Source organism: Pelotomaculum propionicicum, assembly GCF_048984525.1.
Lineage (GTDB): Bacteria > Bacillota > Desulfotomaculia > Desulfotomaculales > Pelotomaculaceae > Syntrophopropionicum > Syntrophopropionicum propionicicum_A.
The window spans coordinates 57,672-115,342 of the sequence record NZ_JBMGJC010000006.1; the positions used below are offsets into that span (position 1 = coordinate 57,672).

A 57,671-nucleotide genomic window follows, 5' to 3' on the forward strand; every position below is an offset into this window, starting at 1 on the left:
CCATTGAGATGCTGGAAACAACCAGCTTTGATCTGATGATTTTAGATATTATGCTGCCCGGCCCTTTTAACGGTTTTGAGGCATGCAAAAGAATCCGTGAATTCTCCGATATCCCGATTATTATGCTTACGGGCAGAGCCCGTGAACAGGACCGGATCCGTGGATTCGACGCGGGGGCGGATGATTATATAACCAAGCCCTTTAGCGTCGAGGAATTGCTGCTTCGGGTCAAAGCGATCCTCAGGAGAGCTCACCCGTCAGAAGAATTTCCAAAGGGCTCAATCTATAAGTTTAGCGATTTGGTGATCAATTTCGCCCAGAGACGAGTCTTTGTCAGAGGCCGGGAGGTGCGGCTTACCGCTACAGAGTACCAGATCCTGTACCACCTGGGTTGTCACGCGGGAAAGATAATTACACACGAGGACCTGCTGACCCGGGTGTGGGGCAGCGAATACCGCAACGAGCTCCATTACCTGAGAAACTATATCAGCAGCCTGCGCAAAAAAATTGAAGATGATCCCGGAAACCCAGTGTACATTATCGGAATCCACGGTATTGGCTACCAGCTGGCATTAGATTGATAAATATTATAAAATTTCATAAAAACCACACTCTGCCGAAAAACATGGCTGGGTGTTTTTTTTATGAAATTTTTATATTTAGGCTGCTGTCTATTATGACTTTTTTATGATAAATCCATTAGATTAAAACAAAAGGGATTCTTGTGTCCATTTTTAAAGGCACAAAAATAATATTTGTATGGGAGGTAGAAATGCTAACCCGTGAAGACGTCCTGGAAAAAGCAAGAGAGGAACGCGTTAAGTTCCTGCGTTTGCAATTCACCGATATTTTCGGCGCATTAAAAAATATCGCTGTAACATCTGAGGATATGGAAAGGGCTATGGCCGGCAAAGTGGCATTTGACAGCGCCGTGGTTGACGGAGTTGTCAGCCAGCAGGAACAGGACATCGTCCTGCTGCCGGACCCTTCCACTTTCCTGGTACTGCCCTGGCGTCCCCGTGAAGAAGCCGTGGCCCGGTTTATCTGTGATGTGGCGAATCCGGATGGGTCTCCCTACCCCGGCTGTTCACGCAGTGTTTTGAAACGGGTGCTGGCTGAGGCATCCGGCATGGGGTTTGAAACCTGGGTGGGCACGGAGGTGGAATTTTATCTTTTTTACACGGACGATGACGGCAACCCGACCACCAATACCCATGACCGCGCCGGATACTGCGACCTTACGCCGGTCGACCTGGGTGAAAACGCCCGCCGGGACATGGTGCTGACCCTGGAAGAAATGGGGACCGACATCGGCTTCAGCCACCATGAAAAAGGGCCCGGCCAGCATGGAATAATATTAAAACCGGACAACGCCCTGGCTATCGCAGACAAGCTGGTAACCTTCAAATTCATTGTGCGCACCATTGCCCAACGTTACGGGCTGCATGCTTCCCTGATGCCCAAACCCCTGAACGACAGGCCGGGGTCGGCCCTGCACCTGCACCTGTGCCTCAACCACAAAGATCCCGGAAATTTTGGCGATGAGAAGCAGCCCGAACAGACCGGCCAGGAAATCGGCCACTTTATAGCAGGCGTCCTTGCTCACGCCCGCGCCAATACCGCCATCACCAATCCGCTGATAAACTCATACAAGCGCCTGGTCCCCAACAGCCTGACCATGCCCGTGAATGTTGCCTGGTCGGAAGAGACACGCAATTCAGTGCTGCGGGTAGTCTCTCATAAAGAACCCGAGCTGCGGGTAGAAGTGCGCAACCCGGATCCGGCGTGCAACCCCTATCTTGCCCTGGCTGTTATTTTAAAAGCGGGACTGGAGGGAATCCGGCAGAAACTTCCACAGCCGCCCCCCCTCGCTGAAAACATTTTTGAGTTTGACGAGAATAAAAAACAGAGCGCCAGGGTTGACTGTCTGCCTCACACCCTGGGAGAGGCCTTGCAGGAACTGGCTTCCGACCAGTTGGCCAGGTCTACCCTGGGCGAATATATCTACCGGCGTTTCGCAAGGGTCAAGGGTGAAGAATGGGAGCGTTTCCAAACATTCGTACACCCGTGGGAACTGCAGGAATATCTTTCACGCTTCTGATAACCGGCCGCATGTACCGGGCCGCAGCTGCGTATCGGACCAGCCTTTGAAAGCAAGTAATACCAAAAAATATATAAATAAGGAGGTTTTATTATTGGGGCAGTCACAAAAAGTTATTGATGAGGTAATGGCACAGGTAAAAAGAAGGGATCCAAACGAACCTGAGTTTCACCAGGCGGTTTTGGAAGTATTGGAATCTTTGAAGCCTGTCCTCGAAAAACATCCTGAGTTTGCAGAATCCGGTCTGTTAAGCAGAATCGTGGAACCGGAGCGGCAAGTTATGTTCCGGGTACCTTGGTACGACGACCAGGGACGGATACAGATGAACCGCGGATTCAGGGTCCACTTCAACAGCGCCATCGGACCTTACAAGGGCGGCCTGCGCTTTCACCCTTCCGTAAACCTGGGCATTATTAAGTTTCTTGGCTTTGAACAAACATTCAAAAATTCACTGACCAGCCTGCCCATTGGCGGCGGCAAAGGCGGGAGCGATTTTGATCCCAAAGGGAAATCAGACAGCGAGGTCATGCGTTTTTGCCAGAGTTTCATGACCGAACTTTTCCGGTATGTCGGAGCTGATGTGGATGTGCCTGCCGGCGATATCGGAGTCGGCGGCCGGGAAGTGGGATTTTTATACGGCCAGTACAAAAGGATTACCATGCTGTACCATGGAGTCCTTACAGGCAAAGGCCTGACCTACGGCGGCAGCCTGGCCAGGACCGAAGCCACCGGTTACGGGCTGCTGTATTTTCTTGAGGAAATGCTTAAGGATAACGGGAAAGAAATTGCCGGCAAGACTGTGGTTATCTCCGGTTCCGGCAATGTAGCCATCTACGCGGTGGAAAAGGCCCAGCAAATGGGCGCCAGGGTAGTGGCCATGAGCGATTCCAACGGCTACATATTCGATCCGGAAGGGATCAAGCTGAACACCGTTAAACGGATAAAAGAGATTGAAAGAAAGAGAATCAAAGAATATGTGAAGGACCATCCTTCTGCCCAGTACTACGAAGGTTCAAAGGGGATCTGGACGATCAAGTGCGACATCGCCCTGCCCTGCGCCACACAAAACGAGATTGACGAGGAGTCGGCCAAAATACTGGTCACCAACGGAACCTGGGCTGTGGCGGAAGGCGCCAATATGCCGTCAACACCGGGGGCAATAAAAACATTCCAGGATAACGGGCTCCTGTTTGGACCGGCCAAGGCTTCAAACGCCGGCGGAGTCGCCACCTCGGCCCTGGAAATGTCACAGAACAGCATGAGGCTTTCCTGGACATTTGAAGAAGTGGACGCCAAATTACAAGACATTATGGTCAACATTTACCGTCAGATCAGCGGAGCAGCCAGAGAATACGGCTGCGAGGGCGACCTGGCGGCGGGCGCCAACATCGCCGGTTTCCTCAAAGTGGCCAATGCCATGATGGCCCAGGGTGCAGTTTAGAATATAAAAAACTCTAAGGAAATTTAGGGAGGTTTTATAATGGATCAATGCCGGGAGGCTTATGTTGACCCCTGTACTGAATGCGCCCAATTAGAGAACTGCAGCCCCAGTATGTGCCAGAAACTTAACGACCTTGAAAGTGAACTGCGCGAAGTGAAAATGATCCTGCAGGAGCTGGTTGATAAAGTAAAATATTATTACGGCATCTAAGTAAAAACAATTATTACACAGCCAGTCAAGTGACGAGACAGGGGCTTTTATGCCTCTGTCTCATTTTAGTCGTGGGACGTGGGTCGTGAGTCGTGAGTATCCGGGTAATACCTGACTTGACCGCTTTTTGTGAATTGCGAACCTTTCATGCCAAAAAAACCTTGAAAAATAGGCATTTTGCTATAGCGTCAGGGCAAAAATGTATGCACTAACGGGGTGGTTACTAACGGCATTTCGGTATACAATCAACGTATGCCAGCTTATATCCGAAAAGTAAAAAGCAAAAGCGGCGCGACCTCTGTCCAGATCGAGTACAAACGCGGGCGTGAGCGTACCGCTATCGTGCACATCGGGACGGCTCATAACGACGCCGAACTCAAGCTTCTCTGCGCCTTGGCCCATGTGAAGATGCACGAAGGCCAATTGTCCCTCGCTTTTGACCTTCCGAAACAAAGCGACAGGGAGGCGCGGCTTAAAAGGTCGTATTCGGGGCTGCTATGGGACGTGCTGAACGGCGTATACGACACGCTCGGGTTTAACGCGGTAGACGACCCTGTTTTCAGGCAACTCGTCCTCGCGAGGATCATCGAGCCAGCCTCCAAGCTTGACACGATCCGCATCCTTGACGGGCTGGGTCTTGACGCGCCGTCCAATACTTCCATCCATCGCTGCTTGAAACGGATTGTCGACAACAAATACAGGGACGCCGTCAGCGGCATGTGCTTTAAGCGAACCGCCAAGGCCGCTCTGACGCTCGTCCTCTACGACGTGACCACGCTATATTTCGAGATACAGAAAGACGACGAATACAGGAAGCCGGGGCTTTCGAAAGAGCGCAGGCTCGAGCCGCAGATCACGGTCGGACTGCTGGTCGACAGGTCGGGCTTCCCGCTCGAAATCCAGAGCTTCGAGGGCAACCGCGCTGAAGTCAAGACGATTGTCCCGGTGCTCGCGGGTTTCAAGGAGCGCCACGGGCTTTCCGGCATCACGGTCACTGCTGACGCCGCCATGCTTTCCGCAGGGAACATCGAGGTTCTCGAGCGTCTTGGGTACCACTACATCATCGGGTCGAAACTCGCGAAGACGCCGTACGAAATAGAAGTGCACCTGTCGGGAGACGAAGATTTCGAGGACGGCCAGATCTTTGAGTCGAGCAAGACAGTCACAATCGACGGCAAGCGCACAAAACGCCGGGAGATTTTCCAGTATCGCCAGAAACGGGCCGCGCTCGACTTGTCGAACATCGACAAAACGGTTGCGAAGGCGCAGAAGATTATCGACAAGAAGGCAGACATCAAGCGGAACAGGTTTCTGAAAATCACGGGTGACAAAAGGGAGATCAACCTTGCGCTTGTTGAGGAGGCCCGCCGCCGGGCCGGCATCAAAGGCTACCTCACAGACCTGGGCATCCCGGCGCAACAGGTGATTGACGCGTACCACCAGCTTTTCCAGGTAGAGAAATCTTTCCGCATGTCTAAGTCCGACCTGAAGGCCAGACCCGTCTTCCACCACAAACGGGACTCAATCGAGGCGCATCTGACGATTGTGTTCACGGCGCTCGCAGTCGCGCGCCATATCGAAGCTCGGACTGGAATCAGCATCAAGAAGTTCGTCAAAACGCTTGAACCAGTCCGGACCGGTGTCGTTTCGGTTGGAAGTGACACGTTTGAACTAAAGCCGGAAATTCCGGATGCGGCTTCGTCGCTTCTCAGAAGATTGTCATCCGGTAGAAGTATGCACTAATTCGGTCAAGTCGGGGGACGTGGGTCGTGAGTCGTGAGTATCCGGGTAATACTTTGCAGGGCGGGTTTTCCAACCCGCCATTTTTGTTCGCTGAAGCCGAACCTACAATTCTCACGTCTCATAAGACAACTGTTTCAACACCTTGGAGGTGAAAAATGTGTCGGCTCTCTAGCTAGAGGATGTTAACCTCTGCTCTTTTTATTGTCTTTAACATGGCGATATTGTATGAAATAATAAAACAGGACTTAGACCTTGAAGACCTTTCTCTTAATCAATTCCTGCATCACAATTCCTGCCACGAAGCCGGCGCCCATATTCCAGGCCGCAAATCCGGCGGTAACCAGCAGGGTGTAATAATCACTCTTTTCTCTCCCCACGTCACGAGCTGTGACAGCAAGTTCCAAGCCCGCGAAAAACAAGATTACACCCAGCACGCTTGAGGGAAAAATATTAAATAACAACAGTACCGAACTGCTGAAACAGAGTGCAACAGTTAACAGAAAAATACCCAGTATGATCAGAGAGCCGCCGGTCCGGGCGCCGAAACGCACGTGTCCGGCCATGCCACCGGCTCCGTGACACATGGGGACCCCGCCAAATAACGGTGAAAACAGGTTTAAAATCCCCTGGGAAATAGCTATCTTCTTTTCGGTGACCGGCCGTTCGGGAAAAAGCCTGTTGTTTTCTGCTGTAATAGCTATAACAGCATTGCCAAAGGTTAACGGCACCTGCGCGATACCCAGGACGAGCGCGCCCTTTATGAAGTCCTGCCATGTAACCTGCCCCAACACAAAATGAGGCAGCTGGAAATCAAAACGGATACCGGATAATTCATAATAAAGGCCGGGGTTTTTAATCAGCGCCGCGACCACTCCAATAATGATCAGCACAAACATGGCGGGAACCCGCCTGCTGGTCAGAAGCATAAATGTTATAGCCAGTGCGATCAGCGCTACAATTAAATCGGACTGCATCATACGGATACCCTGTAATATAAAAGACAGGCCCAGGCCTAACACAATCCCCCTGACTACAGGCTTGGAGATGAATTTGGAGATAGAGTCAAGCATACCTGTCAGCCCCATGGCCAGCCAGAATACCCCCGTAAATAAGCCCGCTCCCCAGACCATGCCGGGAGTAACGGCGGACACCTGTGTAATCGCGGCGCTGCCTATAGCTTTCATGGGCTGGACCGGAATAGGCGTTTTATAATACAACCCTGAGCAAATTAACATAATGCCAAATGTAAAAAGTATGCCCAGCGGGTCTATCCTGGTCACCATAATATAGCCGATTACAAAAGGGATAAGTGTTCCCAGATCTCCAAAAGCGCCGGCAACCTCGTAACGGTCAAAGCGGTTGCGCAGTTTTTGTTCTGGTTCAGCTGTGGTTCCCGCTCCTTCTGGCACTGAAATCTGAATCCCCCCTTAATATGCGACAGTGGGGACGGTTCTCATTGTCGCATTAAAATTTTTTTGATCATCTATATTATAATTCAATAATGCAAGCGGTGATTCCTACCCGTAGCAAAGCTGTAATTCCTGCCTGCATAAAAACGACCAACCGGATAACCGGCTGGTCTTTCTAAAATATACACAAATTAAACTTTAATTGTTATGTCTGACGCTAGCTCAACTACTTATCCTTATATATGATTGTTCCAACATGTTCGCCGTTTAAAGCCCTGGTGATGCTGCCCTCTTTCAGTCCGTTGATGATCTGGATCTCGCTGATGTTCTGGGAGCGGTTAAGCAGTTCCAGCACCACCCTTTCCACAGCCAGGTCGTCCTGTTCCCTTTCCAGTAACTCAGCGGCTCCTATCCTGGGAATAAATTCAGCGTCAGGGTATAATTTGGGGTTGTCTGAATAAAGGCCGTCCACGTCCTTAACAAATATGCACTGCTTCGCGCCTATTACCTCGGCCAGCAGAAACGCCCCCACATCAGTGCGGTTGCTGGGGATCCGCCCCTCTTCGGGTGGGTGCTCCCAGTAACCGTACGGCGGCATGCCGTGGATAACCGGTATGCATCCCTGGGCAAAATAAGCGCCCAGTTTGGGGATGTCGTCGTGGCCAACTTTAATACCCCCGTGAGGGCTCAACAGCACGGTCAGCATCAATGCGTTCTGCTCAGAAATGCTCTGCCCTAGTTTTGAAATTATACCGGTGGGCATACCCAGTTCCATGGCTATAGCGTAAACATGCCTGGAACGTGTCCCGCCGCCGGTGGAAATGATCATTTTATGTTTCTTGGAGTTTTCAATAATTTCTTTTATTACCGGCAAAACCGCCTTGGCTCCCATGTCAGTTATGCTCTGTCCGCCAATCTTTAATATATTTACATCCGGGAGGACCCTGAAGGTCTTACCGTATTCCAGGCTCTGCAAAAAGCTCCTGCCCACCAGGGTCTCGCCCATCAGCTTGCTCTTGATATGCAGCCTTTTGCTGTCTCTTTCACGGATTAAGGCCATGATGCTAATTTACCTTCCTATTCAATCTATTCCTATTCCTAGTCTTCGTCCTCATCTTCATCGTCTTCGTGTTTGCCGGCTTCCAGATATACTACTTCCGCTCCGATCATTGCGGCAATCTGCTCAATTTCATTTTTCCTGATATGCTTCACTTTAATCCTCAGGTCAGTTCCCACCGAGCCGACAAAAGCAAACCGGGGTTTTTTCTCGCCTTTTTCCACTTTACGCCGTTCACGCACAAACAGTATGGTTTTTCCCATTTTGTCAGTCCTCCTTTTAGTTAAGTATCCTTACACTTTAATATAAACCATTTTTGTCTAATACCATTCAAATCCATACAAATATTTTCATTATATGATAATTATACATTATAATAAAAACTTATTAAAAATTTATTAATATAAGGTTAAAAAAATAAGGCCGGTTTTGCCGGCCAATGCAGTCGTGAGTCGTGAGTATCCAGGTATTGCGTTGTAGGGCGAAATTTATCCCGCATTCCAATCGGGGACATTATGAGTCTTGGGTCGTCAGTCGTGGTTAGTTAGCATGAGTATATCCTGCATTCTCTATTTCGATGTGTTTCCTGTTGTAGGGCCGGCTTCAGCCGGCCAATGTGCGGCTGAAGCCAACCTACAATTCACGTCTCATACCTTACGTCTCATTAGAATTTTTTCAGCTGCTCCTTGGTACAGGTCTGCCAGCGGGCGCCGCCGTTGTTTGATCCGGTGGGATACACCGGCATCACGACCTTGCCGCCCATTAAAACCGCCTTTACCTTCTCGCCCAGCCTGACCAGGTCATGGTCGTTCAACATTTGGCCTTCCAGGCTTTGCACAATTTTTACACCGGTCTGCAACTTAATTTCACTGACTGAGACCTCGTCATCTATTTTCCCTATTTTCAGCCTGCCCCTGAGGCGGCCGTCGTTGCCGCTGAGGCGCAAACCGGTGCCGGCCAGGGCGCCAATTACTCCGCCGCCGGTGCCGCCATGCTCGGATAGGTGTATTCCCAGCTGGCTGGCCAATTGGTAAGCTTCTTTCTTAGTCAATACAGTGCCTTTCGCTTTAAAGCCAAATTCAATTAGCCGTTCGGGCTCTTTCAGCTTATCCGGCACAACCACGCACAGGCCCGGGTCAGAACCTTCAGCGCTTTCACGGATTAAAAAATCAGAAGCGTAATTGATTAAACGCTCAAGATTTGCCCCATCCAGGTCAACCCCGAAACACATCGAACTGTTATGCGATGTATACGGGATCCCTGAATGGACATACAGCTGGTGGCGGCTGATCGCCTCGCACATGCCCCACCCGCGCTCTTCAATGTCACCGATTATTTTGTAAGCCAGTTTCCCCGTGCCGATGCTTTCAAGGTTGTCTGTATCGTCGATGCACACAAGCACCCGCATATAAAATAACCCCCCTTTATAAATTTTAAAGCGTTACTCAATTGCCCTCGCCTTTTGGCGCTCTCATCCCCTTGCCGCTCAAAACCTGGGCGGCCACCTGGTCGGATATGGGGTAGTTGAATATCTCCCGGTAAAAATACTTGGTTTCAGCCAACAGGTCTATATCGGAGAACAGTTCAGGATAAAGAGTTTTGGCAGTCCACAGGATAGCCAGCGGGGTCTCCAGCGAGCCTGGGTGCCCCCAGCGGGATATCCCGACCGGCATCTGGTATACCTTGTTGTTCTTGACCGCACTCAGAGACGACCACTGTGTGTTGGTCATAATATAATCGGCCACACCAGCTTCATTTACTATGATTACGTCCGGGTCCCATAGCAATATCTGCTCCAATCCCGCAAAATACTTGTCTTCTAAAAATTTCAGCTCCTCATTGACCGAAACGTTTATCGCCCCGGCCGCCTGGGTCCAATCCGCCGGCAAAGTGTTCCTGGCATCGGTCCTGGTGGCTTCATTGACAGAGTGGTAAACCCTTACCCTTTCATCCAGGGGGATGTCCTTCACCCTTTCCTGCACCCTGTCAATACAGCGCTGGTAATATTCATTATATTTAAGCGCCCTTTCTTTCTCCCCTACAGCCTGGCCGATCATTTCAATAATGAACATCTGCTCTTTCATATTTCTGTAATCGATAACCATGTAAGGAATGCCGCTATTCTCCAGCTTGGACTTCTCACCTTCATTAGCCGCGGTTTCCGTCCTGATGAAGACCAAGTCTGGCCTGGCTTTGATCAGTTCTTCCAGGTTGACTGCCCCGCCGGAGGCAGGCACCAGGGCGTCACCTATACCCGGGTACAGTTCCCGCATGATCACATCCCTCTTTAATCCCTCAACAACAGCGACGATGTCGTCACCCCTGCCCAGCATGGCCACCACATGCCCCGAGAAGGCGTACAGACACCCGATCCTCTCCACTTTATCCGGTACTGCCACCTGCCGCCCGATGAAGTCCGTCACAGTTACAGCGCCCTGCTTTTCAGGCGCCCCGGCCCCGTTCCCTGACGGGTTGTCTTTGGCACATCCGGCAACCAGCAGTAATACCAGCAGGCAGGCCGTCAAGATAAGAACAAGCGACGATTTCCTTGTATTCATTACAGTTAGTCCTTTCATGTAGAAATCAGGATATGGTGCTAATGGGGATAATCTGTTTTAGTTCCGCGCCGCTGCCGATATTGCATGATACTACTTTGGCGTTGATATTGTACAATAACATTAAATTTTCTTCAGATATAATGTCAGCCGGGCGCCCGACCTGGGAAAAAGTTTTCTGGTCCATCAAAGCAACTGATGTTTTAATATTGTTGTTTTCAAAATAAAAAGCATGGTTGGGAAAATGTGTCGCCATAATGATGGACAAGTCAGTATCATTAATCAGTTGAACAATCGTTTCCAATACGGTAAGCTCGTGTTTAAAATCAAGGTGGGCTGTCGGCTCATCCATTATCATCAGGGGTGTTTTTTGGGCCAGTGCCCTGGCGATCATGACAAGCTGGCCCTCCCCGCCGCTAAGCTGGGTGTAAGGCCGGCTTTTTAGCCTTGTTAAGCCTACCAGTGCGAGAGCTTCTTCAGCAATAACAACGTCTTCATCAGAAGGCGAAGAGAAGATCCCGGTATAAGCAGCCCTCCCCATGAGGACCACATCCAGTACCGTATAGGGAAAGGTCTTGTTGTGGGCCTGGGGTATATAAGCTATCTGCCTGGCAATTTCGTGCGGCCGCATTTTCTGAATGCTGCTGCCGTTAATCAGGACATCGCCCCGCCTCAGTTTCAATATTCCCAGGATCGTGTCCAGGAGAGTAGTTTTACCGCAGCCGTTGGGACCGATAATACAGAATATCTCACCTTTTCCTATTTTAAAACCTATGTCTTTAAATATATCCTGATGGTTATAGCCGAAGGAGGCGTCCTTTAATTCAATTAATGGCATCTACCAGCCGCCCCCTTTTGTTTTTTTCAGCAGGTAGACAAAGAAAGGTCCTCCCACTATAGCTGTCAGGATGCCCAGGGGTATTTCCGAACCGGTGATCACCCTTCCCATGTTATCAACCAGGAGCATAAAACACGCGCCGAGGGAAAGGCTCGCCGGTATCAGCACCCTGTTGTCGTTGCCTACCAGCATACGTCCGATGTGCGGGATAACCAGCCCCACCCAACCGATAATGCCGCTTACGCATACAGCCCCGGCGGTGGCCAGGGTGGCGCAGAATATAACGATACCTTTGCTCAGTGCCGTATTGATTCCGAGGGAGCGGGCTTCCTTGTCTCCCATGGAAAGGACGTTTATCCGCCACCTGATCGCAAACAGGCCGGCTATGCCTACAGCCATCGGGATACCGGCCACGGCAATATCCTGGAAGCGGGCTGACGCCAGGCTTCCCATCAGCCAGAAAACTATTGCCGGCAGCTGGTCATACGGGTCCGCGACATATTTGGCAAATGAAATTAAAGCTGAAAAGACCGAGGATACGATCACCCCGCCCAGCACCAGCATAATCGCCGGGGTGGTGTTATATACCCGCCCGATCATGTAGCTCATTAATACCGCCAGCCCGCCGAAACAAAATGCGAATATATATATATATGAAGTTGTGCTGAAAATCAATATTGCCAGCGCAGCCCCAAAACCAGCCCCGGAACTGACTCCCAGGATGCCGGAGCTCACCAGCGGGTTGCGGAACAACCCCTGAAAAGAAGCCCCGCTGATGGCCAGGCAGCCGCCCACCAGGGCGCCTAAAATAGCGCGGGGCAGGCGGATGTCCCAGACAATGGAAACGTAGGTGTCCGGTAAATTACAGTATCCCAACGTTAATTTGCTCCACAGTATTTCTATTATTGCCGGCAGCGGCACATGGTACCTGCCGATAAAAAGGGAAAGAAATATAAAAACAAGGGGGCTGAGAAACAGTATGGCGTATATGGCTTTTTTTCTGACAGTGTACACCCCCGCAAAAGTGATTTCCCGCCGCATAATATATATGTGTAACTATACGGCGGTTTTAAATTTAATCCTTAGACCTATTTCTTTCTCCTGGAGATAACATAACCCGCCGCAATAAGTACCAGGGCGGCAATAGCTAATATCCATGCAGCCGCGCCGGATCCCTGGCCCCCTCCGGGCTGCTCAGAATTAACGGTCTCCCCCTGCCCGCCGCTTTCTCCAGCTGCGCTTTCCGCCCCGGAACCCGCTGTATTACCAGCGGTGGATACAGCGGGACTGCCGCCCGCGGAGACGGCGCCGTCAGTCGCGCCAGTATTATTGCCGCCCTGGCCTGCCTGCGCGGCCTGCGGATCTGCCGTGCCGGCCGGAGGAGGACTGCCCGGGTTTTGCGGAGTGGGATTATTATTAACAGAAGGCGCCGTATTGTCTTTAGCCGTGATAAAAGTGATCGTTAAGTCACTGCCCATATTAACGCCACTCTTGGCCTGAAGAGCCGACGACACCTTAACGGTATAAGCGGCGCCAGGCTTAAGCTCCTGCAGCGGCCTCAGGGCTACATCCCTTTTTTTCTCCGGCTCGATCTGGTCGTCAGCCATGATTACCTCTACCGGGACCTTGCTGCCGTCCGCCGCGTAAAGCGAAAAACAACTCAGGTTGTTGTCGCTCACCGTCATGTTAACCACGTTTTTATTGAAAGTCATACTGATTAACAACGGCAGCGAAACGCCTGTCTGCCCGTTATAGGGGCTGGACGAGTCCAGCCTGAGAGGTTCACCCTGCCCCCCTCCCGACCCGTCGCCATTACCGGCAAAAACCGGCAGGGCAGTCATTAGCATCACAATAACGATCATTACAAAAGTCAAGCTCAATCTTCTGTTACAGTAAAACATGTTTTTTACCCTCCTCCGCTATACTTTTTAATTTAAGGGGCTGTGAAAGAAAAAGGGCTGCCAATTTTCTTGGCCTGGTCGTTCTGGGTAACCTGTACGGAAATCCCGTCGCCTGCGTCGATGGCGGCCGGCAGAGCCACATCAAAGTAATACTTACCGTCAGCGTCAGTGGTTGTGCCACCTCTGGTCAGCGTTTCGGTAACCGTCACCGTGCTCCCGTCCACTGTGTAAGATTCCGCCGTCGTTGCATCACTGTTTGTAACTGTCACTTCTATCTTCATGTTTTTCGAAATGTTGGTCATCAGGTTGTTGTACTGGTCTCTTAAGGTCACGGTTATGGTGCTCGTCGTCCCCTCGGCCAGGGCGGGGCTTATCTCCGCTGTCGAGTTGGCTGCGCTGATATTCGACAAAGCCACGACGGTGACCCCTACTTCCGGCTGCGGCGTTACCCCGGCAATGGACACGGTCAGGGTGTTGGTCCCGGCTGTCGTGACTTGCCCGGCGGCGATGGTTACCGTAGCCGCGCCGCCTGTGAATGCCGCGCTGCCGCTGTACACCTCGCCGTCCAGGTCGCTGGTCACGGTTACAGTAACGTTCCCCTCCAAGTTTACGCCGCCTGTGTCTTTGGCCCCAGTGATGCTGAGGTCAAACGCCGCGCCCGCCGTCTTGCTGCCCGCGACCGCCAGCTCCGCGCTCGCTTCGCTCAGATCTCCGCCGCCACCGCTGCCGCTGTAGCTGAAAGTGCTGCCAATTGCCGTCCCGTTGTTCTGGGTCACCTGCACCGTTATTCCGTCCCCAGCGTCGACTGTCGCCGGCACTGTCACGTCAAAATAAACCTTGCCGTCCGCGTCCGTGGCCTCGCCCGCCCTGTCCAGCGGCAGGGCCGGGGTTGAGGTCAGCACATCCCCGTCCACAGTATATGATTCGGTTGTTGTACCGTCTGCTGCTGTTATCGTTACAGCTATCTTCAGGTTCTTGGTCGTACTGGCCATCGGGTTGTTGTACTGGTCTCTTAAGGTCACGGTTATGGTGCTCGTCGTCCCCTCACCCAGGGCCGGGCTTATCTGCGCGGTCGAGTTCGCCGAGCTGATATTCGACAAAGCCACGACGGTGACCCCTACTTCCGGCTGCGGCGTTACCCCGGCAATGGACACGGTCAGGGTGTTGGTCCCGGCTGTCGTGACTTGCCCGGCGGCGATGGTTACCGTAGCCGCGCCGCCTGTGAATGCCGCGCTGCCGCTGTACACCTCGCCGTCCAGGTCGCTGGTCACGGTTACAGTAACGTTCCCCTCCAAGTTTACGCCGCCTGTGTCTTTGGCCCCAGTGATGCTGAGGTCAAACGCCGCGCCCGCCGTCTTGCTGCCCGCGACCGCCAGCTCCGCGCTCGCTTCGCTCAGATCTCCGCCGCCACCGCTGCCGCTGTAGCTGAAAGTGCTGCCAATTGCCGTCCCGTTGTTCTGGGTCACCTGCACCGTTATTCCGTCCCCAGCGTCGACTGTCGCCGGCACTGTCACGTCAAAATAAACCTTGCCGTCCGCGTCCGTGGCCTCGCCCGCCCTGTCCAGCGGCAGGGCCGGGGTTGAGGTCAGCACATCCCCGTCCACAGTATATGATTCGGTTGTTGTACCGTCTGCTGCTGTTATCGTTACAGCTATCTTCAGGTTCTTGGTCGTACTGACCATTGGGTTGTTGTACTGGTCTCTCAGGGTCACGGTTATGGTGCTCGTCGCCCCCTCGGCCAGGGCCGGGCTTATCTGTGCTGTCGAGTTGGCTGCGCTGATATTCGACGCAGCCACGACTGTAACCTCTACTTCCGGCTGCGGCGTTACCCCGGCAATGGCCACGGTCAGGGTGTTGGTCCCCGCTGTCATGACTTCCCCGGCGGCGATGGTTACCGTCGCCGCGCCGCCTGTGAATGCCGCGCTGCCGCTGTACACCTCGCCGTCCAGGTCGCTGGTCACGGTTACCGCAACGTTCCCTTCCAAGTTAACGCCGTCTGTGTCTTTGGCCCCGCTGATGCTGAGGTCAAACGCCGCGCCTGCCGTCTTGCTGCCCGCAACCGCCAGCGCTGCGCCGGCGTCACTTAAGTCGCCGGTCCCTCCGCCGCCACCACCGCCGCCTCCACCGCTGCTTAAAGTTATCGAGGCGGACGCTGCCGACAGCGCGTTTTCAGTCGCGTTAACCCCGTCAGCCACAGAAAGGACAAAAACTTTGTAAGAAACGTCCTCGGTAATGGGGTCCCCATCTACGTCTTTTGCGTCTGCGTCGAGCACTACAGTATAGCTGGGAGCGTCCTCGATTTTATCCACTGTCGTAAAATCAGTTACGCCGTTCGCATCAGAAAGTGTAAAGGATGAGGCGCCAGCAGATTTAACTACCAGCACACGGTAAGATTCAATTCTTGTGTTTTGACCTCTAGGTCCGTCAAAGCTGACTTCCAGGTCTGAACCATCCCCGTTGTTGTCCACATCGTCAGCCGTGACGTTTGTAGCGGCAGGCGCGCTACTCGAACCGGACCACATCACAGTGTTATTACCTGAAATTATGAATGGGTATTCACAGGTTATCTCATATTCAATATCATATTCGTACGGGGTGGTCGCGATAAAAGCGTTCCAAACTTTTCCGTCCTCGCCGTTGTTCCTTTTAGCAATATTAATCGCGTCATCACCGTCAGCCATGATTTTCCCCTCAAGCGCGTCAATGGTCGTTACAGTGTCAGTGTCAAACTTGAACTTGCCCAGGGTGTTCGTGGAATCGATATTGCTGATGGTTATCGTTCCAGTTGGTGTTCCGCCGCCACCTGTACCTGTTGTTACATCAACGTCCTCTGCTTTAACAACATTAATCGGTTCCTGCTCAAAAGTAGAGCCTGAAACATTGATTTTTGCAGTTTCAATTGTCCCCTGGCCTGTTACTGATACCGCCGCATCCAATGTCATAGTGCTTACTTTTGCGCCGGCCGCGATATCTATGACCGCTCCCGGCGCTGTTTCAGCTATTTCCATGTTGGTCACCGTGCCGCCAGTGATCTTTATTCTAGCTGCTTCGGCGGATACATTAACATTAGCAAAATTACCGTCCAGAGTTATCTCCGCGTCAGCCGGCGCCAGTTCCGTAACTGTCACCGTTTCAAACCCGGGGCCGCTTAAACTCACTTCTACCAGCGTGGCTCCTGATTCCAGCCGCACAATACTTACAGACGTGTTCCCGGAGGCGACAATCCTTACTCCATTTTTACCAACCGTTATATTGGGCAGCGAACAGTTTTCGAGCGTAACACTCCGGTTGCCGCCGCCTTTGATAACAGTGTTTCCCTGCACTATTACATTTTTTAGCGTAACATCGCCGTCGCCGATGCTTTCCGCCAAAAACAGGTTGCCTGTAATGACAATGTTTTGTAAGGTTACACCCGAGACACTGATATTTACACTGCCGTCAATCGTTTTCACACCGTCCGCGGGACCGTATGTACCCATACTGTCATATGTAACTGTTTCTACAGAAGCCATAAGTGCCCGGTCCAGCGTGGAAACCGCCTCCGCCCGGGTAATATGCCCCTCCGGTTGATATGTCTGGTCAGTATACCCGCTCATATAACCGGCGGCCACTACCGCTCCAATATAACCCTTGCTCCACTGCGGTATGTCAGCGTAATCAGCAAACTGGTTCAGCACTTGGTCGTCAGCTGAAACAGCAAGGTTTAATAGTTTGGTAATCATAACTGCAGCTTCCTGGCGCTTAATATTTTCATTTGGCCTGAAAGTGCCGTCGTCATAACCTGATATATAGCCGGCAGCAACTGCTTTGGCAACCCCTGCCGCAAACCAGTCTTTAGAAGAGACATCAGGAAAACTAACCGGTACGGTGGCGTTTTTTCCGAAAGCTCTGTTGGCCATAGTTACAAATTCAGCCCTGGTGATAGTGTTATCCGGCTTGAAACTGCCGTCAGGATAACCGCTGATGTATCCTTTATCCACCCAATCACTTATTTGTTTCTGCGCCCAGTGGTTTTGTATATCCGGCGGCGCCGCCAGGGACTGGCCGGTAAACATCAAGATCACTAAAGCAGCCAGCCCTATGGCAATTAAGATTTTGTTTTTTTCTTTCATTACAGCTTCCTCCCAAGTTTGTACTATTCAGTCTGATTTTTAACTAAAACCTCCTCCGCAAAAAAATGAATGCCGGGCTATATTGCGAAAGAAATAAGCCCGGCATAAAAATCCAAACTCTCCTTTTCGCAATGGAAGGCACATAAGTTTCCCCATGCACCCTGCCGGCCAAAAACCATAGCTTAAAAAGCTTTAGGCAATTTGGCTCGGAGAGAAAAATATTAAGTTATTAAAAAAGACAAAGCCCTATCTACCGGATAAAGCTTTGCCCTCCTTTCCACACTGGGAGGCATGACAGTTTCCCATCATACCCTTCGGCCGTGAAACCATGCAAATTGCTAAGGTTATCAAAGCTCGGAGAACATATGGAATTAAATTTAATAAATCAAATTTCAACATAAAAATCAAAATTCCTTCTAGATAAAATAATACAATTTAGTAAAAATTTTCTATTTATTTTAAAGAAAGATAAAATTTAATGTTAAAAGCAGGACTTTCAACCGATCTATTGTATTGTTTGAAGTAAAACTGATAAAAACGGGAGGCCTGGAACATGAGTGTTCCCCCGAGTATAGGCAGGATTGCGGTACTGGTTTCTATTGATACCCACGAGGATGAAAAGCGCCTGTTTCAAAAAGCTGAAAAGCACGGCTACCGGGTATGCAGGGGACGGGTGGGATCTATAGAGTCAGAAAAAATATTTGCCGCCGTGGAAACTGCCGCTAAAAGAAATACGCTAATCCAGGATCAGTACCGCGAGGAACACGCCTTGTACCACAGCGTGCTGGACGCGTTTCACGGGATCTGCCGCGGCCAGATAGCGCTGGGGAGCATTTTGAGAAGCGCCGGCCTCGTTTTCAGTATCGTCCGGGGACCGCGTATGGCAGGTGACGTGGCCGACGGCGAGTGGCTGGCAGTTGCCCTGTACGGGACCATAGGCGCCCCTATTAAGGGATACGAACATGAGGTCATGGGCCTGGGTATAAACCATATTTAAGTCCTTGCCAAATTATTCTCCTATCGCATATAATAAATAAAATTAAATATTTTTAAGCCCAAAGTCATTAGTTTTCAGGGGGCTGTAAAAGGAATATTTCCTTTTACAGCCTCTTTTCGTTTTTTTTCACTGGTTTTTTCTGGAGAAATAACTTTACTTGAAGGAGAGTCATGAAATGACAGCTAATGTTGTACAAAATCACCCCCTGGTATGGATCCTTGATGACGAGTTTGGAAATCATGATCTGGAAAATAAGCTGCTGCGCGATGCAGGTATGAAGCCGGTATACTCAACCACAAAAACTTTTGTCACAGACTACCCGGTATACGCGCAGCTGGCAGACGCCGTTATCCTGCAGGTCTCTTTCCGGATTAGCGACGACCATGTGATGGGGCTTGCCAGGTGCAGGGTCATCTCGGTGCTTGGGGCAGGATACGACAACGTGCCGCTTGAGGCCGCCTCCATGCGGAGGATACCGGTCTGCACGATACCGGACTACTGCGCCGGTGAGGTTTCGGACCATACCTTGGCTCTGCTGCTGGCTCTTTCCCGACGCATTACCGCTTTTGACACCGAGGTGCGCCAGGGATACTGGCAGCCTCTCCACAGCGGGGTGCAGTGCCTGGCGGGGCAGGCCCTAGGGCTGGTCGGCTTCGGCCGCATCGCCCAGGTTGTGGCACGCAAAGCGTCTGTCTTCGATCTCAGGGTGCTATCCTACGATCCATTCGTAGAATCCAGCGAGATGGCCTTGCACGGGGTAAGGAAAGCGGACCTTGACACCCTGCTTTCAAGTTCAGACTACGTTTCGATACACATTCCCTTAAGTTCATCTACCGAGCACCTTATTGGAGCGCGGGAACTGGCGTGCATGAAAAGAACTGCCTTCCTGATCAATACCAGCCGGGGCAGCGTGATAGATGAAAATGCTTTAAGCGAGGCGCTAAGAAGCGGGGTTATTGCCGGAGCCGCCCTCGACGTGATGAAGCATGAGCCGCCTGCTCCGGATAATTACCTTGTTAAAAGCGGGAAAACAATCATTACCCCTCATGCAGCCTATTACAGCGAGCAGTCGCTGAAGCGCCTGAGGACTACAGCGGTCGCAAATGTCCTGCAGGTGCTGGAAGGACGGCCTCCTCTGAACACTGTTAACTTCCCCGCCATAACTTTTACTGAAAAGGCTAATGAACCTGCAACAAGCATAGCGCACAGGTAAGACAAGCGCTATATGTAAGACAAAGGGTATTGCACTTTATAAGTTAGCAAGACAAAATAGGCTCCGCGAATAATGGAGCCTATTCGCGTTCAGAGTTGTTTGCATGGGGCTTGGTAATTATTACATATAATAATGGTTTATTTATCAAAAATGAACTTGAGTTTGCCAATTATTCGAGGTATATTCAACTATTAGCTACCATAGTTCATATTTACGATTTTCAATAGGTATTGACGCATTGTCATAATTTACATAAAGGTTTTTGGAGTTTTTAAGCAGAATAACAGTTCTCTGATTTGAAGTGCATTTTTGTTAAATGAATCCAAGTTCTTAAAGAAGGGGGGCTTTTTAAATTACGATGCAGAGTTGATGAAAAAACTAAATAGTTCCAGTGTTTTTATCGGATACCAACAACCAAAAACATATTAGCTTTCCGAGCCATCTGACCTAAGGCAGCAGCTACGGTTTTTTGGCCGCCGGGCGCACTATGGAAACAAATGCGCCTCCCATTTTGGAAAGGAAAAGTCCTAATAGATTAGTTATATGGAACTTGTCCTTTTTCAGAATGGGACAAGCTCTTATTTTTTTGGGCATGTTTATTTCTCTAAACTTGATCTGGAGGGCACTATGTTACAAAAAAAGACCAAAGTTATCGCCATTGTTTTAATGCTGGCGATGTTCCTGTCTGCCGCCGGTTTAAACTACCTGCCGGCAAATGCCGCTGATGAAGGCGAACCCGGGGCCAAACCTATTGGCTTCACAGGCGCCTACCTGACCACGATCAACAATGAAACCAACACTTCCACCACTGGTGAGTCTGTGGTGGACAGCAATAATGTGCCGTTAAGCCCAACTATCAAACTTGTATTTGATAAAAACGTGGTCAATGATGCTATTTGGAGCAACAACCAGCAGTGTGTCACCCTGCAGACCGGCAGCGGTTCCAATGTCCCCATAAATGTATTTAGAATATCCGATTTGGTGAATTTCAGCGAAAGAAATCATTTCTTTATATCCCCGCTTAATAACCTTACCCCCGGGACAGCATACAAGATTATTGTAAGCAGCAGCTTCAAAGCCAAGACCGGGGTTGAGCTGGGATATAACTTAGAGGTGAATTTCACCACGGCAGGCGAAGCGGCTGACACCTCGGCGCCGACCTGGCCGGCTGGCAGCAGCCTGACCGCCTCCGGCGTCACCCAGACCGGGCTTACTCTGAACTGGACCGCCGCCACCGACAACAAGGCGGTCACCGGCTACCGGGTCTACAGAAACGGCAGCCTTTTAGGCATTGCTACCTCGACTTCGTACAACGTTACCGGACTGACCGCCGGCACCAGCTACACCTTCAAGGTCGAAGCGGGCGACGCGGCGGGCAACTGGTCATCCAGCGGGCCGTCAGCCAATGTGACCACCAGTGAAGCGGCCGACACCTCGGCGCCCACCTGGCCGGCTGGCAGCAGCCTGACCGCCTCCGGCGTCACCCAGAACAGCCTCACCCTGAACTGGACCGCCGCCACCGACAACAAGGCGGTCACCGGTTACCGGGTCTACAGAAACGGCAGCCTTTTAACTACTGTTACAGGCACTTCGTACAACGTTACCGACCTGGCCGCCGGCACCAGCTACACCTTCAAGGTCGAAGCTGGCGACGCGGCGGGCAACTGGTCATCCAGCGGGCCGTCAGCCAATGTGACCACCAGTGAAGCGGCCGACACCTCGGCGCCCACCTGGCCGGCTGGCAGCAGCCTGACCGCCTCCGGCGTCACCCAGAACAGCCTTACTCTGAACTGGACCGCCGCCACCGACAACAAGGCGGTCACCGGCTACCGGGTCTACAGAAACGGCAGCCTGATCGGCTCAGTGACAGGCACTTCGTACAACGTTACCGGCCTGGCCGCCGGCACCAGCTACACCTTCAAGGTCGAGGCGGGCGACGCGGCGGGCAACTGGTCATCCAGCGGGCCGTCAGCCAATGTGACCACCAGTGAAGCGGCCGACACTTCGGCGCCCACCTGGCCGGCTGGCAGCAGCCTGACCGCCTCCGGCGTCACCCAGAACAGCCTTACTCTGAACTGGACCGCCGCCACCGACAACAAGGCGGTTACCGGCTACCGGGTCTACAGAAACGGCAGCCTTTTAACTACTGTTACAGGCACTTCGTACAACGTTACCGGACTGACCGCCGGCACCAGCTACACCTTCAAGGTCGAGGCTGGCGACGCGGCGGGCAACTGGTCATCCAGCGGGCCGTCAGCTACTGTGACCACCAGTGAAGCAGCCGACACCTCGGCGCCCACCTGGCCGGCGGGCAGCAGCCTGACCGCCTCCGGCGTCACCCAAAACAGCCTTAATCTGAACTGGACCGCCGCCAATGACAACAAGGCGGTCACCGGCTACCGGGTCTACAGAAACGGCAGCCTTTTAGGCACTGCTGCCTCGACTTCGTACAACGTTACCGGCCTGACCGCCGGCACCAGCTACACCTTCAAGGTCGAAGCGGGCGACGCGGCGGGCAACTGGTCATCCAGCGGGCCCAGCGTGAGTGTTAGCACTTCCGGCGGAGGGGGTACGGTCGGAGACACAATTGCTCCGTCCTGGCCGCTTGGAAGCAATCTTAAAGCCAGCTATATTTACCAAACAGGAGTAATATTAAGCTGGAATAAAGCCAGCGATAATGTGGCTGTTAAAAGTTACAGGATCTACAGGGACGGCGTTCTCGTCGGCAGCACCAGTGGCACCTGGTTCAGTGCCGCCGGCCTGACCGCCGGCACCAGCTATACCTTCAAAGTCGAGGCGGGCGACGCGGCGGGCAACTGGTCAACCAGCGGGCCCAGCACAAGTGTTACCACTTACGGCGGAGGAGGTACGGTTGGAGACAAAACTGCGCCGGCCTGGCCGTCTGGCAGCAGCCTGACCGCTTCCGGCGTCACCCAGAACAGCCTCACCCTGAACTGGACCGCCGCCACCGACAACAAGGCGGTCACCGGCTACCGGGTCTACAGAAACGGCAGCCTGATCGGCTCAGTGACAGGCACTTCGTACAATGTTACCGGCCTGACCGCCGGCGCCAGCTATACCTTTAAGGTCGAGGCGGGAGACGCGGCGGGCAACTGGTCATCCAGCGGGCCCAGCGCGAGTGTTACCACTTCCGGCGAAGGGGGCACAGTTGGAGACAAAACCGCGCCGGCCTGGCCGTATGGAAGTTACCTTAGAGCAAGCTATGCAACTCAAACAGGTGTATTGTTAAGCTGGAATAAAGCCAGCGATAATGTGGCTGTTAAAGGCTACAGACTCTACCAGAACGGCAGCCTGATCGGCTCGGTGACAGGCACTTCGTACAACGTTACCGGCCTGACCGCCGGCACCAGCTACGCCTTCAAGGTCGAGGCGGGAGACGCGGCGGGCAACTGGTCATCCAGCGGGCCCAGTGCGAATGTCAAGACTGTTTCTTCCCAGACTTCTCAGCCGCCTGTCGTGGTAAACACGGACCCGGCCAACGGCTCTTACAACATTACGTTAAGTAAAACCATTGTTGTTACTTTCAACACCAGCATTAAACCAGGGCCGTACTTTAATATGATCAAGATGACCGACCAGTACGGCAGAGTTATTGCCATCAGTAAATCAGCAGCAGGTCCGGCACTTTGCGTTAAGCCGCTGTACGGCCTGAAAGCGGGGACTAAATACAAGGTATCAATACCAACCTACTCTATAATGGACATAAGCAACCGTTACTTTACTGGAAACCACGTTTTTTCTTTCAGTACCGTTCAGCTGTAACAGTTAAAAAGCCTCTCCCGGGCCGGCCTGGCCTGGGAGAGGCCGATAAAAATAAGCGGTTATAAAAAGGAGATGCAAAATTAACATGCGAAAAAACAAGACACGTTTAATTGTTGCTGTAATACTATCCTTGTTCCTGATCCTGCTCAGCGCTCCTGCCGCCTTTGCAGAAAACAGCGACGACAGCATGGCCGGGCAAAAACCTCTAAACTTTATGTCCGCTACCCTTGTTGATGGCGGAAACATTGCCAACGCGACCGATATTCCTGTGCAGCCTAAGCTGAAACTCGTATTCGACAAGAATATTGTCAACAGCGTTGTATGGGATAACAATAAAGGCTGTTTCAGCCTGGTTTCCGAGGATAACCAGAACGTTGCCATAAACGTTACCAGGATTGACGACACCGTCGATACCAATGAAAAGCAGAACGTCTACATTGAAACGGTAAGCGCCCTTGACCCGGGCACCACTTATTATTTAAAGGTTTCCCCAGCCCTAAAAGCTAAAAACGGAAACTCCACCCTCGGAGATACCACCGGTGGAAATGGTGTGACCATCACATTTAAGACTGCAGGACAGCAACCTGCAAACCCGGACCAACAAAACGACCAGGACAACGACCAAAGCGAGCCGCAGGACAACCAAACCGGCAACCAGAACGGACAACAGCAAGGTTCTGACAACAACTCAAGCCAGGGAAATCAGCAGAACGGATCCGGCGCCGGTAACCAGCCATCAGTTTCCACGGATGGCGGCAATGTATCACTCAGTCTGGATGCGGCTAAAGACAAAGTAATAAATATGGTAATTACCATCACCATAACTATTAAGATGCTCTAATAAGCATGGGAGAAGGGTCTTGCCAGTACAGGCAAGGCCCTTCCAATTTCCACGGTCTTGACTAACAATACCGTGGACTTTTTTAACTAACAGTCATCCGGTGTGATGAACTGGGATCAGAAATGTACAATTTTTTACAGAAAAAATGTAAAACAACCCCGGGATAGTATAAAATATTAACACAGCCCATAAAAATGCTGCATTTCTATGGAAATCACAAAGCTTTATAACGGAGACTGCGACAAGGTTTAAAAGGAGGGATTGCTTAATGTCCATAGTTAGACTGCCGTGGGGTAAGGAGCAAACGTTAAATATTCAGCTGCTTCCGGGCTGGGTCTACAAGGGATCCATTACCCCCACCGCCGTTCCGGCGATCCCGGATCTGCAGGCTGCCCTGCTAAAAGCCTTGAAAAACCCTGTCCGGCACAGTCCTTTTGAAAACATGGACCTTTCCTCCAAGCGGATTGCCGTGGTGGTCGACGACCTCAGCAGGCCCACCCCGGCAGCGCAGATATTCCCGCCTGTCCTGGCTGAGCTCCAGCGCGCCGGGGCACGGAATGAAAATATCAGTGTCGTAATATCTCTCGGGACCCACCGGCCCATGACACCGGCTGAAACAAACATGCGTCTGGGCAATATTGATATGGGCGGCTGCCTTGTAGTCAACCACGACTGCCGTGACAGTAGTATGCTGAAAGAGGTAGGGACGTCATCCGGAGGCACCAGGGTTATCCTTAACAAACACCTTTGCGAAGCAGATCTGGCAGTAATGATAGGCACCATTGAGCCGCACCTGCTGGCGGGATTTGGGGGCGGTCTTAAAAATATAGTGCCTGGCTGCGCCGGGCTGGCGACCATCGCCTCCACCCACCTGCGGGTTGAGGCCAGCCGCCGCTTTGACTGTGCCGGGAAAGGCTCCGGCGAGTGCCTCACCCGCAGAGATATCGAGGAAGCGGCAAAACTCCTGTCTACGGATTATTTTATTGTTAATACCGTTTTAAATCCTGACGGTACTGCCGCGGGGGTTTTCTGCGGCCACCCGGGTGAGGCCTTCAGGGAGGGCTGCGCACTGGCGGCAGCAATCTACGGTTCACCGGTTTCCGACAAAGCCGACATCCTCCTGATCAACTCCCACCCCATGGACACCGACCTGCGCCAGGGCACCAAGTGCCTGGCCAACGCCCTGGCGGCGGCCCGCAGCGACGCGCTGCTGGTGGCTTTCCTGAGGTGCAGGCACGGCATAGGCGACATGGCCGTACCGGAGAAGTACCTTTCCCTGGATGAAACCAGGCTGCTCGCCGGCCGGCTGGGGACGGAAGACTTTGTGGCGGAACGCGAAAAATCCACGGGCGCGCCCATGGACCTGGATGAAAAATATATGCAGCAGTTTCTCTGTGAGATAGCAAGGCGCCACCGGGTGCTCGTCTACGCTCCTGACCTGCCGCCCGACACCGGTGAAAGGCTTGGTTATTTCGAACTCTTCAGCGATATGCGAAAATTAATGAAAAGGGCTGAAGGCCTGAAGCCGCAGGGCTCCGTCCTGAGCTCTCCCATGGGCGGCATCTGCTACCCTGTTCTTAAATAATTTCACAGGATTAACAAGATTAGAATAGATTAACAGGATTTTATTAAACTCAAGAAAGATATTATTTATTTTATGAAATATATCATTATCGTAAATCCTTAATCCTGGTCTCCATGGAAATGAGTTTTAAATAATTACACAGTAATATAACTCAAAGTAAAAACTTTTATATGCTTTAAACTATATTGTTTTAATCTTGTAAATCCTATTAATCTTGTAAATCATGTGATATATGTTTGAACCCTGATTATTTCAGCCTGTTTTCAAGAACCTGGTCTTTGTTAAAATTTTCTAGCCGCAGGTAATACTCCGCGGCGTCGACCAGGGCTTCCTGCGGCACCAGTCCCACAATTTCACTGCCGGTTACGTTCACACCGCAGCGTTCCGCCTCGCGCTTTACCGTCTCAAAGACCCGCGGCAGGGACACCTCGCGAAAGTTGCAGACATTGATGGATACCTGGGCGATATTTCGATCGTCCAGTATCACGCCCAGGGCTTTTATGCTGGGGTAGCCGCCGCTTGAGCCCCGGATTGATTTGGCGATCTTTTTAGCGATACCGAGGTCGGATGTGGCCAGGTTGACATTATAGGCTATCAGCGGCGGGCGGGCTCCCACGGCTACCGCGCCGGCGGTGGGATGCACCCTGGCGGGGCCAAAATCCGGCATTTTCTCCTCCAATCCGATGGTTTCCCTGAGCCCTTCAAATTCACCCCTGCGCACATCAGCCAGGTTTTTTCTCTCCGGCCGGGTGGCGGCCGCCTCGTAGAGATATACGGGGATATCCAGCTTTGCGGCGATCTCAGAACCCAGCTGCCGGGCCAGTTCAACACACTCCTCCATGCTTATCCCCTCAACGGGCACAAATGGAATCACGTCAACCGCCCCCATGCGCGGGTGTTCACCCCGGTGGGCGGTAAGGTCTATCAAATCTTTAGCCCTGGCGGCAGCCTGGAACGCTGCCCTTTTAACCTCATCCGGACCGCCTAAAAAGGTAATCACGGAGCGGTTATGGCTGGCGTCGGAAGAACAGTCCAGGATTTGGACCCCGACCGTTTCCCTGATCGCTCCCAGGATTTCCGCTATTACTTCCGGCCGCCGCCCTTCGCTGAAGTTTGGTACGCATTCCACCAGTTTCTTCACATTTGACCTCCTACGACGATTTCCCCATTTTTGACAACAGTTTTAACCAGGTTCGTCCCGAAGCAGTAGGGCAGGTAATTGTATGAAGGAGCGTCAAATACCACCAGGTCTGCCTTTTTGCCCGCCTCTATACTGCCGATGTAATGGCCCCTGCCGATAGCGTGGGCGGCGTTTATGGTGGCTGCCGATATCACCTCGGCCGGTGTCATCTTCAGCTGCCGGCAGGCAATGCCCATTACTACCTGGAGCGAATTGACCGGGCAGCTGCCCGGGTTGAAGTCGCTGGCCAGGGCCACGGCCACACCCTCCCCTATCATCTTCCTGGCCGGAGCGTACCGCCCGCTCATTAAACAAAACGTGGTGGCCGGCAGCAGGACTGCCACAGTGCCGCTCCGGGCCAGCACCCTTACGCCCTCGTCTGATACAGCCATCAGGTGGTCCGCTGAAACCGCCCCGACTGCCGCCGCCAGCTCAGCGCCTCCCAGTGAAACGATTTCATCGGCGTGGATTTTCGGCTTAAGGCCGAGCTCTATAGCAGCCTGCAGGATTTGCCGCGACTGCCCGACTGAAAACACGCCTTCCTCGCAGAACACGTCGCAGAATTCCGCCAGGCCACGCCCGGCCGCGGCTGGAAGCATTTCGTCCATAATCAGCGACAGGTAACCTTCTAAATTGTCCTTATATTCCAGGGGGACAGCATGCGCTCCCAGGAAGGTCGGCGCCAGGTCAACCGGGTGCGAGCGGTTGAGATCATCAATAACCTCCAGCATTTTTAACTCGTCGGCGGTGGTCAGGCCATAGCCGCTTTTGACTTCCGCGGTGGTAGTCCCCTGGCACAGCATCACGTCCAGGTTTTTCCGGGCGGAATGGTAAAGCCGCTCTTTTGAGGCGGACCGGACAGCCCGCACTGTTGACAGGATGCCGCCGCCGTCCTTTAATATTTCAAGGTAAGAGGCCCCCTGGATTTTCAGCACAAACTCATCTTCCCTGGAACCGGCAAAGACCAGGTGCGTATGGGGGTCCACCAGGCCGGGCAGGACGACCAGCCCTGCGGCGTCCAATATTTTTGTGGACGGACCTGTTTCTACCCGCTCCAGTACCTCCCTGGTAGTGCCCACAGCCGTGATACGGCCGCCCCTGACGGCCACCGCCCCGTCCTCTATGACGCCGATTGACGCCAGGTCGTCTCCCCGCTTGGGAGCGCCGGAAGACCCGGCCACGGTAACCAGCTGGCCGGCATTGACCAGTACCAGGTCGGCCCTGTCCCCTGCTGCCATCCGACAAAACACCTCATTTTATTTTAACATCGGGATATTGACACCGCTCTGCCTGGCCACCTCTATGGCCTTCTCATAGCCCGCGTCGGCATGCCGGATAATACCCATGCCGGGGTCGGAGGTAAGCACGCGCTGCAGTCTTTCCGCCGCCTCAGGCGTGCCGTCGGCCACCACCACCATGCCCGCGTGCTGGGAGTATCCTATGCCCACACCGCCGCCGTGGTGAAACGATACCCAGCTTGCCCCCGCGGCTGTATTGACAAGAGCGTTTAAAACAGGCCAGTCTGAAACGGCGTCGCTTCCGTCCTTCATCGCTTCTGTTTCACGGTAGGGAGAGGCCACCGAACCGCAGTCCAGGTGGTCCCGGCCAATTACAATAGGAGCCTTTAGTTCACCGCTGGCCACCATATCGTTGATAATAAGGCCGAAACGGGCCCTCTCGCCATATCCCAACCAGCAGATGCGGGCGGGCAGGCCCTGGAAGGCAACTTTCTCCCGGGCCATTTTAATCCAGTTAACCAGCGACTGGTTGTATGAAAATTCACGTATCACCACATCGTCCGTTTTATATATATCAGAGGGGTCACCGGAAAGCGCGGCCCAGCGAAAGGGACCCTTGCCTTCACAAAACAGGGGCCGGATATATGCCGGCACAAAACCTGGGAAGTCAAAGGCGCCCCTGACTCCCTGGCCGCTGGCCTGGGCGCGGATGTTGTTGCCATAGTCAAAAACAACCGCTCCTCTTTTTTGCATGTCCAGCATCGCGGTTACCTGGACAGCGATAGACTCCAGGGCCATTTTTTTATAGGCGGCCGGGTCGCGGGCGCGCAGCGCCAGCGCCTCTGCCAGGCTCAACCCGCGGGGCACGTAGCCGTTTACCGGATCGTGCGCGGAGGTCTGGTCAGTTACCACGTCAGGTATTACCCCCCGGCGGCACAATTCCGGGTGGATATCGGCCGCGTTGCCCACCAGTCCGATTGATTTGGCTTCCCCGGCAGCTGTATATTCGCAGACCATGGCAAGCGCTTCATCAAGGTCGTCTGTAATCAGGTCGCAGTATCGCTGGCGGATACGCCGCTCGATCCTTAAGCGGTCGACCTCAACGTCCAGGCAAACGCCCCCCGCCATGGTTACCGCCAGAGGCTGGGCGCCGCTCATGCCGCCCATACCGGCGGTGAGCACAAACTTACCCTTCAGGTCATTTTCAAAATGCTGTCTGGCCAGTTCGGCAAATGTTTCATAAGTGCCCTGCAGGATCCCCTGGGTGCCGATATAGATCCAGCTGCCGGCGGTCATTTGACCGTACATGATCAGGCCTTTTTTTTCGAGCTCCCAGAAGTGATCCCAGTTGGCCCAGGCGGGGACCAGGTTGGAATTTGCAATCAGCACCCTGGGAGACATGGCATGGGTTTTAAACACTCCGACCGGCTTCCCGGACTGCACCAGCAGGGTCTCATCGTCTGCCAGGCTCTTTAAGGCTTGCACAATAGCTTCAAAAGCCTCCCGGTTCCGCGCGGCTTTGCCAGCCCCGCCGTATACAACCAGTTCCTCGGGATTTTCAGCCACTTCCGGGTCAAGGTTGTTCATCAGCATGCGCATGGCAGCCTCCTGGACCCAGCCCCTGCAGCTGAGCTTGCTGCCTCTTGGCGCGCGCACAGATCCTGTCATGTTTTACCCCCTTTTATCACCAGCAGGATGTTATAGCTGCTTAAAGAGCTTCAAGGCGTCTGCGAGCTGTTCCAGGAAAAAATTGTTCTCGTCAGGAGTGCCTATGGTAATCCGGGCAAAGGTAGGATGTCCCCAGAAACTTCCAGGCCGGATAATTACTCCTCTTTTTAACAGTTCGGGGAAAAGGTATTTCATGTCCACAACCAAATCCGCGAATATAAAATTGGCTTCAGTGGGAATAAAAAATATGCCGAGGCTCGTCAATCCATCGCAGATAACCTGTTTACCCATCATATGGACGTCTTTGACCTGGCGTATATATTCACGGTCCGCCAGAGCCTCCAGGGCGCCGGCCTGTACAACCCGGTTGGCGGCAAAGGGCTCTCTGATTTTTTCCATCTGGCTGACGTAGTCCGGCCTGGCCATACCGTAACCCAGCCTCAGCCCGGCCAAACCAAATATTTTTGAAAAAGTCCGAAAAACGATTACGTTTCCATTTTCTCTGAGGTATAGCAAACTGTCCGGATAGCGGACGTCTTCCGCGTACTCGTAATAAGCCTCGTCCATCACCACCAGGACACCCGGCGGCAAAGAGCCCAACAGCCTGTTCAGTTCCTCCTCGTACACGATAGTCCCGGTGGGGTTGTTGGGGTTACAGATAAATATCATTTTTGTTTTAGGACCGACAGCCTTATAAATACTCTCCATGTCGATACAGAAATTTTTCAGCGGCACCTCCACCGGTATGCCACCGGCCACTATAGTACTGGTGCGGTAAGCTGCAAAGCTGGGAGTAGGTATGATCACCTCGTCCCCGCTGTTGACAAATGTGTTCACCACCAGCGGGATTAAATTATCCACGCCGTTGCCGAATATAAAATGGCCGGGCGAGAGTGAATGTTTCGCGGCAAGAGCCTCTCTCAGCTCATAGCACCCGCCGTCCGGATACAGGTTTATCTCATCCAGGGTTTTTTTCATTCTCGCCACGGCTTTCGGTGAAGGACCTATTGGGTTTTCATTGGAGGCCAACCTGACGATTCGCCCTTTCAGGCCAAGTTCACGCCTGAGTTCTTCCACCGGCTTGCCCGGAATATACGGGGTCAGTTCAGCCAGGCCATTTCTGAAAATACTTATGTCATCCCGGCACATTTTTCTATCACCTTTCTGCTAGGGGGCAAGTAAAATTTTGCACGCCTTTTTGTCTGCGGAAGTAAGCAGGTCAAATGCGGAGGCTGCGGATTTCAACGGCAGCACGTGGGTTATCGCGCAATCGACGTCCAACGCTCCTTCAGCCAGGAGTTCAACCGCCTTTCGCAGGTCATCCGTTTCATAAGCGTCCACTCCTGCCAATTCAAGTTCCTTAACAACAATATCATTGGGATCTATTAATGTCTTTTCCTCGTATAAACCGGCCATAACCAGCCTGCCCCGCGGCCTGAGCCACCCGAGCGCGCCGGCCAGGGCTGCCTCCAGCCCCACCGCCTCGACCACCACATTAGGCTGGTCGTCCTGTTCTGCCGGAAATGCCTGCAAAGCTGTTGCTCCCAGCTTGCCGGCCAGTGCAAGCCTGTCCGGCGATATGTCTGTCACGGTTACCCGTTTCACCGACATGGCCTTGGCCGCGATAACAGTAAGCAGGCCGATGGGGCCGGCGCCAACGACGCCAAGGTGTTCCGCCTCTGAAAAACGCCCCCGGCCGGCAATATGCAGCGCTACCGCCAGGGGTTCCACCATGGCTGCCCGGCGCAGATCCACCGTGTCAGGTATCTTTAAAAGTTTTTTTGCGTCTAAAACAAGATATTCGGCAAAGCAGCCCGGCATAACCTCACCGATAAATCCCAGGCCAGGGCACAGGTTATAAGACCCCTCCCCGCACCACCGGCAGGAACCGCAGGAAACACGCGGGTCGCCCACGACATGGTCGCCGGGGCTCACTTCGGTTACACCCTCGCCGACCTGCTCCACCACGCCGGAAAACTCATGCCCCATGGTTTCGGGGATGGAGGTAACAAACATGCCTTTTCTGAATATATGCAGGTCGGACCCGCAGATGCCGGCATAGGCAACCCTGATTAGGGCCTGCCCCGGACCGCACACCGGCGCCGGTATGTCTTCAACACGCACCTGCCCGATCCCGTAATAGCGGGCTGCAAGCAAAAGAAGTCACCTCCGGAAAGCGGTAATTTGTTGCATAACATAGGCGGTGTGTTAGTCCCCGATTCTATTATTTTGCGAACCGTTCTGATATAGCATTGCCGTGGGCGGGGAACCCCTCGTATTCGGCAAGCTTGACCATGGCGTCCTTCAGGTTGGCCAGCCCGTCCCGCGAGAAATATTCAAACGTTACCGCCTTATAAAAATCGGCTGTCTTCAGGCCGCCAGCCACTGTCGCCTTGCGGCCGGTGGGCAGGACATGGTTCGGGCCCGAGCCGAAGCAGCCCGTGGAAAGCGGGGTATAATGGCCCAGGTAGATACCGCCCGCGTTCTTAATTTTTTGCATGTCCTGCAGCGGCTCCGCGGTCATGATCTCCAGGTGCTCCCCGGCATATTCATTGACAAAGGCGATGGATTCCTCAAGTGAATCCGTGAGAATTATAGCGCCGTACTTTTTAAGCGACTCAGTGACAAAATTTTTCCTGTAGTCGTTCAGGCGCTCGATGTGGCGGCCGATTTTCTGCTGCACTGCATATGCGAGTTCAGGCACATGGGTAACCAGCACACCCGCCGAATCCAGCCCGTGCTCCGCCTGGATGCAGATATCCGCGGCGGCAAATTCCGGGTTGGCTGTTTCGTCAGCCAGGATTATACCCTCGCCCGGCCCGGCCAGGGTCCCAATTTCCACCTGTCCGTAAAGCAGTTTGAAGGCGGCCAGCACCCACTTGCTGCCCGGCCCGACGATCTTATCGACTTTCGGTATGGTCTGGGTGCCGTGGGCCATGGCTGCCACCGCCTGGCTGCCGCCCACCCTGAACACCTCATCCGCGCCGCATACATCACAGGCGATAAGAGTACCGGGGGGTATGGCGCCGTCAGGCGCCGGGGGGGTACACACGTAAACGTTGGGCACCCCTGCCACCTTGGCCGGCAGGACTGACATCATTACCGCGGAGGGAAACCATCCCCTGCCGCCAGGCACATAACAGCCGACTTTATCCAGCGGTATTATTACCTGGCCTGCCACCAGGCCGGGGGAAACCTCTGTGGACCACATCTTGTTGGGCATCTGCGCGGCGTGAAAACGCTTGACATTACCAGCCAGGGTCCTGATTGCCTCAATGGTTTCACTGTCCACTTTCCGGTATGCTTCATCAATCTCTTCCCTGGATACCCTGATCTTATCCTCGTATATGGTCACGTCTTCAAATTTTTTGGTATACTCCACCAGTGCCTTGTCCCCGTGCACCTTGATGTCTGAAATTACTTTTTCGACATCGGCCATTATCGACTCAGTTTCAGTTTCACTTCTTTTCAAAATCCTGTCGTAGTCTCCGGCCGATATTCCGTTAAGCTTGTATACCTGAATGTACATTTCTTCGTTCCCCTTTTGATTATCTTAAATAACAGGACAGGAAAGCCCCCACGGATGCTTTTCCGGGGGGCTTCAAGTGCACCCGGCTAAACCAGTTTAATTTATTTAAAGTGCAGCATTATTATTTTTTCCACAAACTGCTCAGCTTATTTTCCCACAGGCGCTGGTCGTCAGCCTTGACATCCGTAGGTACCAGCGGGCCCTGCAGGATAATGAAGGCGCCTTCCTCAGCCCACGGGTTTTTTACAACCTTGGCCGGAGACCAGAGAGCGCCGTCTTTAGTTACTGTATCGCCAATTTTGGGGGTCGGATTGCCCTTCTTGATGTCGTAAAGGTACTGGACAGCCATTTGAGCTGAGTCAAAGGCGGGCTGTTCTACGATAGCCAGGGCTTTACCCTGGTTAATCAGCTCAAGACCTTCCGGTCCGATGCAGATCCCGCAAATCCCGTAATCTTTCGGGTTCAGGCCCGCCGCCTCAATGGCGGAGACCGCGCCCGGCCCCATGATGTCAGGTGTTTGGACGTAGACACCAAGGACTTCCTTGCCGTAACGGGTCAGCAGGTCACTGGTCCTTTCATGGGAGTCGACGTCGTTCCAGTTCCCCTCGCCCTGGACAACCTTGAGCTGCGGGTACTGGTCGGTTACAGCGTGCAGGCCTTTGGAGCAGGACTGGGTGAACATGTCTTCCAAGGCCCCGGTTATTTCAATTACAACGCCGCTGGGAACCACGCCGCCGTTGCGGTCCTTGATCCCCTGGACGAAGGCTTCGCCAGCCTTTTTGCTGGACTGCTCGATATCAAAGGAAATGAAATAATCGACCTTGCCGCCTTCCGGTGAGGTGTCAAGCGCTATGACCGGGATACCGGCTTCGTTTAATTTTTTGATGCCCGGGACGATAGCTTTCAGGTCCACCGCGCCGGCCATGATAAAACCGTCAACCTTCTGGGTGATGAAAGTGTCCATTATTTCCATAATCTTCATGGAGTCCGCCTGGCCGTCTTTAATATCAACCTTGACGCCCAACTCCTGGGCTTTGCCCTCGGCGCCCTTTACAAAAGCCTGCACAAATGGTGCGCCCGGCTCTTTGATCACCATACCGAAATTGAGCTGTTTTTGCTGCTGCTGTTCGGGGGCTTTTTGGGTGGCGCAGCCGGCCAGCAGGGCAGTTGCAATCAGAGTAACCAGCAGGATCTTCAACCATTTGAAACGCATCACAAAACCTCCTATTATACTTTTTAACCATTAATGCTTTATTACCTTACCCCTTGCTGGTCATCACCTCCCAGAATTATTTGCTGCAACATTAATCTCCTTGTTCCCGGATCATTAGTTTTCTAACCTGCTCCTGGTGCAGCAGGTGATTCCGCACTTTAATGCGCACGCGGTCCAGGACTATAGCCACGAAAATGAGCGCTCCCTGGGTGGCGTAAACCAGTGTCACACCTACGCCCAGCAGGTTCAGTGAATTTGAGAACATACCCAGCAGCAGCGCCCCGCCAAGCATGCCCAGCGGTGTGCCCTTGCCCCCTTCCAGGCTTGCCCCGCCTAAGATAGCACCTGCAAAAGCAAGCAGTACCATGCCTTCGCCCATTGAATTCGAAACCGAATTCTGCCGTCCAGCCGCTAAAAGGCCGGCAACCGCGGCCAGGAAACCTGCTATTACAAACGCGTAAATCAACATCCTTTTGGTGTTGATCCCGGAAATATAACTGGCCTTTGCGTTGCCGCCGGTGGCCATAAAATGCCGGCCGAAGGACGTGTACTGCATGACAAAATGAAAGATAAGGAAAATTATAAGCACTATGGGGATGGCCACCGGGATGTTTCCGATCATCCTGGCCTGGCCGGCATATGAGTATACCTTGGACAGCGGGAAGATAGAGAGCGGGATCAGGAACAGCGCCAGACCCCTCAGGATAATCATCATGGAAAGGGTCTGAAGAAATGGATTGACTTCTATTTTAGCAATACATATTCCGTTGAATAAGCCAATCAGAGCTCCGATAACAAGGGTTAAAATAATTGCGGTTACAGGGTCCAGGGGGAAGGGCAGCCAGCGGGTAGCCAGCAGCATGGCCACGCCCGGAGCAAAAACCAGGGTGGATTCGATAGACAGGTCAAGTTGGCCAATGACCATGATCAGCCCCTCACCCAGCACGAGCATGCTCATGATGGCGGAGTGGTAAAGGATGTTCACCAGGTTGGTGTAGGTAGCGAACATTGGTGTAATAATGGCGTTAAGCAGGAAAAAACCTGCTAAAATCACCCAGATCAGGTTGTCCAGCAAAAACAGCTCTATCTGTAACTTCTTTGGCATTAAATTACTCCTTTGTTGATTAAATAATTGACTGTAATCATAATCAGGAACATTTATCCTGCGCGCCGCCCTGGATGGCCATGTACAAATCGTTTTCTTTCAGCTCTCCGCGTAAGAATTCTCCGGTTATCCCGCCTTTGTATATGATCAGGATCCGGTCGCAAATGTCGATCAGGTCCTCAAGGCCTGGTGACGTTATGATTATACCGGCGTCCTTGCTCAAGTTATTTTTAACGATTTTTAAAATGCTTTGCTTGGCGGATATATCCACGCCCTTGGTGGGTTCGTCCAACAGGAAAACGTGCGGCCGGGCCGCCGCTATCTTGCCCACGACAACTTTTTGCTTGTTGCCTCCGCTTAGCTGGCTTACTTCCTGTTCCGGCGAGGCGACTTTTATATCCAATTCTTTAATAAGGTTGGCAACCGCCTCTGTTTCTTTTTTCTTGCTGATAAAAAGTCCTTTTCTTACATTATTTAATGAATTTAATATTAAGTTTTCCCTGACACTCAGGATCTTGACCAGGCCTTCCTTTTCCCTGTCCTCGGGCAGGTAGACGATACCTTCCCTGAGAGCTTCCGCGGGCGAGGCGAAACGCCGCTTTTTTCCTTTTATGTATATGTGGCCCTCGTCCGGGTGGTCTATACCGATAATCCCCTTGAAAATTTCAGTCCTGCCGCTTCCCCTGAGCCCTGCCAGTCCCAGTATCTCTCCCTTTTTGAGTTCGAAATTAATTTTATGATAAACGCCCAACCTGGTCAGGTTCTCCACTGTAAGGACCGTGTCGCTCTTTGCGTTAATTTGCCGCGCAGGTTGGCCGGTATCCCCGTTAAACTCTTCCCCGACGATTAAGGCTGACAGCTTGTCCTTGTCCAGGTCAGCGCATTCTTTTGTGATGATGCTGCGGCCATCACGCAGGACGGTTACCCGATCGCATACTTTGAGCAGTTCATCAGCCCGGTGGGATATGAAAAGTATTGTGCAGCCCTCTCTTTTCCTTTCCTGGATGATGCCGTACAAAAGTTCCTCATCTTTTTGTGACAGCGACGCCGAGGCCTCGTCCAGTATAATTATCTCTGACTCTTCGATGTAACAGGCCTTAAGGATAAGAAGCAGCTGCTGTTCGCTGACAGGCAGGTCACCCGCCTTTACCCTGACGTCCATATTCAGGCCGGCTTTTTTCACCACCTGCTCTGCCTTTGCGTACAGCTCCGGCCAGTTGATCAGCTTGCCCACCCTTACGTAATCTGAGATAAAAAGGTTTTCCGCCACGGTAAAATCAAGTATCAGCTGCGGCTCCTGCGGGACAAAAGCGATCTTTTTCTTCCTCGCGTCTATCCTGGAAAGGCTGTCATAGCTTTTACCGCCCAGTGATATCCGGCCGCCGGTAGGCGTTATGATCCCGGCGATAATTTCCACGAGGGTGGACTTTCCCGCCCCGTTCTTGCCGATAATGCCGTGCACTTCACCTTTTTTAACATCGATGTTAACCTTGTGCAGCGCCACCGTGCCGGGGTAAATTTTAGATATGTCCTGCAGCTTAAGCGCAACGGCGTCCGGGTAAGCGGCCGCCACAGCATCCGGGTCCTGATGGTCCAATTACTTTACCCCCTTTCCGCAGCGCAGCCTTATTTGCGCCTGCGCCTGTCAGCCGAACGCTGGTGGGCCTTCAGCCCTTCCACTCCGGCCAGGTGGGAACAGGCTTCCGCCAGGCTGGCAGCGCCCTCCCCGGTGAGTTTCTGGAATGAAGCAACTTTTATGAACATGCCTGCCCATACCCCGCTGGAAAAGCGGGAACAGCTCATGGTCGGCAGTATATGGTTCGTCCCTGAAATATAGTCGCCAAATGCCACGGGAGCATTTTCTCCGATAAAAAGGGAACCGTAATTATGAAGTTCATTAATAATCTCATCGTTTGTCCGGGTTTGAAGTTCAAGGTGCTCCGGCGCGTACTGGTCGGATACCGCGACAGCTTCAGCCAGGCTGTCCACCAGGATCACCTGCCCGTTTTCCTCCCAGGCCTTTAAAGCCGCTTCCCCGGTTTCCAGTGAGCTTCCCTCGATATAAATAGACTCCAGCACTTGCGCGGCCAGTTTGCTGCTGGTGGTCACCAGGATCCCCCTGGCCGTGGGGTCGTGCTCACACTGGGCCAGCAGGTCGCAGGCCACAGTTGACGGATCGGCGCCTTCATCTGCAATAATCAGCACCTCGCTGGGCCCGGCCAGGATGTCTATGCCCACGTTGCCGCTGACCTGCCTTTTAGCTTCCGTTACATACATATTTCCCGGCCCCACGATCATATCAACACGCGGCACACTGAGCGTACCGCAGGCATAGGCTGCCACGGCCTGGGCGCCGCCCATGCAGTAGACCTCGTCGGCGCCGGCTATGTCCATGGCCACCAGCACCGCCGGGTGTATCCCCGCGAAGGCCTTTGACGGCGGCGAGCAGGCAGCTATTCTCTTTACTCCGGCCACCCTGGCCGGGATGATCGACATCAGGGCCGAGGATGGAAGCGGGTAGCGGCCGCCCGGCACATATGCGCCGCAGGACGATACCGGTATCAGCCTGTGACCCAGCACAACACCCGGCGAGCTCTCGTAAGCCAGGGGCAGCAGGCACTCGACCTGTTTTTCAGCGAAGGATTTAATCCGGCTTGCAGCCAGCTGCAAATATACAACAGTTTTCTCGTCTACCTGGCTGTATGCTTTCTTTATTTCTTCCGGCGGCACCCTCAAATCACTGACAGCCACTCCGTCATAGCGCGCGATCAGTTCCAGCAGGGCCTGGTCACCCCGGCAACGTACGCTTTCAATGATCTTCGCCACGTCTTCCCTGACACTGTCTGTTTTTATACTGGTTTCCGCCGCTTTTTTTATAAATAACATAGACAAAACGCCGCCTTACCGTTTGATTATTATTTTTTCCCGATCAGCGTCAATTTCAATATAATCCCCGTCAGCCGCTTGTTGGTAAAATAACGGGTCGGCCTTGTCCACCATAGGTAATTCCATAATTATAACGCTGGCCACCAGTACCGTGTCCGGGTGCCGGATCACCATAGCCGCCGGCGCTTTTCCCCGCGCCGCCAGCTGGTACAGCCCGTCCGCCTGTACAACCGAGCTGCCCTTGCCGCCCGGAAAAACCAGGACTTTGCCCGCAATGCTCCGGCCCTCCAGCGCGTGTCCTTTCTCGATAACCACGCCGGTTGCGGGATCGACCAGGTAAAAGCAGATATCGTCACTTGAAAACAGGGCCTCACCGGCCGCGCGGCCTCCAGCGATGCGGTGGCAGCCGAAAGTAATGGTATTACTTCCTGTCAATCCGCTTCCCCCCTGACCGCCGCTTCCACACAGTCCGCAAGGCGCCTGATCACAAACTCCATATTTCTTCTCTTGGCGTAATATGCGCATTTCGGCGAGTCGGTAACCCCTCTCTTCCCGTACAGATGGCGCCAGCAGGGCTGGTCTATGCAGGTGTCATCGACAATATGGCCGCCTGCCTGCTCAATAATCTCAAGGTAGCCCATACGCCTGGCCAGTTCCCTGGTCAAAGAAGAAGTCAGCACCCAAAACTCCGCCTTAAATACTCTGCCCCCCAACAACCGGACTATTTCCGCGACCTGGTCAATGGTAAAGTGGGGGCAGCCAAACATGGCGAACTCAATTTTACCGCGCCCGGCAGTTATGGAATCGTGGGTTTCTTGCAAATCATAATCTGTAATTACAATCCTCTTCAGAGGTTTTTCACCTTTAAAGGCATCTTCAACGGTGGGCGCCTCCGGGGTTACCCCCGCGATGTGGTACATCGATACCGCACCGGCTGTGTTTAACTGGGCGCCGAGGTTCATCAGCGCCTCGGGGCTGATCCTGCCGGGCAGGTTGGTAAATACCGGCACGCCGGGCCCCGCTTTTTTAGGCACGCAGTAACCCAGCAGCTGGTAATCGAAATCGTCCTTGAGGCCTGCTTCAACCTCCACCAGGACATTTCCCCTGCGGTTTTCATCCAGCAAAAAACCGTACAGCGGAGTCCTGCCCGTGACCGCGCAGCACAGGGCGCTCTGGGCTGACTCCCGGTTTGTCCTGGCGCCGTATACGGAATTTATATAGGGAGTCGCGCTTGACTCGGAATATGCTGTGATCTCGCCGGGGCGCGGAATGTTTTTTTCAAGATAAGGGGTACAGCTGTAAGTAAGTGTGGCGCCGATAGCCCGGTATGCATCCCTGGTCCTCTTAATAGTCGCCTCGTCCAGTGGTTCCAGCGAAGAGGCGGCTTGAAAATACTCCAGGTTAAAGCCTGGATTAACTGTAGGCGACACCAGGCAGGTAGCACCTCCTCTGACCAGTTTCTCCACGAACCAGAGGTCGGCTTCCTGATTGCTAAGGGCCACGTGCGCCCGGCTGATCTCCACCATTTTTTCCGCTCCGAAGGCTTCTCCAATAGCCACCAGCACTTTCATGGCGGTAGCCGTTCCAGCCCCGTACCGGCCTTCAAGCATTTCTCTTTCGAAGGCGTTTAAATACATTGGATATCCCTTTCAAGTGCAGAACAGCCGGATGGATCCTTTAACTCTACAGGCGGTCCCCGATCCCCGCAATTATAATATATCCCGCCGCCATTCAATGTGTCCGGCCAGCACCTATATACAAGTAAAATACAACAAATTAAGTAAAATTCCTGCAACTGCGCGACATAATTCTAGGGGGCGGCGACACACCTGCTCTGAAAAATCATAAATACTATAATATACATTATATTTTCTTACGAAAAGCTAGAAGGCAGGGAGTTAAAGACTCCCTGCCCAGGTTGTAGACAAAGTCTCCATAGTGTTGAATCCGCTTGGCTCCGTGCTTCGCGCCGAGTAAACTTAGCGCTTGCTTCGGGCTCAAATGGGCCGGCCTTCAACTCGCCATCCGGGCGATGAAGGCCTTTCGCTGACGTCCATGTCAGCTCACCCAATTTCGCAACCTCAGCTTCGCTTAGTTTACTTACGACGCTGCGCAATGGAGCAGTCGGTTTCAACACCATGGATTATTCAGTATTATTTTGTCCACTCTGGGCAGGGAGTTAAAGACTCCCTGCCCAGATTTACTTGCTGGTCTTACTGGTTAGAATCCGTCGCTCCTGTTAGTAAACGGCCAAGGTGTTGGACACACCCTATTCGGGGTTAATAGCGCCGAAAACCACAAGTTCGCCCTTCTCCACCATCTCCCAGGCCCGGCCGTTCCAGTCATACTGGTATGAATTGTTATCTGCGGTGTTAACCCTGATGGCGACAGCCACTTTAATACAGTTATCCCCGTTTCTGATTACAGGGCGGTTCGGGTTATAAGGGTACGGGGGGTTATCCCGGTCGATGCTCCAAGCCGAGCGGTCCGGCGCGACCGGCTCCGTCAGCGGTGTGACAAACCGGTAAGGCCCTTCTCCGTCCAGGTGGTACTTATTGCTGCCGTCAACCACTATTTTTGACTCCTGCAGCGGGAAGCCTTCCCGCTCGTAAGCCAGCAAATAGTTCAGCTTGCCGGGCAGGTTTTTGCCGTTTTTGTAGTCAATTGATAGAGGGTAGCTGATCCAGGGGTACTCCCTTAAAAAAATCCCCTGCTCGTAATTCACTTTTATATCGCTAACCTGGAAAGTTTTACTGTATCCATCAGCGGCAAAAACGGTGATGCTGTCCGCTTCATCGCTGATCCCTGCATCCTGGAGCAGGGTCCACATATCCACTCCGGTGTACCCGGCAAAGAAATCACCTGATTTGGACGTATCCACCGCCATAAACTGGGTAGTTTTGGGAAGTTTTCGTATAGCCGCCCTGTCATAGGTCCTGGCAGGCGCCTCTGCCACACCCGGGTAGTCATTTTTGTCCCCGGGCAGGCGGCCAGCCAGTATTTCCACTTCATTGGCATAAGTGTCACCGTCAGAATCCAAAGAAGCAATAACACTCAACGCGTTCAGGTCGCTTCCCTCGCTATAATAATCTTTCCCGTAAGAATTAAGCGTGTCGAGAATATTCCCGTGAGGGTCCTTAAAACCATATGTGAGGTGACAGTAATCGCATGAATCATAAGATTTATTGCCGACTTTTCCGCCGGTGTGGCAGAGGTAGCAGTTATCAAGCTTGGTCCCTGCCGCCGAGGGATAAGCCTGCAAAAACAGGCTGACGTCGGCGTCGTTGTTATGGGCCTTGTAAGCGGCTGTCACCGGGAAAGCAACCATCAAGAGCAGCGCTGCCGTTATTAAAAAACCAATTAAGTTTTTGCGTTTACCAAACACATATATTCACTCCTTTCGCTCCGCTAACGCTGCGGGTTTTGCTGTAAAGCGGTGAAGGACCAGCCAAACAGCCTGTTATATACACCGTCGTACTCACCGCTCTCCAGCGCCTGGTCATAAAATACAACCTGGTATCTTTTCCCCTTATCCAGGGGAGCGGTAATGATTACCGTGTTTCCATCAGCCTCTATCGAGCTAACCGGCACCGGGGTACCGGTAGCTTCCTCGTAGACCTGGATCCTGTCAGGGTCGGTTATTTCCACTTCCTGATCCAGGACGACCTTTACCGGGCTTGTCACTGTTATATTGGTTGTAAAACGCTCCAGCTTAATCACCGGCATTGTAACCGCGATGGTGTCGGAAAACGGGCCAAAGCCATATTCATTGCCCGCCTGGACTTTGAAATAGTAAGTCCGGCCGGCATCCAGCCCCCCGTTGCCGGTGCCGGAATAACTGCAGCTTGTGTCCGTTAATACCCACTCCTGGCCAGGATTTGGTTCCCTGCCAAAGTCACAGGCCTGGACAAACTGGCCGTCCGGGGCATTGGAATACAGCAGGCGGTAGCGGGTGGCGCCGTCCACCGCTTCCCACAAGGCATTCACCCTGGAGGAAGCGACGGCTTCAACACTTAGGCCTGCTGGGGCTGATGACGGCGGGTCCCCCAGTGTTATTTGCGCACTCCCTGTATAACTGATCCCGGATTGATCAACGTTGAGATAAACCGCATCAGATACTGTGTCGGAACTGTTGATAACACCGGGGATAACCATGTACATGCTGACATCCGCATTTACTTTCACACTTTTATTTGTGACAGGGTCAAATCTCAACATGCTTCCGTCCTGCACACTAACTTCCCCCTGGATAACAGACCATTTATCTCCCGGCGCGTTTCGAAATTGTATATTTGACAGCGTACAGCCGGGGTCCTCGCTGTCATAAGAATTCTGCACAATTGAGAACCCATCCGGAAAATCAACATAAATAAAATCGGCCACCGACAGGTCCAGCTGATCACCGGATTTAAAAATCAGCGTATAACGCCCCTCCTCCCCGGGGACAAACGTAGTTGATTTGACTTCCAGGCCGGCAAGATCGGCTGCCTGGGCGGAAACGGCAAAAACCATTAAACACACGGCTAGAACAAAGGCGACAAAATACTTGTTTCTAGATACCATCCATCCGCTCACTCCCTTTTTGGAATATTAGAACAAAAACCAGAGGCTTGTACCACCCCCCTGAATAAAATAAAAATAAACCGCGCCTGCAGAAGGTTACTTCAAAGCCCGGTGTTAATACCAAGACGATGTGGTCCCCTTTCCGGCAGGAGGCACCGGCGTTTCCCCCGGTACCCTATCGGCCTTCATCCCTGGAATAAATTCTTTAGAATTAAAGGCTCGGAGACATCTTTTCAGTTGACTAATAGCTGTGCGCACCCGGCATCAGCAGGGTAACTCCAAACAGGGTAAAAATCACAGCGATAAATCCTGCCAGGGCAACCCACGCCGCCGCTCTGCCGCTCCACTGCTTTGTCCTGCGGAAATGCAGGTACAGGGCGTAAATCAGCCATGTTACCAGAGCCCAGGTTTCTTTAGGATCCCAGTTCCACCACGTGCCCCATGCTTCTTCAGCCCATATTGCGCCGGTAATTATCACCAGCGTCATGAAAGGAAATCCGGCGGCAATGAAATAGTAAATAAGTTTGTCAAGGCTTCGGGCCGCTATAAAATAGTCGTCCTTTCCCTTCTGAAAAATAAGGTACAGGGCTGAAGCCGCAAAAGACAGCGCAAAAAGGCCGTAAGCAAATACGGCAGCCGCCACATGGAGCTGCAGCCAAATGCTCTGAAGCGCCGGGACGAGCGGTTGGGCCTCTGTTTTTACAGTCAAGGCGTACCCCAAAAACAATATCTCCAGCGGCAGAACAAGCACTCCGGTAATATGTATTTTATATTTCCAGCATCCAAAGAGATAGAGTGCTGCCGTTCCCCAGGAAAAAACGAGTATAAATTCATACATGCTGGCAAAGGGCATCCGGCTGCCTTCAATACTTCTAACCAGCAGCGCTGCCGTATGCAAGATCAAAGCCACCGCAAAAATAACCAGCGCTAAACGATAAGCCCTTTCGGCACGAAACCAGAAGACAGCGAGATATACAACAGATGATAATAAATACAGCAGAAAAGCGTAAAAAAACAGGTTGTTTTCCAAGTGCGGCATATCAATTTCTCCTGAACAGCATCAGAACAATCCCACCACTTAAAAGAGCAAAGCCGGTCCAGACAAAAGGAAGGCCGGGTTCTGTTTTAACTGTCAAGCCCGTTACATTGCCTTCCGGTGTCGCTTCAAATTTTGACTGGTAGATCTTAATCCCTTTATAATTAGCCGGATGATTGACGGATATGTTTTTAACTTCGATCTCTTTTTCTTCATCCAACAAGACGATTGTCGTGTAGTATTGTTTAACTGCACCCGACGGGTAGAATTCAGCCCTGGCATCTTCCACTCTGATAACAACTGGGAAACCAAGGCTGTTTAAATCAGCAACCTGGTGTTCTTTCAACATAATACCGGCGCTGTGGCCCTGCCCGCCCAAAAAACCCGCGGCAATAGTGACAATTACTCCGATATGGAAAAAGAAGACGCCCAGTTTCCATGTGGTGATGCCGCTGATCAGGCTCATGAAGCGGTTTGCCGTGCAGAACAATAAATCAAAGCATAGTAATGATAACAGAGATATCCTTATAAAAAAACGCAACGGCTCTGGAATGTATTCCATAAAAATAAAATAAAGACAACAAAGAGCTATTATAAGTATGCCAAACGACATAGATGACAGCAGTTTTGCAAGATCCCGCATAAATAATACCAACCTGCTAAATTAATATGAGGTTGAAAGAGAGCCGGGTTAGTGAAACTCGGCTCTCCTATCCTCTATTGCCTATTTTCCCAAATCAGCTTCTTTTTTGCCTGCATCCGGGGTGAAAAGCGGCTGCCCGTACTTGTCCTTGCCAAACTCACCGATAGCCTTCTGGGTGTCGGGGCTGACTATGAAGTCAACAAAAGCCTTTGCTCCGTCCTTGTTGACCTTGGTGAATTTCTCCGGGTTTACCTGCATAACGTGATAAATGTTCAGCAGGTTTTTGTCGCCTTCACTCAAAATTTCCAGCTTAAAGTTGGCCTTTTGGGCCAGGTAAGTAGCCCTGTCAGCCAGGGTATAAGCCTGCTTTTCATTGGCGATGTTGAGGGTCGCGCCCATGCCGGTGCCGCTTACCAGGTACCAGGATCCTTCAGGTGTTATCGAGGCTGCTTTCCAAATGGAAAGTTCCTTGGTGTGAGTACCGGAGTTATCGCCGCGGGAGACAAAGGTGGCTTTTTTATCAGCTATTTTCTTGAAAGAGTCTACCGAAGCGCTGCCCTTGATCGCGGCCGGGTCGTTAGCCGGGCCGACAACGATAAAGTCGTTATGCATGACCAGCTGGTAGTTAATACCCACGCCCTCATCAACCAGGGCTTTCTCAGCAGCCGGGGAGTGGACCAGGAGCACGTCTGCCTCACCTTTTTTGCCCATTTCCATGGCCGCGCCGCTGCCTACAGATATGATCTTAAGGTTGTAACCGGTTTTTTGCTCAAACATTGGCTTCAGCACATCCAGCAGGCCGCTGTCCTGGGTGCTGGTGGTGGTTGCCAGGATCAGGTCTTTTACCGCCGGCTCCGGCGTTGACTGTTTCGCGGGCTGCGAGCCGCATCCAGCCAGGATCCCCACAGCAAAAATCAGCATTAAAACAATAATGGGTAACGCGTATCTTTTGGCCCTCATTCATATTCCTCCTTATTTATGTTCATATTACTTTGAAAGGGCTTTTCCTTCGGCCGAATTGGGATAAAACAGGGGCTCGCCATACTTATCCTTGCCAAAGTCCCTGATTATAGTCTGTCCCTCAGCGGATGTGCAAAATTCAACAAACTGCATCGCCAGTTTATTCTTCACATTGGGGAACCTCTCCGGGTTGACCGGAATAAAGCTGATATAGTTGAGCAGGGATTCTTCCTTTTCCACAAGCACTTTTAACTTAATATTGTTTTTTACTGTTAAGTACGTGGCCCTGTCAATAATTGTATAGCCCTGCTGCTCGTCAGTATATTTCAGGGTTTTAACGTTTCCTTCCGAACCTTTTTCATATATCCTGTACCAGTCTCCGGACGGGCTGAGCCCGGCGGCCTTCCAAAGGTCCTTTTCGGCCACGTGGGTCCCGGAATTATCACCCCGGCTGATAAACAAGGACTGGGTGTCCATGATCTTCTTCAAGGCCTCCGCTGAGGTCTTCAGTCCTTTGATCTGCGCCGGGTCGGATTCCGGACCGATTATTACGAAATCGTTGTACATGAGGTCGATCCTCTTGGTGCCGAAGCCATCCGCTACAAACTTTTCCTCCAGGGCCTTGGCATGAACCATGACCAGGTCAAAAGTGCCGCTCTCAGCCATTTTCAGGGCTGCCCCGGTGCCTGCGCCCACGTGCCTTACCCTAATCCCGGTTTTCTTTTCAAAGCTGTCCTCAAGCGCTGACACAATACCGGCGTCAATGGGGCCGATAGTGCTGGCCAGCAAGATCTGGCCGCCGGCCGCAGCCGTTTCTTTGCTTTCCTGCTTGGCGCAGCCCGCTGCCAGGATCAGTGCAAAGGTTATAACAGCGACAACCAAAAATATTAATTTGTACCTGTGTTTCAACATAACACCTCCAACTGCTAAAATACATGATGTCTTTAAATCGGCTGCTAACACCCCCTTAAAAAAACAATACCGGGCATGCTGCGAAAAACACAGCCGGCCCGGCATTATAAGCCAGATTCCAACTCTCCTTTTCGCAATGGAAGGCGTGCCAGTTTCCCAACGCACCCTGCCGGCCATAAACCATAGCATTAAAAGCTTTAGGTCGTACGGCTCGAAGAGTAAAAAACCAATAATTTACTTTTTATGACAATCCATCAACTATTAAAGATATAAATTCTTTAATCATCTCCTTTTCCCTGCAAAATAAAACAAAATTTTTAATGTTTTAAGAGCATAAAACAAAAGAGTCCTGGACAAAACCAAGACTCACTATTTAATGCGATATCCGCACCAGCTCATGGACCGGGGTGTCACACCCGGACAAGCCGTTGTGAATTTCCTTTTGCCAGCCCGTGTTCCAGGGAAACAATTACGTCCCCCAAAAACCGGGCGTCCTCCTCATCATGGGAGACTAAAACAAAGGGTATCTTCCACTGCCGGTGCATATCTTTTATTTCCCGCCTCAAGCTCTCCTTTGTGTTTTTATCCAGGGCGCTGAAAGGCTCGTCCAAAAGCAGCAGCCGGGGCCGGACTACCAGCGCCCTGGCCAGAGCGACCCGCTGCTTTTCCCCGCCGGAAAGCTGGCCGGGATAACGGTCAACCAGGTGCCCCACGCCAAAAGATTTTAACAGGTCAATAACGCCAGAACCAGACTTCATTTCTCCGGAAAGGCCGTATAAAACATTTTGTCTTACAGTCATGTGGGGGAATAGAGCGTAGTCCTGAAAAAGGTAACCCACGTTCCTGAGCCGGGTGGGGACATTGATTTTTTCGTCGGAAGAGAACAGGATCTGATCATTCAACCTGACAAGCCCGCTGTCTGGTTTCAGCAGACCGGCCAGGCAGTGCAAAATCGTAGTTTTACCGGCCCCGGAAGGACCCCACAAAACAAGTATCTGGTTGTTTACTATTACGTTAAGGCCTAGGTCAAAATGCCATAATTTCTTTGTGATCCTGATTTCCAGCATATATTACCGTCCGCTTGTTAGTTTTGGTGATTCTTTGCCCAGCGGTTTACCCAGAAAATAACCAGGAAGCTGAATACAGTGATAATCGCCACCAGCACCCTGGCCGCTTCATATTTCCCTGACTCCACCGCGAAATAAATGGCCAACGGTATGGTCTGGGTCTGTCCCGGGATATTTCCCGCCACCATTAAAGTGGCGCCGAACTCACCCAGGGCACGGGCGAAGGTCAGCACCAGTCCCGCTAGAATACCGGGCCAGGCCAGGGGCAGGGTAACCGTAAAAAAGATCCTTACTTCGCTTGCGCCCAGGGTCCTGGCAGCTTTTTCATAGTTGGTGTCCACACTCTTAAAAGCCGCCTTGGCGCTCTGGTACATCAAGGGAAAGGCCACGACTATGGAAGCCAGGACAGCAGCCCACCACGTAAAAACCAAAGTAACTCCCATACCAGCCAAAGCCTTGCCCAACAGGCCGTTTTTGCCGATGAGCATCAGCAAAACGTAGCCTACGACTGAGGGCGGCAAGACCAAAGGCAGTGTTATTGCTGCTTCAAGAGCATCTTTGCCAAAAAAATCACTGCGGGCCAGAAGCCGTGACAGCGGTATCCCTATGCATGTAACGACAACTGTTGCGATTATCGCCACCCGGAGTGAAAGGAGTACCGGGTGCCAATCTGTCATCTGCATTAACATTGTTTAATCCAACCTGCTATCTAATTACTTTGAATCCATACTTCTCGAATATCTTCACAGCATCGTCACTCTGCAGAAATCTGGCAAACTCTTCAGCTTGTTTCTGGTATTTAGTGCTCTTAACCACTGCCATCGGATAAAGAATTGGTTTATTTGAACCATCGGGAGCCGATGAAACTATTTTAACCGAGGCGCTTGTGGCGGCGTCGGTACGGTAGACCAGTCCCGCATCCACATTGCCGGTTTCAACATAAGTGAGTACCTGGCGCACGTCCTTGGCCAGGATTATTTTAGGCTGAAGTTGGTCCCACAGTTTTAGGCTTGTCAATGTTTCCTTGGCGTATTGTCCTGCCGGCACTGATTCTGGTGTACCAATGCTGATTTTCTTAACATTTTCGCCGGTCAGGCTCTCAAATCCTGCCAGACTGCTGTCTTTGCCGGCTACCAGCACTAACTCGTTGCCCAGCAGGTCCTTGCGTGATTCCTCAATTATCAGTCCTTTTTGGGACAATGCATCCATCTGCGACTGGCCGGCGGATATAAACAAATCTGCCGGAGCTCCTTCTTCAATTTGCTTCTGCAGTGTTCCTGAGGACGCTAGGTTCATTGTTATTGTTGTACCAGTATTCTTTGATTCATAGAGAGCCTTTAACTCTCCCGCCGCATCCTGCAGGCTGGCCGCCGCTGAGATAGTTAAGTTTACAGGTTCTTCGCTTTTTTTTCCGCCACAGCCGATAACAGACACCGCAATAAATAATACAAGAGCCAAAAATGTAAATAGCTTTTTCAATTTCGTTTCCTCCCCTAAGTTAGTATTTGCATGTTATACCGAAATATCACCAGCCCTTCTCTTTGTTTATAGTCGCCAAAAAACGAAAAGACGTGCAGCCTTTATATTAATTAACACTACAATGCATAACAGGTCATAAGTAAGTTAATAGTGCCGGTTCTTTAGCAAATTCTCCACATGGTAAAGCAGTAATTTCTTGGCTGGCATTACATTACGTTATATAACATAACATAATGTAATTAATAAAATAATAAGGTAAGCTGGAATAGTTGTCAATATGGCTTGCGGAAATTACTTATTATCATTTTAGTTATCACTTATTATTATCTTATATTTATTGTTGTCTTTTTCTCGCATACCGTCACCTCCCGGTCCTAAATCCCTGTATTTATTTGACTGTGGCTGTAATGCTCAGGTCTATGCAGCCATGGCGCCAGAAAGAGGCGGCCAAAACCTGAGTGAGGATATTGCTTATAGAAAGTTTAAGGGAATGTAATAGTGCATAACATAATAAAACACCATAAAAATGATTATCAAACAAATAAAAATAAGATATAATAATCACCAGAATATGCGGGGAGGTGTAAATATGAAAGAAGGCCCTTCTTTAACTCCCGAAGAAGTAGCCTCTATACTGAAGATAGCAAAAAATACAGTTTACGAATTAATTAAACGGGGAGAGCTTACGGCTTACCGGGTAGGCCGCAAGATCCGGGTCGACCTGCAGGACGTTGAGGCATACAAGAAAAAAGGCAAGAAACTGGAATTGCAGCCAACCATATCAGCCGCAACTGAAAACCCGCGCCAACAAATAGATACTATGCTTGAAAGAGACGAGTCAGTCCCTTCCCAGAGACTTGTGATTTGCGGGCAGGACGTTTTATTGGACATCCTGGCCCGCCATCTGGAACGCCACCCCAACGGCGCCCGTGCCTTCCGGCACCATGTGGGGAGTTTTTCAGGCCTGCTGGCTCTTTACCAGGGTAAGGCACACCTGGCCAGCGCCCACCTCTGGGACGGCGATAAAGATATATACAACCTTACTTATGTCCGTTACATACTTTGCGGTATCCCTGCCGTGATCATCCACCTGGCCTGCCGGATGCAGGGTTTTTACACTGCCAGGGGCAACCCCAAGAAAATTATGACATGGGAGGACCTGACGCGCCCCGACGTGGTGTTCATAAACAGGGAGAAAGGCTGCGGCACAAGGGTCCTTCTGGATGAACAGATCCGGCGGCTGGAGATGGACAGGAGTCAAATCCGTGGTTATGAGAGGGAAGAGAATTCCCACCTGGCGGTGGCAAGCGCTGTGTCAAGGGGTGAAGCTGATGTGGCGCTGGGCAATGAGAAAGCCTCGCTGCAGGTGCGGGGGATAGATTTTGTCCCGCTGCAAAAGGAGCGTTATGAACTGGTTATATTGAAAGAGGACATGGAACTGCCGCCGTTTCAGGCGTTAATCGAAATCCTACAGTCGCGGGAATTCAAAAATGAGCTGCAGGGCCTGGGGGATTATGATTTAACAGAGCTTGGCAGTATCGTTGCTTATGTGTGATAAAAATGGACATTTCCCATAGCTCTTAAGCATGGGAAATATCCATAGTACAGCCTTGCAGGTGTGCAGGAAATTAAGTATTGAAACAACCTATATTTTCGAAGATCATTCAAAAACTCATAAATTATAATAAAGCCGTTAAATAATCAAACGCGCTTTTTTTTCTGCCTATTTCACGGGCATTCTTTAAAAACCTTTTTAAATCACATGACAAATCATTAAACTGCTTCCAGTATAAAAGCTTTATTTCTTTAAACAACTCCTCTTCCGCCAGTACAGTAAATTCATACGGCGCCCCGAGGATTTCAAACGCTTCCTCTTTGCTTTCTATCTTTAAGCTGCGGCTGCTTTGATGCATCAGGTAAAACGCGTGAAACAACATTAGTTCATTCTGGTCGGCAGGTCCTTTTGACCTCCAGAGGAATAAACCAATTGCCTCTTCTTCGGCAGCGCCCTTTTCAAGGGCTCTTTCGGCCAGGCTGTTTATGGCTGTTTGTCTCTGCTTCTCGCAAAACAAAGGCAGCTCCGGGCATTCTTCAATGATTTCCATACGATAATTGACTTTTTTCATTTTTATTTAATCCTGTTTCTGTAAGAGTCAAGTACGATCACCGACACCTCGGCGCCTTCCTCCAGCGGGGGGTGGCCCGCGGGAAGGTCGATCAAAGCGTTGCCGTTGTTTAGAAGGCCGCGCAGCATACTGGATTTCTGGCCCGGCAATATAGAAACCCTTAAACCTTTATGATTGATTTCCAGGTCAGCCTGTATGAAGCGGCGCGGGCCCCCTCTCTTGGGAAAAGCGCCGGCGCACACGGCGGTAACACGCTCCGGGTCAAAACTGTGGCCCTGCAGAAAGCGTAAAACGGGAGCTGCCAGCAGGTGGTATCCTGCCGCGCAGGCCGCCGGATTGCCGGAAAGCGAAATGATCAGCTTATCGTCAGTGACAGCCGCCCCGCTGTGGCTGCCAGGTTTTATCCGCACTCCCCAGAAAAGGACCTTCGCGCCGGTTTGTCTGACAGCGCCAAGAGCCTGGTCGCACTCCCCAGCGGCGGTCCCGCCGGTAGTCAGTACAATATCAGCCTGGCGGAGGAGCTTTTCCATCACATTCTTAATTTTCGCAAGGTCCCCGTCACCAACCAGATCGACACCTGTAACCTGCGCTCCGTCACGCATGGCAAGAGCAGCGAGAAGAGGGCCGTTGCTGTCCCTGACCTGGCCCGGCAAAGGCTTTGCCTGGCAGGGGACGATACCCTGGCCAAGCCCTAAAACAGCCACCCTGGGGTGCCTGAAAACTTTGACTTCACTCACCCCAAACGCCGCCATCACGCCAAGCGTTCCCGGGCTTATGGATGAGCCCCGCCGTGCCAGAAGCTCGCCGGCCTTGAAATCCTCTCCCCGCGGCCGGATATTTTCCCCGGGCACCAGGTCTCCCGCAAATATAAGGCGATCTCCCTCCAGCCGGGTTGTCTCAAACGGGATTACTGATACAGTTCCAACCGGCACCGGACCGCCGGTAACAACACCGGCGGCTTCTCCGTGGTTCAGCACGGAACCAGGCATTTCTCCCGGTCTTAATATTTCTTTTATTTTATAATTATGGTTCTTTTCTCCACTATCCACGGACACCGCGAAGCCGTCCACCGCTGATTTGTCGCAGGGAGGCAGGTCATGCGCGGCATATACGTCACGGTAAATATAACGGCCCGCCACGCTCAGCAAAGGTACTGACTCAGCGGGCAAAGGAGTGATCCGGCTATAAATAAGCTCCTGCGCTTCTTCCAGCTTTACGTTCTCCAACAACCGTCACTCACCTCCGCCGTTACAGATCTTAAGATTTACCGAAGGAACACGCCGGGAAACGGCATTCGGCACACTCGTCACAGAGCCCGCCATGCCCCAGCGCCACTATTTCCGGACGGCTGACGCGCTCTCCCGCGAAAATGCGCGGCAGGACCAGGTCAAAGATTGTCACGCTGTTAAACATAACACAGCCCGGCAGCCCGCAAACCGGAACATGTCCAAGGTAAGCCAGCATAAACATGGAACCCGGCAGCACCGGCGCTCCGTATGATACGACCTCCGCTCCGGTGGCCCTAATGCCTACCGGGGTCACGTCATCCGGGTCAACGGACATACCTCCGGTGACCAGCACCAACTCCGCTCCCTCGGCGACAAACTGGTGAATTTCCTTGGAAATCATAAATGGATCGTCCGGTACGATTACCTGTCCAAGTACCTTGGCGCCATAAGGGGCTGTCTTTTGCTTAATAACACTGCAAAAACCATCCTGGACGCGGCCGGAATAGACTTCGCTGCCCGTTGTCACCACGCCCACCCATAGCGGCTGAAACGGTTTTACGGTAAGTATCGGCCCGGCCTGGCTGCATATTGACTCAGCCTCCTCCAGGATCTCGCGGCGGATAGCCAGCGGGATCACCCTGGTGCCGGCGACAATCTGCCCTTTTTGCACTACGCGGTTGTTATGTGAAGTCGCCATGGCGATATCTACCAGGCTGTTGACCATGTTCAGCTGGTCAACATCGACTTTCAGAAGGCCGTCATATACAGGCCGGAGATTGACCCTTCCCTGGTTGGGCTGGTCCCACTTCAGGCCTGGCCCGGCGGCATGCCGGGCCAGGCTCAAAGCAGCTTCGTCTTCATGGATCAGGCTGTCTTCAGATTCCCATACATAAATGTGTTCTTTGCCCAAATCCAGGAGAACCGGTATATCTCCGGGAGTGATGACCTGCCCCCTGCGGAAAGCGCGGCCTTTTTCACGACCGGGTATTATCCTCGTAATGTCGTGGCAGAGGACCATACCTGCCGCCTCGGTTACAGGCACCTTGCGCATTTATAAACCTCCTAGGAGGACCGCCCCAAAAGTCCATCTGCCGCGTTACGGCTGCGGCTTCAATGCTCGACGTACAAGGAGTACGCCTCCGCCTGAAGCCTTGCCGCGCCTTGCATCTGGAGCTTTTTGAACGGCCTCGGGTGTAGACTATTAGGACATGTTATAGATTTATTAATGTGTTTTTAACACTGTCCTAGGCTTTTTCGATTCTGACGGCGCATACCTTGTACTCACCGGTCTTGGTAATCGGATCCAGCCCTTCGCTGGTTATGGCGTTGGTCGGGCTCGCCGCGTAGTGGAACGACATCCAGAGCATGCCGGGCGGAACCCTGTCGGTAACTTTAATCCTGGCGGTTATAGAGCCGCGCCGGGAAGTAACTTTAATCTTATCGCCTGTTTCCACCCCGAGTTTTGCCGCGTCAGCGGGGTTAAACTCGGAATACTCCTCGGACCACATGCTTTGAATGCCTTTGGAGTAAGGAGTGGTAACATTGTAGTGCTGCAGGATCCTGCCTGTATTGAGCAGGAACGGGTATTCCTCGTCCGGTATTTCCTGCGGAGGAATGTGGTCGATACCCTGGAAGAGCCCCTTGCCGCGTGTGAACGACGCCGAGTGCAGGCAAGCTGTGCCCGGGTGGTCGCAGCTCTGGCAAGGCCACTGGATGCCCTTTTCTTCCAGCCTTTCATAGGTGATACCGGCCAGGGACGGCGAGAGGGAAGCCATTTCATTCCAGATCTCTTCGGGGTCACTGTATTCCATCGGGTATCCCATCGCGGCACTCATGGCCATTATGGTCTGCCAGTTACCCTGGCCGGGTACCGGCTCGATCGCCTTGCGTACTCTCTGCACGCGGCGCTCGGTGCTGGTAAAGGTGCCGTTCGTTTCCGCGAAGCTGGCGGCCGGCAGGATTACATCCGCGTATTCGGCAGTTTCAGTCAGGAAGAGCTCCTGCACCACCAGGAATTCCAGCTTGTCCAGGCCCTTGCGGATATGGTTGCTGTTCGGGTCGGTAAGCACCGGGTTTTCGCCGAGAATATACATGGCCTTGACTTGTCCGTTATTAGCCGCGTCAAACATTTGCGGAATCATCAGGCCTACTTTATCCGGCAGGGATACGCCCCAGGCCTGTTCAAACTTCTTGCGGGCTTCTGCGTTAATGACAGGCTGGTAGCCGGAGAAGACATTGGGCAGCGCGCCCATGTCGCAGGCCCCCTGCACGTTGTTCTGGCCGCGGATCGGGTTCACGCCCGTACCGGGCCGTCCCAGGTGGCCGGTCAGCATGGCCAGGTTGGCGCAGCTCATAACGTTTTGCGTGCCGCAGATGTGTTCAGTAATGCCCAGGGTATAAAACAGCATGGACCTGTCTGTGGTGGCATACAGGCGCGCCACAGCGTAAAGGTCGTCTTCAGATATACCTGTCAGCTTGGAAACATAATCAGGGGTATAGTTCTTGACGGTGGACTCCAGCGCCTCAAAATTCTCGCAGCGCGTCTCCACAAATTTCTTGTCGTAAAGTCCTTCCTTGATGATGATGTGCATCAAACCGTTCAGGAAGGGAATGTCAGTGCCGGACTTAATGCGCAGCCAGTAGTCTGCTTCCTCCGCCAGGTCAATGCGCCGCGGGTCGACTACGATCAGCTTGGCGCCGTTTCGCTTGGCCTGCCGCATTTTATAACCGATAACAGGGTGTGCCTCAGTGGTGTTGGTGCCGATGAGCATCATCAGCTGGGCATCAGTTGTAATTTCATTGATGGAGTTGGTCATCGCGCCGCTTCCGAATGATTGGGCCAAACCGGCCACAGTAGGCGCGTGTCAGGTACGGGCACAGTGGTCAACGTTGTTAGTGCCCATCACCGCCCTGCTAAATTTTTGCACCAGGTAGTTTTCCTCGTTGGTACACCTGGCGGAACTCAAGGCCGCGAATGAGTCGGGGCCGTGCTTTTTCTTAATTTCCTGCAGGCTGGCGGCAATCAGGCGCAAGGCCTCATCCCACGACGCTTCCACGAACTTGCCGTCTTTTTTAATTAACGGGGTAGTGAGACGGTTTTCGTTATTCACGAAATCCCAGCCGAACCTTCCCTTGATGCACAGGGCGCGGCCGTTCACCGGGGCGCTGGGGTTGGAAGCCACACCAAGAAGTTTGCCGTCTTTTACGCACAGGTCAAAATTGCAGCCGGTGCCGCAGAAGGGGCAGGTAGTTTTGACTTTTGTAAGCTCCCAGCGGCGCCCTTTACCCTGCATTTGCCTCTCGGTCAAAGCGCCGGTCGGGCAAACCGACACGCACTGGCCGCAGTAAACGCAGTTGGATTCCACCAGTTCTTCGTCATAAAAAGGTACCGGTTTGCTGTTAAAGCCCCTGTAGGCAAAATCCAGGGTGTCCTGGCCGGTGATCTCACCACAGGCCCTGACGCACTTACCGCATAAGATACACTTGTTCATATCGCGGACGATAAAGGGATTGCTCGTCTCGACCGGGTAATTGTGCTTTTCACCCTTAAACGTGCTCTCCTTCACCCCGTATTCATAACACAGTTCAGCCAGCGTGCACTCTCCCGACTTCTCGCAGGTCAGGCAGTCCAGCGGGTGATTGGCGATTAATAAATCAAGGATCATCCGCCTGGCTTCCATAACCGCCGGCGAATGTGTCTGGACTTCCATTCCGGGCGCTGCAGCAGCGGCGCAGGATGCCACCAATGCGCGCGCTCCTTTAACTTCAACCACACATATGCGGCAGGCGCCGACGGAACTCAGTCCCTCCAGAAAGCAAAGCCGCGGTATTTTTATTCCCATTTGTTCTGCGGCTTTAAGAATCGTTGTCCCGGCGGGGACTTCAATTTCTTTGCCGTTAATGGTCAATTTGACCATTTCCATAGAATTTCACTCCTTCCTGTATTCAAGTCAACTAACCTATCCAACGCTACATGTTTACATTGCTATCCTTTCCTCGTGGCTGTACACGCTCAGGCGCTCTCCCCTGGCGAAGCCCACCAGGGTTAAATTATACTGGTCTGCCAGATCCACTGCCAGAAAAGTCGGCGCTGAACGGGAAACCACCAGGGGCAGCCCCGTACGGGCAGCTTTAATCAGGATTTCCGAAGAAACCCGCCCGCTCAGCAGCAAGCACTTGTCGTTGGTGTTAATACGCTTCAGAAACGCATAACCCATAACTTTATCCACCGCGTTATGCCGGCCGATATCCTCATGCATTACCAGCAAGCCATTTTTATCAGCCAGGGCAGCGCTGTGCACGCCCCCGGTCAGCCTGAACGAGGCTGAACTTTCTTCCAGCAGGCCAATGAGGCGCAGGATGTCAGGGGCGGTGAATTGATATGTTGACTGAACGGGTTCCAGCTGCCGGGCATCGTTTACAAAATAAAGCAGCGCGCGCCCCTTTCCGCAGCAGCTGGCAATCTGCCGGCGCAAGAAATTTTCCGCTTCCGGCACCGGGCGGTTGGTCTCCACCCAGAGAAGCCCGTCTTCTTCATTAAAAGTTATTTCCCTGATATCAGATGGATCGCGCACCAGCCCCTCGCTCAACAAAAAGCCTGCGGCAAGTTCATTATGACCGCCTGGTGAACAGATCAGGGTAGCAAGCTCATTATCGTTTAAATACACTGTCAAAGGTATTTCATTGACAATGAACGCGCTGTCAGACTGCCTTTTACCCCGGTTATAAGTAACAATACCGTGCTCTTTGTAAATCCCATGGGCCATCCCTGGTCGCTGCTCCTTTCAGATACCGTCTGTTACGCCTTGACGATGGCGTCGAATTTGCATTTTTGGATACAACCGCCGCACTTGATGCAGAGTTCAGTATCAATCTTATGCGGTTCTTTCTTCTCGCCGGAAATCGCTCCCGCCGGGCAGGCCCTGAGGCAGGCGCCGCAGCCGGTGCACTTGTCGGCAAGGATCGTGTATTGCAGAAGCGCCGCGCAGACACCCGCCGGGCAGCGGTGGTCTTTAATGTGCGCAATGTACTCGTCCTTGAAGTAGCGCAGG

Annotated in this window: 47 protein-coding genes and 5 riboswitches (2 of these 52 cut by a window edge); of the genes, 11 read left to right on the forward strand and 36 right to left on the reverse strand. The window is 52.3% G+C overall.

The window, feature by feature from the left end:
* The 5 genes from ACOBQJ_RS08055 to ACOBQJ_RS08075 all read left to right on the forward strand — a co-directional run.
* Nucleotides 1-581 carry the 3' portion of a response regulator transcription factor gene (locus tag ACOBQJ_RS08055; RefSeq protein ID WP_421071232.1) on the forward strand. Its footprint begins 115 nt before the window's first position, so only the last 581 of its 696 coding nucleotides appear in the window; the start codon falls outside the window, past its left edge; it ends in the stop codon at nt 579-581.
* Between the two features lie 191 nt (nt 582-772).
* Nucleotides 773-2,101, forward strand: coding sequence for a glutamine synthetase family protein (locus ACOBQJ_RS08060; protein ID WP_421071233.1), 1,329 nt, complete (start codon nt 773-775; stop codon nt 2,099-2,101).
* A gap of 94 nt (nt 2,102-2,195) precedes the next feature.
* Complete coding sequence (gene gdhA, locus ACOBQJ_RS08065; protein ID WP_421071234.1) at nt 2,196-3,542, forward strand: NADP-specific glutamate dehydrogenase; 1,347 nt, start codon at nt 2,196-2,198, stop codon at nt 3,540-3,542.
* Between the two features lie 39 nt (nt 3,543-3,581).
* Nucleotides 3,582-3,752, forward strand: a complete 171-nt coding sequence (locus ACOBQJ_RS08070) for a hypothetical protein (RefSeq protein WP_421071235.1) — start codon at nt 3,582-3,584, stop codon at nt 3,750-3,752.
* 252 nt (nt 3,753-4,004) lie between these two features.
* Nucleotides 4,005-5,495: an IS1634 family transposase gene (locus ACOBQJ_RS08075; RefSeq protein WP_421071236.1), complete on the forward strand. Its 1,491-nt coding sequence runs from the start codon at nt 4,005-4,007 to the stop codon at nt 5,493-5,495.
* A gap of 245 nt (nt 5,496-5,740) precedes the next feature.
* Here the strand turns inward: ACOBQJ_RS08075 and ACOBQJ_RS08080 are convergent, their stop codons facing one another.
* From ACOBQJ_RS08080 to ACOBQJ_RS08120, 9 genes are all read right to left on the reverse strand, one after another.
* Nucleotides 5,741-6,904 (reverse strand): putative sulfate/molybdate transporter, encoded by a 1,164-nt coding sequence (locus ACOBQJ_RS08080; protein WP_421071237.1) that lies wholly within the window; start codon nt 6,902-6,904, stop codon nt 5,741-5,743.
* A gap of 226 nt (nt 6,905-7,130) precedes the next feature.
* A complete protein-coding gene (locus tag ACOBQJ_RS08085; RefSeq protein WP_421071238.1) occupies nt 7,131-7,964 on the reverse strand; it encodes a uridine kinase in 834 nt (277 codons plus the stop codon).
* A 38-nt stretch (nt 7,965-8,002) separates the two neighbouring features.
* The gene (locus ACOBQJ_RS08090) at nt 8,003-8,224 is read right to left on the reverse strand and encodes a hypothetical protein (protein ID WP_421071239.1); all 222 of its coding nucleotides are present in this window, start codon (nt 8,222-8,224) and stop codon (nt 8,003-8,005) included.
* Nucleotides 8,225-8,625: 401 nt separating this feature from the next.
* A complete protein-coding gene (locus tag ACOBQJ_RS08095; protein WP_421071240.1) occupies nt 8,626-9,369 on the reverse strand; it encodes a hypothetical protein in 744 nt (247 codons plus the stop codon).
* A gap of 37 nt (nt 9,370-9,406) precedes the next feature.
* Nucleotides 9,407-10,519, reverse strand: coding sequence for an ABC transporter substrate-binding protein (locus tag ACOBQJ_RS08100; RefSeq protein WP_421071241.1), 1,113 nt, complete (start codon nt 10,517-10,519; stop codon nt 9,407-9,409).
* A 25-nt stretch (nt 10,520-10,544) separates the two neighbouring features.
* Nucleotides 10,545-11,354, reverse strand: coding sequence for an ABC transporter ATP-binding protein (locus ACOBQJ_RS08105; RefSeq protein WP_421071242.1), 810 nt, complete (start codon nt 11,352-11,354; stop codon nt 10,545-10,547).
* Nucleotides 11,355-12,368 carry a FecCD family ABC transporter permease gene (locus ACOBQJ_RS08110; RefSeq protein WP_421071243.1) on the reverse strand — a complete coding sequence of 338 codons (1,014 nt, stop codon included), beginning with the start codon at nt 12,366-12,368 and terminating at the stop codon, nt 11,355-11,357. It abuts the gene before it with no gap.
* Nucleotides 12,369-12,442: 74 nt separating this feature from the next.
* Entirely contained in the window at nt 12,443-13,255 is an 813-nt protein-coding gene (locus tag ACOBQJ_RS08115) for an Ig-like domain-containing protein (protein WP_421071244.1), read from the reverse strand.
* 32 nt (nt 13,256-13,287) lie between these two features.
* Nucleotides 13,288-17,367: an S-layer homology domain-containing protein gene (locus ACOBQJ_RS08120; protein WP_421071245.1), complete on the reverse strand. Its 4,080-nt coding sequence runs from the start codon at nt 17,365-17,367 to the stop codon at nt 13,288-13,290.
* A 103-nt stretch (nt 17,368-17,470) separates the two neighbouring features.
* A riboswitch (molybdenum cofactor riboswitch) is annotated at nt 17,471-17,591 on the reverse strand.
* 30 nt (nt 17,592-17,621) lie between these two features.
* Nucleotides 17,622-17,739, reverse strand: a riboswitch (molybdenum cofactor riboswitch).
* A gap of 181 nt (nt 17,740-17,920) precedes the next feature.
* Between ACOBQJ_RS08120 and ACOBQJ_RS08125 the strand changes: the two genes are divergently transcribed.
* From ACOBQJ_RS08125 to larA, 5 genes are all read left to right on the forward strand, one after another.
* Entirely contained in the window at nt 17,921-18,364 is a 444-nt protein-coding gene (locus ACOBQJ_RS08125; protein WP_421071246.1) for a HutP family protein, read from the forward strand.
* A 175-nt stretch (nt 18,365-18,539) separates the two neighbouring features.
* Nucleotides 18,540-19,577: a C-terminal binding protein gene (locus ACOBQJ_RS08130; RefSeq protein WP_421071247.1), complete on the forward strand. Its 1,038-nt coding sequence runs from the start codon at nt 18,540-18,542 to the stop codon at nt 19,575-19,577.
* Nucleotides 19,578-19,996: 419 nt separating this feature from the next.
* Nucleotides 19,997-20,115: riboswitch (molybdenum cofactor riboswitch) on the forward strand.
* An 89-nt stretch (nt 20,116-20,204) separates the two neighbouring features.
* Complete coding sequence (locus ACOBQJ_RS08135; RefSeq protein WP_421071248.1) at nt 20,205-23,360, forward strand: fibronectin type III domain-containing protein; 3,156 nt, start codon at nt 20,205-20,207, stop codon at nt 23,358-23,360.
* 85 nt (nt 23,361-23,445) lie between these two features.
* Complete coding sequence (locus tag ACOBQJ_RS08140; protein ID WP_421071249.1) at nt 23,446-24,201, forward strand: Ig-like domain-containing protein; 756 nt, start codon at nt 23,446-23,448, stop codon at nt 24,199-24,201.
* Nucleotides 24,202-24,469: 268 nt separating this feature from the next.
* Entirely contained in the window at nt 24,470-25,786 is a 1,317-nt protein-coding gene (larA, locus tag ACOBQJ_RS08145) for a nickel-dependent lactate racemase (RefSeq protein WP_421071250.1), read from the forward strand.
* A 247-nt stretch (nt 25,787-26,033) separates the two neighbouring features.
* Here the strand turns inward: larA and ftcD are convergent, their stop codons facing one another.
* The 21 genes from ftcD to modA all read right to left on the reverse strand — a co-directional run bounded on the left by ftcD (nt 26,034) and on the right by modA (nt 49,265).
* Nucleotides 26,034-26,927, reverse strand: a complete 894-nt coding sequence (gene ftcD, locus ACOBQJ_RS08150; protein ID WP_421071251.1) for a glutamate formimidoyltransferase — start codon at nt 26,925-26,927, stop codon at nt 26,034-26,036.
* Complete coding sequence (gene hutI / locus ACOBQJ_RS08155) at nt 26,924-28,204, reverse strand: imidazolonepropionase (RefSeq protein WP_421071252.1); 1,281 nt, start codon at nt 28,202-28,204, stop codon at nt 26,924-26,926. The genes ftcD and hutI overlap by 4 nt, the downstream gene beginning before the upstream one ends.
* Nucleotides 28,205-28,222: 18 nt before the next feature.
* Entirely contained in the window at nt 28,223-29,872 is a 1,650-nt protein-coding gene (gene hutU / locus ACOBQJ_RS08160; protein WP_421071253.1) for a urocanate hydratase, read from the reverse strand.
* A gap of 30 nt (nt 29,873-29,902) precedes the next feature.
* Nucleotides 29,903-31,021: a histidinol-phosphate transaminase gene (gene hisC / locus ACOBQJ_RS08165; protein WP_421071254.1), complete on the reverse strand. Its 1,119-nt coding sequence runs from the start codon at nt 31,019-31,021 to the stop codon at nt 29,903-29,905.
* An 18-nt stretch (nt 31,022-31,039) separates the two neighbouring features.
* Complete coding sequence (locus ACOBQJ_RS08170) at nt 31,040-32,029, reverse strand: zinc-dependent alcohol dehydrogenase (protein ID WP_421071255.1); 990 nt, start codon at nt 32,027-32,029, stop codon at nt 31,040-31,042.
* Nucleotides 32,030-32,096: 67 nt separating this feature from the next.
* Nucleotides 32,097-33,401: a histidinol dehydrogenase gene (hisD, locus tag ACOBQJ_RS08175; protein ID WP_421071256.1), complete on the reverse strand. Its 1,305-nt coding sequence runs from the start codon at nt 33,399-33,401 to the stop codon at nt 32,097-32,099.
* 121 nt (nt 33,402-33,522) lie between these two features.
* Nucleotides 33,523-34,614 (reverse strand): sugar ABC transporter substrate-binding protein, encoded by a 1,092-nt coding sequence (locus ACOBQJ_RS08180; RefSeq protein WP_421071257.1) that lies wholly within the window; start codon nt 34,612-34,614, stop codon nt 33,523-33,525.
* Between the two features lie 91 nt (nt 34,615-34,705).
* Complete coding sequence (locus tag ACOBQJ_RS08185; RefSeq protein WP_421071258.1) at nt 34,706-35,719, reverse strand: ABC transporter permease; 1,014 nt, start codon at nt 35,717-35,719, stop codon at nt 34,706-34,708.
* A gap of 43 nt (nt 35,720-35,762) precedes the next feature.
* Entirely contained in the window at nt 35,763-37,316 is a 1,554-nt protein-coding gene (locus ACOBQJ_RS08190) for a sugar ABC transporter ATP-binding protein (RefSeq protein ID WP_421071259.1), read from the reverse strand.
* A 29-nt stretch (nt 37,317-37,345) separates the two neighbouring features.
* Nucleotides 37,346-38,605, reverse strand: coding sequence for a histidinol dehydrogenase (gene hisD / locus ACOBQJ_RS08195; RefSeq protein ID WP_421071260.1), 1,260 nt, complete (start codon nt 38,603-38,605; stop codon nt 37,346-37,348).
* Nucleotides 38,606-38,620: 15 nt separating this feature from the next.
* Nucleotides 38,621-39,040, reverse strand: a complete 420-nt coding sequence (locus ACOBQJ_RS08200; RefSeq protein ID WP_421071261.1) for an aconitase X swivel domain-containing protein — start codon at nt 39,038-39,040, stop codon at nt 38,621-38,623.
* Complete coding sequence (locus ACOBQJ_RS08205; protein WP_421071262.1) at nt 39,037-40,242, reverse strand: aconitase X catalytic domain-containing protein; 1,206 nt, start codon at nt 40,240-40,242, stop codon at nt 39,037-39,039. Before ACOBQJ_RS08205 ends, ACOBQJ_RS08200 begins: the two co-directional genes overlap by 4 nt.
* Before the next feature lie 632 nt (nt 40,243-40,874).
* Complete coding sequence (locus ACOBQJ_RS08210; protein WP_421071263.1) at nt 40,875-41,990, reverse strand: GEGP motif-containing diheme protein; 1,116 nt, start codon at nt 41,988-41,990, stop codon at nt 40,875-40,877.
* A gap of 23 nt (nt 41,991-42,013) precedes the next feature.
* Nucleotides 42,014-43,168, reverse strand: a complete 1,155-nt coding sequence (locus ACOBQJ_RS08215) for an Ig-like domain-containing protein (RefSeq protein ID WP_421071264.1) — start codon at nt 43,166-43,168, stop codon at nt 42,014-42,016.
* Nucleotides 43,169-43,287: 119 nt separating this feature from the next.
* A riboswitch (molybdenum cofactor riboswitch) is annotated at nt 43,288-43,405 on the reverse strand.
* Nucleotides 43,406-43,409: 4 nt separating this feature from the next.
* A complete protein-coding gene (gene ccsB / locus ACOBQJ_RS08220) occupies nt 43,410-44,207 on the reverse strand; it encodes a c-type cytochrome biogenesis protein CcsB (RefSeq protein WP_421071265.1) in 798 nt (265 codons plus the stop codon).
* A 1-nt stretch (nt 44,208) separates the two neighbouring features.
* On the reverse strand, nt 44,209-44,694 hold the full coding sequence (locus ACOBQJ_RS08225) for a cytochrome c biogenesis protein ResB (protein WP_421071266.1): 486 nt from the start codon (nt 44,692-44,694) through the stop codon (nt 44,209-44,211).
* A 234-nt stretch (nt 44,695-44,928) separates the two neighbouring features.
* Complete coding sequence (locus ACOBQJ_RS08230; RefSeq protein WP_421071267.1) at nt 44,929-45,807, reverse strand: substrate-binding domain-containing protein; 879 nt, start codon at nt 45,805-45,807, stop codon at nt 44,929-44,931.
* Between the two features lie 27 nt (nt 45,808-45,834).
* A complete protein-coding gene (locus tag ACOBQJ_RS08235) occupies nt 45,835-46,719 on the reverse strand; it encodes a substrate-binding domain-containing protein (RefSeq protein WP_421071268.1) in 885 nt (294 codons plus the stop codon).
* 108 nt (nt 46,720-46,827) lie between these two features.
* Nucleotides 46,828-46,948: riboswitch (molybdenum cofactor riboswitch) on the reverse strand.
* Between the two features lie 181 nt (nt 46,949-47,129).
* Nucleotides 47,130-47,786: an ATP-binding cassette domain-containing protein gene (locus tag ACOBQJ_RS08240; protein ID WP_421071269.1), complete on the reverse strand. Its 657-nt coding sequence runs from the start codon at nt 47,784-47,786 to the stop codon at nt 47,130-47,132.
* A gap of 17 nt (nt 47,787-47,803) precedes the next feature.
* The gene (gene modB / locus ACOBQJ_RS08245) at nt 47,804-48,475 is read right to left on the reverse strand and encodes a molybdate ABC transporter permease subunit (RefSeq protein WP_421071270.1); all 672 of its coding nucleotides are present in this window, start codon (nt 48,473-48,475) and stop codon (nt 47,804-47,806) included.
* Nucleotides 48,476-48,491: 16 nt separating this feature from the next.
* Nucleotides 48,492-49,265: a molybdate ABC transporter substrate-binding protein gene (gene modA, locus ACOBQJ_RS08250; protein ID WP_421071271.1), complete on the reverse strand. Its 774-nt coding sequence runs from the start codon at nt 49,263-49,265 to the stop codon at nt 48,492-48,494.
* A gap of 589 nt (nt 49,266-49,854) precedes the next feature.
* Here modA and ACOBQJ_RS08255 point away from each other — a divergent pair.
* Complete coding sequence (locus tag ACOBQJ_RS08255; protein ID WP_421071272.1) at nt 49,855-50,820, forward strand: substrate-binding domain-containing protein; 966 nt, start codon at nt 49,855-49,857, stop codon at nt 50,818-50,820.
* A gap of 124 nt (nt 50,821-50,944) precedes the next feature.
* On the opposite strand, the gene ACOBQJ_RS08260 is transcribed toward ACOBQJ_RS08255, so the two are convergent.
* From ACOBQJ_RS08260 to nuoF, 6 genes are all read right to left on the reverse strand, one after another.
* Entirely contained in the window at nt 50,945-51,391 is a 447-nt protein-coding gene (locus ACOBQJ_RS08260; protein ID WP_421071273.1) for a hypothetical protein, read from the reverse strand.
* A gap of 2 nt (nt 51,392-51,393) precedes the next feature.
* The gene (locus ACOBQJ_RS08265; RefSeq protein WP_421071274.1) at nt 51,394-52,620 is read right to left on the reverse strand and encodes a molybdopterin molybdotransferase MoeA; all 1,227 of its coding nucleotides are present in this window, start codon (nt 52,618-52,620) and stop codon (nt 51,394-51,396) included.
* Between the two features lie 28 nt (nt 52,621-52,648).
* On the reverse strand, nt 52,649-53,671 hold the full coding sequence (locus ACOBQJ_RS08270; RefSeq protein ID WP_421071275.1) for a molybdopterin-binding protein: 1,023 nt from the start codon (nt 53,669-53,671) through the stop codon (nt 52,649-52,651).
* 193 nt (nt 53,672-53,864) lie between these two features.
* Nucleotides 53,865-56,543, reverse strand: coding sequence for a formate dehydrogenase subunit alpha (gene fdhF / locus ACOBQJ_RS08275; RefSeq protein ID WP_421071276.1), 2,679 nt, complete (start codon nt 56,541-56,543; stop codon nt 53,865-53,867).
* Nucleotides 56,544-56,597: 54 nt separating this feature from the next.
* A complete protein-coding gene (fdhD, locus tag ACOBQJ_RS08280) occupies nt 56,598-57,386 on the reverse strand; it encodes a formate dehydrogenase accessory sulfurtransferase FdhD (RefSeq protein ID WP_421071277.1) in 789 nt (262 codons plus the stop codon).
* Nucleotides 57,387-57,418: 32 nt separating this feature from the next.
* Nucleotides 57,419-57,671 carry the 3' portion of an NADH-quinone oxidoreductase subunit NuoF gene (gene nuoF, locus ACOBQJ_RS08285; RefSeq protein WP_421071278.1) on the reverse strand. Its footprint extends 1,601 nt past the window's final position, so the window shows 253 of its 1,854 coding nt (coding positions 1,602-1,854); its start codon lies off the right edge, out of view; the stop codon is at nt 57,419-57,421.

Coding starts and splice junctions, on each gene's coding strand:
- ACOBQJ_RS08140 (WP_421071249.1), top strand. CDS start 23,446: ATGCGAAAAAACAAGACACGTTTAATTGTTGCTGTAATACTATCCTTG.
- ACOBQJ_RS08075 (WP_421071236.1), top strand. CDS start 4,005: ATGCCAGCTTATATCCGAAAAGTAAAAAGCAAAAGCGGCGCGACCTCT.
- fdhD (WP_421071277.1), bottom strand. CDS start 57,386: ATGGCCCATGGGATTTACAAAGAGCACGGTATTGTTACTTATAACCGG.
- ACOBQJ_RS08255 (WP_421071272.1), top strand. CDS start 49,855: ATGAAAGAAGGCCCTTCTTTAACTCCCGAAGAAGTAGCCTCTATACTG.
- larA (WP_421071250.1), top strand. CDS start 24,470: ATGTCCATAGTTAGACTGCCGTGGGGTAAGGAGCAAACGTTAAATATT.
- ACOBQJ_RS08135 (WP_421071248.1), top strand. CDS start 20,205: ATGTTACAAAAAAAGACCAAAGTTATCGCCATTGTTTTAATGCTGGCG.
- ccsB (WP_421071265.1), bottom strand. CDS start 44,207: ATGCCGCACTTGGAAAACAACCTGTTTTTTTACGCTTTTCTGCTGTAT.
- ACOBQJ_RS08260 (WP_421071273.1), bottom strand. CDS start 51,391: ATGAAAAAAGTCAATTATCGTATGGAAATCATTGAAGAATGCCCGGAG.
- ACOBQJ_RS08115 (WP_421071244.1), bottom strand. CDS start 13,255: ATGTTTTACTGTAACAGAAGATTGAGCTTGACTTTTGTAATGATCGTT.
- ACOBQJ_RS08060 (WP_421071233.1), top strand. CDS start 773: ATGCTAACCCGTGAAGACGTCCTGGAAAAAGCAAGAGAGGAACGCGTT.
- ACOBQJ_RS08125 (WP_421071246.1), top strand. CDS start 17,921: ATGAGTGTTCCCCCGAGTATAGGCAGGATTGCGGTACTGGTTTCTATT.
- ACOBQJ_RS08105 (WP_421071242.1), bottom strand. CDS start 11,354: ATGCCATTAATTGAATTAAAGGACGCCTCCTTCGGCTATAACCATCAG.
- ACOBQJ_RS08235 (WP_421071268.1), bottom strand. CDS start 46,719: ATGTTGAAACACAGGTACAAATTAATATTTTTGGTTGTCGCTGTTATA.
- ACOBQJ_RS08085 (WP_421071238.1), bottom strand. CDS start 7,964: ATGGCCTTAATCCGTGAAAGAGACAGCAAAAGGCTGCATATCAAGAGC.
- modB (WP_421071270.1), bottom strand. CDS start 48,475: ATGTTAATGCAGATGACAGATTGGCACCCGGTACTCCTTTCACTCCGG.
- ACOBQJ_RS08240 (WP_421071269.1), bottom strand. CDS start 47,786: ATGCTGGAAATCAGGATCACAAAGAAATTATGGCATTTTGACCTAGGC.
- ACOBQJ_RS08185 (WP_421071258.1), bottom strand. CDS start 35,719: ATGCCAAAGAAGTTACAGATAGAGCTGTTTTTGCTGGACAACCTGATC.
- ACOBQJ_RS08090 (WP_421071239.1), bottom strand. CDS start 8,224: ATGGGAAAAACCATACTGTTTGTGCGTGAACGGCGTAAAGTGGAAAAA.
- hisD (WP_421071260.1), bottom strand. CDS start 38,605: ATGTTATTTATAAAAAAAGCGGCGGAAACCAGTATAAAAACAGACAGT.
- hutI (WP_421071252.1), bottom strand. CDS start 28,204: ATGGCAGCAGGGGACAGGGCCGACCTGGTACTGGTCAATGCCGGCCAG.
- ACOBQJ_RS08215 (WP_421071264.1), bottom strand. CDS start 43,168: ATGGTATCTAGAAACAAGTATTTTGTCGCCTTTGTTCTAGCCGTGTGT.
- ACOBQJ_RS08130 (WP_421071247.1), top strand. CDS start 18,540: ATGACAGCTAATGTTGTACAAAATCACCCCCTGGTATGGATCCTTGAT.
- hutU (WP_421071253.1), bottom strand. CDS start 29,872: ATGACAGGATCTGTGCGCGCGCCAAGAGGCAGCAAGCTCAGCTGCAGG.
- hisD (WP_421071256.1), bottom strand. CDS start 33,401: ATGTACATTCAGGTATACAAGCTTAACGGAATATCGGCCGGAGACTAC.
- ACOBQJ_RS08095 (WP_421071240.1), bottom strand. CDS start 9,369: ATGCGGGTGCTTGTGTGCATCGACGATACAGACAACCTTGAAAGCATC.
- ACOBQJ_RS08180 (WP_421071257.1), bottom strand. CDS start 34,614: ATGCGTTTCAAATGGTTGAAGATCCTGCTGGTTACTCTGATTGCAACT.
- ACOBQJ_RS08120 (WP_421071245.1), bottom strand. CDS start 17,367: ATGAAAGAAAAAAACAAAATCTTAATTGCCATAGGGCTGGCTGCTTTA.
- hisC (WP_421071254.1), bottom strand. CDS start 31,021: ATGTGCCGGGATGACATAAGTATTTTCAGAAATGGCCTGGCTGAACTG.
- ACOBQJ_RS08100 (WP_421071241.1), bottom strand. CDS start 10,519: ATGAATACAAGGAAATCGTCGCTTGTTCTTATCTTGACGGCCTGCCTG.
- ACOBQJ_RS08205 (WP_421071262.1), bottom strand. CDS start 40,242: ATGTATTTAAACGCCTTCGAAAGAGAAATGCTTGAAGGCCGGTACGGG.
- ACOBQJ_RS08270 (WP_421071275.1), bottom strand. CDS start 53,671: ATGCGCAAGGTGCCTGTAACCGAGGCGGCAGGTATGGTCCTCTGCCAC.
- ACOBQJ_RS08070 (WP_421071235.1), top strand. CDS start 3,582: ATGGATCAATGCCGGGAGGCTTATGTTGACCCCTGTACTGAATGCGCC.
- ACOBQJ_RS08230 (WP_421071267.1), bottom strand. CDS start 45,807: ATGAGGGCCAAAAGATACGCGTTACCCATTATTGTTTTAATGCTGATT.